Here is a 57,671-nt window from a genome sequence, read left to right on the forward strand (position 1 = left end):
AGCTGATAAATCCGGTTCATCCAACCCGAAGAAATAGAGGAATGTAGAATCCTGACGGAATCTGTAAGTATTTCCAATATAGTTAATTCCGGCTTCTGAGTTGCCAAGAAAAAGGAGTACTCCTGACTTAATTCTTGAGGCAAGTTCCCGCCTCCTTTTTGCATATACATCTTTTGAAAACATATCAATCTGTTTTTGTCGTTTCAACAAAGATACAATTTTAAAAAAAACAAGGTGGTTAAAAAACCACCTTGATTAATTTATTTTCGATAAATGAGATTACTGCTGATCAGAATCCCACCATACCGGAATAGTCCAAATATCATCAGCACTATTCCATTGAGTAAGCCCCATATTAGCACCCGGAACTTCTGCTCCTATTGCATGAAGATTTGCTGCGTTGTAGTTAAGTTCATGTGAGCATTGAATCCAACGGCGGTAGTGTTTACCGTTAGGAATTCCTTTTTGCGCAGCTGCATTAACAGCGTGATATGCAGGAATACCCCAATTGTGGAATAAGTCTTCATCAAAGTCATAACGACGCATATCATTCCAGATTTCAACTGAGTAGTGTAGAGCAATTCGTTTTTGAGTAAGAATCTTACCTAGAGTAAGATTGCCTGCAGTACCAATACCATTATTCAAGAAATAATCCATATCGGCCTGACTCATAGGAGTAAATGAAGGACAATCTGCTAGGCTTGGATCTCCTGCGATCCAAGAGTTAAGAGTCACATTCATTTGCTCCATACTTGCCTTAACACCCTCTTTGTATGCAGTGAATGCAGCAGTAGCATTACCTTGGTTGAATAATACTTCTGCTTTTATAAAGCAAGCTTCTGAGTATGTACCCAGGTATGTTGGGGAAGAAACTCTTGAGTAGAATGAGCCTGATTCCTTTGATGCATCAGTTCCGTCTCTTCTGAAAAGTAGATCTTGCTTAGCAGCGTAACCTTTAGATGTGCTTGTGGCCTCTACATAAACAGTATCACCCTTTCTAGCCGGAGAAGAAGAATCAATCCACCAATGCTTCGCTGCAGTGTAACCGGCTCTTAGCGGCCCACCATTAAGATTTGGAGAATTATTTGTGACAATATCAACTCCAAGTGAACGTCTCCACTTACCACTCCATTTAATTCCAGCAGGTGAGCTATCAGACTTTTGTGAAACAGCCCAAGGAATAATTTTATCTGCACGAGGGTCTTCAACACCACTACCTGCAAAATTGGTAAGGTTTTTATATAGCATATCTGTTACCATATAACCGGCATTCATACCACAAACAGAATATATTGGAGAGTAGTCAACAGGTTCATTCCATCCAAGAACGTCATGAGTTGTACCATTGTCATCTGTATGATAAATAATTGTATTATCGGCATTGCTTTGAGGACCTTTTGAAAGGGCATCAAGAATTGCCGCAGCGTCATATTTACCATCAAGATAGTTTCCGGCCGCTTTTTTACTTAGTTTTACCAAGTAGCGTGCCTTAAGCAAATTACCAAATTTTATCCATTTGGCAACATCCCCATTATTCCAAAAGTCACCCTCTGCCAACGTTGGAAGTTTTGAATCCTGAGTTTTAGCAAGAAGTTCAAGTCCTTCGTTTAATTCATTTAAGCAGCCCAGGTATATGGTTTTTCCATTATCATATTTAGGAGTTGCATTTTCACCCACTGCATCAGTGTAAGGCATTTCACCATAAAGGTCAGTCATTAACATAAATCCATATGCACGGATAACTTTAGCTACTCCGGCATAATGCCAGGCTCCCGCCTCCATAGCTTTGTCATACATATAGGAAATGTTACTTGCAGCACCTACAAACCACCACTGATATGGTGTGGTCACAGCTCCCACTTGAGGACTCCAGAAAGACATGCTCCAGTATGTACCTCCATTAAAGTATCTGGTCCAATCACCTGTGGACATATTTGAACGCCAAGCAGCAAACTGAGTTGCCGAGTTGGTATAAAATTCGATATGTGCCAGACGAGTTTGATATGTAGCACTTTCAGAAGAAGGATTTTCAGGATCAACATTTATATTGAGCCAGTCGCTGCAAGAGACCAGTGAAAGTGACATCAAGCTTATGACACACAAAGTCATTATTGATTTAATATATTTCATATTATTAAATTTTAATATTTAAAACTTTTTTAGAAAGTTAAATTTAAACCAAATGTCATACCTGAAGTTGCAGGTACTCCACAATAGTCAAATCCAACAGAAGATGAACCTCCGACACCTGCGCCTGATGCAGCAACCTCAGGATCTCCCTCGTAGTTTGTAAAGAGAAGAAGATTGTTTGCAGAAGCAGAAATAGAAGCACGTTTAATGAATCCTATTCTGTCAAGCCATCTCTTTGGGAAATCATACATTACAGATAGTGAACGCAGTCTAAGTAAATTAACATCAGTAATGTAGTTGGCAGTCTCTCTAGGATAATACGAAGTATAATAACTTTGAATAATATTATAGCCGCTTGTCTCTACACCATTAAAAAGGTATGTTTTATCGGTACTCCATGTGTTAGATACAGCGTTTCCGCTTGCATCAATACCGGTTACTGTAAGTTCTCTGTTACGAACATCGCCTGAGAATTTACTAACACCGCTGGCAGTCATAGCATATTTTGTTCCATTTATAACATCGCCTCCCACTCTGAATTCCCACAACATGTTGAAAGATAAATTTTTCCATGTAAGAGTATTATTTAAACCTCCGGAGAACTTCGCCTCACGATTACCTACTTCTGACAATGAAGTTGTGTAGGTAGGCATCCCGTTTGCATCAAGAATAAGTTTTCCATCCAGCTCTTTTTTAGAGTTTGCATCTTCCGGATTATATTTATATCTCTTCCACTCTGTACCTGCAATTGCCATAAAGTTACCACCGTTGAATGATGCAGCCTGTGCTCCGGCATACTGAACATCAGTAACATACATCACATCCATGCCGGCAGGAAGACCATCCAGAGTACCGCGGTTACCTGCTACATTCAATCCAATGTCCCATTTAAGGTTTTTGGTCTCAACAGGAGTACCTGATATAGTCAACTCCATACCTTTATTATAAACATTTCCTGCATTGATTGAACAGAATATATAACCGGTTGATTGAGGTCCGCGAGGAGACAAAATCTGATTATAAGAGTCATTTGTATAGTACGCATAGTCAACACGTAAACGATCTTTGAAGAGGCTTAATTCAACGCCTATTTCAGTCGATTTTGTCATTTCCGGTTTAATATAAGGGTTACCGCGAGTCCATGAGTTACCTACACCAAGTTTACCACCAAGATAAATACCTACAGGCCAAAGAGAGGTATTTGTTTCATAAGCACCTGTATCTTTACCCACCTTTGCCCATGATGCTCTGAGTTTACCAAAAGTTAGAATGCTATTCTTTGGAAGAAGCTCTGTAAACACAAACGAACCACTCACAGATGGATAGAAATATGAGCGATTTTCAACAGGAAGCGTTGATGTCCAGTCATTACGTCCTGTAACTGTCATGTAAATTATATTCTTCCAGGATGCACGGAATTCTCCGAACAAACCTACCAATCGCTTCTGAGATGCAGAACGAGCAAATTGTTTGTTCTCAGTTGAAGCATTTGCATAAGAATAGAAATCCGGAACAGAGAAGTTCCATGCCATCATAAAGTTACTGTTGGTTTGGGTATCATCTGTAGCAGCACCGAGTAGCAAATTAAGGTCAAAATCTCCGAATTTCTTATTCATATTCGAAATGAAATTGTGTGACATATATTTGAAACGCATAGTGTTGTCACTCATCATACCATTTTGCCATACTTGTTTGATAGCGCCTTTGGGTGCAATACGAGTTGAGTTGGTTTGAGTATATGAGTCAATACCCAATCTGTACTGAACGAACCACCAGTCTGCAATATCAGCCTTTACACTTAAACTGCCTGTAAAACGGTCTGTATCGTCAAACATTTTATTTCTGTTAATAATCCAATATGGATTGTCGCGCTCTTCCCATGGATCCAGCCTTTCACCGAACATCCTGTAACGAGAACCGTCTTCATTCATATAATTAGTCATATCGTCAAACGGAGACCAGTTGTAAACACCGTAAAGAGCACCTGTTCCCTGTGATCCATAAAGACCTGCAGATGTCAAGGTCCTGTCTGTATGAGCCTGAGAGTAAGCTGCATTAGCATTGAATGTGAATATACCTGCTCTCTGTTCACCATTGAAACGGAATGTGTATTTGTCATACCCAGTCTTAGGTACAAGACCTTGCTGATCATAATAAGATCCCGACAAGTAGAAGTTACTATTTTTTGTACCACCTGCTATGCTGGCACTTTGGTCATATATCAATCCTCCCTGGAAGAAGTTTCCAATATTGTCAAATGTCTGTGCATTAGATTTCTCTCCCCATGAATTGTATGAAAAATCATTAAAAACTGTTCCCAGATAATTCTTTTGATTATCATATTGATCTTGCATGTACCCTCTGGTGTACTCGTTCTGAACTTCAGGAAGGCTTTTTACCCATGAGGTGGATAATTTGGAGTTAATATTAACTTCAACTACGCCCTCTTTACCCTTCTTGGTAGTAATAATTACAACACCGTTGGCTGCACGCGAACCATAAAGAGCAGACGCTGCCGGACCTTTCAAAACTGACATATTCTCAATATCCTCAGGATTTATGTCCATGATACGATTTGAAGTAGTGGATGCCGCTTTGTAAGAACCGTCAAACGCAGAGTTACCTACCAGAGTTGAAGAGTTATCATAAATAACACCGTCTACTACGAACAAAGGTTGATTGTCTTTACCCTCAGATCCTGATGTACCACCACGAAGGATAATCTGTGCGCCGGAACCTGCTGCTCCGGAAGATTGTGTGATGTTAACACCGGCAATCTTACCTGAAAGTGAAGAAATAGGGTTAGCTGTCTTATTCTTCATCAACTCCTCAGACTTGATATCAGATACAGCATATCCAAGTGCCTTTCTCTCCTTCTTGATACCGAGAGCGGTTACCACAACATCTTCGAGAAATATTGAAGATTCGTTCATGGTAACGTTAATAACTGTGCGGTTATTTACCTGTTCTCTGATGTCCTCCATACCGATTGCAGTAAATCGAAGAACTGCATTCGCTGGAGCATTAATCGAGTAAGTGCCGTCCAGTTCAGTAGCAACTCCTGTCCTTGTTCCGTCAATTACAACAGTTACACCAATCAGGGGCTCCCCCGATTTGTCGACCACCTTACCCCGTATACTGATGTTTTGTGCAAACATGTTCCCAGACACAAGGAAAATGGCCAATAGCGACAGAATGATCACTTTCATCATTCCGGCCTTTTTTTGTGAGTAATGCATGAATTTAATTTTTAGGTTAATAATGTTAACTTAATTATAATTTTTTCTGTATAAAAACATCTAAATTATCTGTAAATAGTACATTTTATTACGATGTAAAACTATGAAATTTATTCCAATTATTGTAGCTATTACTAAAAAACTCACTATTTGGTTGCAAATATCAATCTAAGTAATGCTATATTTTATAAATTTTATGTAATAATTTGAAATTGATTAAAAATCGTAAGCTGAAAAAAAAGAGGACGGCATAAATGCCGTCCTCTATTGGAAGTTTTAATACTAAGTATTAATTTACAGTATCCCAGCCAGGATTTTGACTTAGAGTAAAACCAAGGTCTTTATACAGTTTAATTTGATCCAGCGGAACTGCATTCTGATATTGTCTCTCATAATATGAGTCGCCTGGTATCCAGTCTCTTCTCATATTATTATCATAGAGATTGTAGATAAATGCTTTGGTCTGATCTGCAGGATTCGGATAGAAGAACTTAACCGCTTTCTTAATGTTTATAACCTGAGCTGCAGTAAATTTATTGAAATCTACATAGGCTCCTTTACCAAGAGTTGTAGGGCCGTTAGTCTCCATTGTCTTAAGGTACTCATACTTCTTCCATCTTCTCAAATCATTCTTGCGGAATCCTTCAAACAGAAGTTCAACCATTCTCTCTCTGCGAATCTCCCAAAGGATTGGAGATACAGATGGATCTCTGTCAGGATCGTTGATAACAACACCATTTGCAGTAACATTTGTTCCTGAAATTACCATATTTGGTAGTCTTGGAATTTCAGGGCCGGTGTTATTCTTCTTGATTTTCCTTGCACGAAGCTTGTTGATGGAAGCATCTGCAGCTGCCTGGTCAAACTGACCTAGTTCAGCAGCAGCCTCGGCATAGTTAAGAAGAACCTCGCCGTATCTTATAATAGGAGCATCTGTAGTGTTGGTAGAACCGTTATAAAGAAGGTTTACCTGATCTGCCTCATAAGGAAGGAACTTCCATGAGAGGAAACCGGTTGTAGAGTAAGCATTGTGAACACCCTGAACTCTTATGGTATCAACGAGTGATGCCGCCATTCTTGGATCTCTGTTTGCATACTGCTGAGGATAGTAACGAAGACCATTATCAGCAGCATAGTTATATACTGGAGATTGTTTGATTGGAAGACCATCAGCAGCCAGGTAAGTCTCAACTACCTTAAGAGTTGTTCCGGTTTGACCCTCTGTGTTATTATATGACACCAATGCGTGTGAAGCCTTTGCTGTTACATATTGACGATAGAAAATCACCTCTTTGTTTGCAGAAAGATCTTCGGATGCAAATATGCCTCTGTAGTCATCAACTATTTGGTATTTTCCACCTGCCATAAGCTGCTCAGCAGCCCATTTAGCTTTCTGCAGGAGCAAAGTTGCAGTTGCATTGTCATTTTTGTGATACTTAAGGAATGTTCCAAAATACAACATATGTCTTGACATAAAGGCAAGCACTACATCTCTGTTTATTTGCTGGGCTCCGTCGTTTTGACGAACATTTGCAGCAGCAAATTCAAAGTCTTCCAGCATCTTCTTGGTTACATCTGCCAGTGGATCTCTTGGTTTGTACATCTTGTCAGTCTCACCGGGGAATATCTCAGTATCGTAGTAAGGGACATCTCCAAATGCTCTTGCAAGATCTGCATATTCTAATGCCCTGAAGAAGCGGCCGATACCTGTCCAGTGGGCCTTTGCCTCAGGAGTCAGATTGGTCATCCCTTCAATTCTGTTAATCATCACATTATGCCTTCTTACCCAGGTAAATGTCCATCCATTACCAGATGTAGCTGTGTTTTGTGTCCATATTGCAGATGAGCTGTACTCATCTCCCCAGGCACCTCCTGTAAAGAAGTTTCCCCAGGTAAATCCGCTGCCATATCCTGTGAAATATGCAGTGTAAGATCCTTGAGCATATAGCCTCAGGTTACCTTCGTTTGTCCAGAAGTTAGCCTCGTCAAAAGTATCCAGATTCTTTCTGTCGAGGTAGTTCTCGCAGCTGGAAAGGCCCAGCAGTACCGCTATCAGTATTAAATATATCTTTTTCATTGTCATAAAATATTAGAATTCAATCTGAACACCAAATGATAGAGTCCTTCTGTAAGGATAGCTTCTACCGAATGATCTGCTGTCATTTGCAGTAGTTGTTGTCCAGTCAATTTCCGGGTCAATTGGAATATCTCCCATGTTGTCAAATTCAAAGAGGTTTTCACCACTGAAATACACTCTTAGTTTTTGAATGTTTACTTTGCTAAGAAGGTTCTTAGGAAGTGTGTAACCAATGTTAAGATTCTTCATTCTTAAATATGCTGCATTAAGAAGATAACGATCATTTGCAAGATAGTTCCACTTTGCAGTTTGTGCATATTCAAGAGGTCTTGGATAGAAGGCACTGGTGTTATCCTCTGTCCAGTAATCCATAGTGTGAGCATAGTTAGCTTCAGCTCCGTAGTAACCAGGAAGAACCATGTTACCTGTGGCCCAAATCTCTCTTTTACCTACACCCTGGAAGAAGAGGTCTATATCAAATCCCTTCCAGTCTGCTCCTACTCTGAAGCCATACTGGTAGCGAGGGGTTGTGTTACCTATAACAGTTCTGTCACCTGGATCGCCAATAGTGTTAAGGCCGTATCCAATAACTCCGTCACCATTAAGGTCTTTAAACTTCACGTCGCCCGGGCTGAATTTGAATAGTCCGCTTTCGTAAATGTACTGATTTGGAATACCCTCTACAAGAGTGTTCTTAAGCTGACCATTTGGTTGCAGTGTCTGTTTGATGGCACCATTCTCCCAAACGAAGTCCTCTTTCTGATACAATCCGTCTGTTTTGTAACCCCAGATCTCACCTAGAACCTTACCTTGATAATAGGTAGAGGAGATTCCGGGATCGTTAGGAGATGAGAATTTGCTTACGATTGTCTTGTAGTCTGTAAACTGACCTGTCAAAGAGAGGTGAAGTCCGTTGTTAAATGTATGGTTATAGTTAAGAGCGATCTCAACACCATTAGTTGTAAGTTCACCAAAGTTTCTTCTTGGAGCAGATGCGCCAACTGTTGAAGGTAGTACCTCACCTGCAGATAGCATATCAAGAGTCTTTCTCTGATACCAGTCTACTGTTACTCCAAGTTTATCCTTGAACAATCTGGCGTCCATTCCAATATCCAGTGTTGTTACAGTCTCCCATGTAAGTGACGGGTCAACAAGTGCAGGAGCTGAACCGATATATGGTTTGAAGTTACCGCCAACAAGCCAGTAGTTACCAGCTGCTGAAGGGTTTGTGATGGCCATTGTTGAAATATATGAGCTAAGTGGAACATCCTGGTTACCAACCTCTCCGTAAGATGCACGAAGTTTAAGTGAGCTGACAATATGTTTCACAGGTTTCATCCAAGGCTCCTCTGTTACTCTCCAGGCTGCAGATGCAGATGGGAAGAATCCCCAGCGTTTGCCTTCACCAAATTTTGAAGATCCGTCGTAACGACCGTTAACCTCAAGAAGGTATTTATCATTATACGAGTAGTTTATCCTTGCAAACATACCTGCAACTGACCACCATGAGTGGTTAGATGAGGAGACCTGATCGCCACCTGCAAGGTTTACTTCGCCCTTCTCAAAATCGTAAACACCGTTTCTTCTTGACTGGTGCCATACATATTCTGAATCTTCAATGTTAGTTCCGGCCATAGCCTTAAGGCCATGTTTTCCGAATTTCTTGTCATATGTCATGTAGCCGTTGTAAACATTTCCAAGTCTTCTTGAAGTGTTGTACTGAGCATAGTCATAAGATGCTGTAGAATATATACCATTGAATTGGTCAAACGAGGTATTTGCAGTTCTGCTCCAGAAGTTGATACCGCTTACATAACCCCCAACAGTGTGACTTGTTGAGAAGTTTTGGTTGTAAGTATAGTCAAAGTCTGCAGTAAGTCCGTCAACTATCTTTACTGTTGCTCCCAATGTGTATCTGCTGTAGAAAGAAGACTCCTCAACAGGCCGCGCACCTTTAAGGTCGTTGACAGCATTACGGAATTCGTTTCCGTTATATGTTCCGTATGGATATACCTGATGCCATCTGTAAAGGTAGTACATTGGATCATATGTAGCACTAGCATAAAGGAATGGAGACTCTTCGTATGTTTTAGCATACATAAATCTTGATCTTACTGTAAGCCACTTGTTTACATCTGTGCTGATAAATCCGGAAATGTTTTTCCTTGTATAGAAATCATCAAAAAGTTTTAATACACCCTTTTGATTCATGTAAGCTGCAGAGATGCTGTACTGTGTCTTCTCTGAACCTCCGTTAACTGAGACATTTTGTGTCTGCTGAGGGGTCCACTGTTTGAAATAGATATCATAAATATCCCAAGGTCTGTAGAAATAGGCTCCACCGGAGGCTCTGTAATCAAAGTCTCTTCCTTCAACCATCTCTCTGCCAAGATCTTTTCCATCTCCATATGTATCAATCCACTGTTTTACTTTTGCAATAACATCAGGATTGTAGTAGTAACCAACTTGTCCGTACTCGTAAGTAGGGGTTGTCTTGAGTGAGTTCATCTGATCATAAGAGTACTGAAGGTTAAGGTCAGCTCTTGTGTGCTGAGGAACATCTGTTGGAGTTGCCCAAGAGAAGTTGTTTGAGTAGTTAACCCTTACTCTTCCGTCTTTGTTACCTTTTTTGGTGGTAATCAAAATAGCACCAAATGCAGCTCTTGCTCCGTAGATAGCAGTTGTGGAGGCATCTTTAAGTGTTGAGATACTTTCAATGTCATCCGGGTTAACATAAGATAGACTTGGAACCTCAACGTTGTCAACCATAATAAGAGGATTACCTGAACCGCCGCCTATAGTACTAACGGTTGCACGGATCTTAATTGTTGGTGAACCTCCGATAGCTCCTGAAGTGGTGGTAATCTGAAGACCAGGTGTTGAGCCCTGAAGTGCCCTACCAACGTCAGAAATAGGCCTTGACTCAAGAGTTTTTGCCACATCAACGGTGGAAACAGCACCCGAAAGATTTTCCTTCTTTTGTGTACCCCAGCCAACTACTACCAGTTCGTCCAGCAGCAGGTTGTCGTCTTCCATAGTTATGTTAATAAGGTTTCTGTTGTTTACCGGAATCTCCAGGGTCTTCATACCCAGTGAAGTAAAAACAAGCACAGATCTTGGCTGTGCATTGATTTCATAAGTTCCGTCCAAAGCTGAGGATACACCTGTGCGGGTACCCTTGATAAGGATGCCTACGCCCATTAGTGGTTCTCCTTTGGAGTCGGTAACTTTACCGGTAACCTTGATGTTCTGAGCCCACATAGAACCTGCAAAAAGCAGAAGGGCAAAAACCGACATCACTTTAATAGCGATACGATTTCCATTCTTTGAAACATGCATGAGTTTAAGAATTTTAGGTTAATAATTTTTAGTGGTTTATTTATTATGCAATTATGCAAAAGCACATTCGCAAAAGTATGAATTATTTCTTTAAAAAGTTCAGATTCCTGAATAAAAAAACGAAAAAAGCTATTATGGTTAATAAATAATTACTATATTATAGCGCGAACTTGGAAATTATAACTTAGAGCCTGCCTTACCAATAGGAGCCACTTCAACCGGCAGATAAAACATCCTTGATTTTACTTCATCAGGAAGTTGTACAAGGGCGGATAGTCTCTGAGCATCTTTCTCTGTTGTCATAATAAGTGCCTTATTATCTTTTAATGCCCATCTTTTTATCTTTCCGGCATCTCTGTTTGAAAAATTATGATGATCCCTGAATTCAAGGCTTGATGATATCTTGTAAAAACTTAACAAATGATATCTTAAATGGCGTGGATTTGCAATAGAAGTAAGTAAAAACGCAAATTTTGAATAGATATATCGTTTATCTGCCTCCTGAGGGAATACCGGAAGCGGATCTGCATATTTAAGTGTTGTAAATTGCACCTCAACTCCCGCAGGCATCTTTAGCCTCTGCTCCCAAAGAAACATATCGGCAGCATCCATCTCAGAGGGGCATTTTGTTACAACAACAGTATGGGCCCTCTTTATCTGCTCAGGGAGATCCCTGAGCCTTCCCAGGGGAAGAAGGTGGTCTCTGTCTATTGGTCTGCTTGAGTCTATCAACACAATGTTTTTAGAGGGCTTCACCCTCCTGTGCTGGAATCCGTCATCTAGTATGATAGTTGTGGGTCTTTTGTCTTCAGGTAAGGAGAGCAGCTTCTCAATACCTCGCCTTCTGTTTGTGTCAACACATACCAGCACATCCGGGAACTTTCTCTTAATCTGAAGAGGCTCGTCACCTGAATCGGCAGCAGAGTCTGCTATATTAACCTCTCTCCATCCTCTCCCCTTTCTTCCGTAGCCCCTTGAGAGAACTGCAGGCCTCTCACAACCGTGAAGTGTTTTGATAAGATACTCTACATACGGGGTCTTTCCGGTTCCTCCAACGGTAATATTCCCTACTGATATAATAGGTATGGGGTATTCACGGGATTTTATAATTGATGTATCGTAAAGGAAGTGCCTTGTTTTAAGGGCAAAATAGTATGGAAAAAGCAGAACTTTATCAATCAGAAAAGTTTTCATTTGCTGGGTATTTCTCTTTAATTTGGTCAAGAATATTCAGAAGCTCAATATGGCTATCCTCAGTAACAAGTTTCATCCTGATGGGTTTAAAATCGGGAAGAGATTTAAAATAAGCGGAGAGGTGCCTTCTCATCTCCAGCACTCCTACTCTTTCGCCTTTGACCTCCACAGATTTAAGCAAATGGCGTTTTGCGAGATCAACCTTCTCTTCAACTGTAAGAGGGGGCATATGCTCCCCTGTTTCCAAAAAATGTTTAATCTCCCGGAATATCCATGGCCTTCCGTAGGTTGCCCTCCCTATCATTACTCCATCAACTCCATACCTCTCAAAAGCCTCTTTTGCCTGAATATCGGTTGTTATGTCTCCATTCCCGATTATCGGAATCCTCATTCTGGGGTTTCTCTTTATCTCTCCTATCAGTGTCCAGTCTGCTTCTCCTTTGTAGAGCTGGGCTCTTGTCCGTCCGTGTATTGTCAGCGCCTCAATGCCTGTCTCCTGCAACTGTTCCGCAAGTTCAACAATAATTTTTGAATTTTCATCCCACCCCAGGCGGGTCTTGACAGTTACCGGCAATTTTACTGCCTCTACCACCCTGCGGGTGATATCAACCATTTTATCGGGATATCTCATCATCCCCGACCCTGCTCCTCTGTTTGCAATTTTATTAACAGGGCAGCCAAAGTTTATATCAATGAAAGAGGGTTGCGCCTCCTCGGCCATCTTTGCTGCCTCCACCATAGCCTCCGGTATATGGCCATATATTTGTATGCCGATTGGCCTTTCGTAAGGGAATGTCTTAAGTTTTTCAAGTGATTTCCGGGCATCCCTGATGAGTCCATCTGACGAGACAAACTCGGTATACATAACATCAGCACCAAATTCCTTGCATATATACCTGAAGGATGCATCTGTCACATCCTCCATTGGGGCGAGGAAGAGGGGTCTCTCTCCCAGTTCAATGTCTCCGATTTTCATAACGCAAAAATATAGGTATTTTGTCACTTTAAAAAATAGTTATAACTTTGCACCCCCCTATGTGTAGGGGAATCGCAACACAAATTAATATATTAACCTAAAAATCAACAAAGTGGACACATTGAGCTACAAGACCGTGTCGGCAAATCAGGCTACAGTTACAAAGAACTGGGTAGTCATTGATGCAACCGACCTGGTATTAGGAAGACTTGCGTCAAGGGTCGCTCTGATCCTTCGCGGCAAGCACAAAGCCAACTACACGCCACATGTGGACTGCGGAGACAATGTAATTATTGTCAATGCTACTAAAGTTCGCCTGACTGGCAAGAAGTTGACTGACAAGGTGTACGTTCGTCACACCGGGTATCCCGGCGGACAGAGATTTGCCACTCCTAAGGAGTTGCTGGATCGCAAGCCGCTGGCAGTAGTTGAGCACGCCGTGAAGGGCATGCTGCCAAAAAATCGTCTGGGAGCACAGCTGTTCCGTAATCTTTTCGTTTACGAAGGAGCGGAGCATCCTCATCAGGCACAGCAACCAAAACAAATCAATTTAAACGAAATTTAAACGAGCATGGAATTAATTAACGCCCTTGGAAGACGAAAATCAGCAGTTGCTCGCGTTTATGTGAACCCTGGAAAAGGCAATATTACAATTAACGACAGAGCTCTTGAGCAATATTTTGTTGACGAGTCTCTTCAGTACATTGTTATGCAGCCGCTTGTCCTTACAAACACTCAATCTCAGTTTGACATTAAAGTTAATCTTGATGGTGGTGGAGTTAAGGGTCAGGCAGAGGCTCTTCGCCTTGCAATAGCCCGCGCTCTATGCAAAATAGACGCTGAGGCTCATCGCTCTGTTCTAAAAGCAAATGGTTTCCTTACTCGTGACCCCAGAGAGGTTGAGAGGAAGAAACCGGGACAGCCTGGTGCACGCAGACGCTTCCAGTTCAGCAAACGATAGTATTTATTATCGGTTGAAACTGATTTTTTGCACGGAAAGGATAAAAATTCAAGGATCTTAAAATTTAAGCTACCGGAATTTGCCAATCCGCGGAAAATCCGGGAGACCTTCAAAAAGCTACTCCCGATTGAAGAAAAGAGAAAAACAAACATTTATTACAAGAAAAAATGCCAAGAACAAATTTCCAAGAACTACTTGATGCAGGTGTACACTTCGGCCACCTTAAGAGAAAATGGAATCCTAAGATGGCTCCCTATATCTTCATGGAGAAGAATGGGATACACATTATAGATCTGCACAAGACCGTTATCAAAATAGATGAGGCTGCAAGCGTAATGAAACAACTGGCTCGCGCCGGTCGTAAAATACTATTTGTGGCAACCAAAAAGCAGGCTAAAGACATTGTAGCAGAATACGCAAAAGCAGTAAATATGCCATATGTTACCGAGCGCTGGCCCGGTGGAATGCTTACCAACTTCCCGACTATCCGCAAGGCAGTCAAGAAGATGAACACAATTGACAAAATGATGACTGATGGTACCTACGAGACACTTGCAAAACGCGAGAAACTTCAGGTAACCCGTCAGAGAGCCAAACTTGAGAAGAACTTAGGTTCAATAGCAGACCTTAACAGGCTCCCTTCTGCCCTCTTTATTGTTGACATACAGAAAGAGATGAATGCCGTGAAAGAGGCAAATCGTCTGAATATTCCGGTTATCGCGATGGTTGATACATGTTGCGATCCAGGTCCGATTGATTACGTGATCCCGGCAAACGACGATGCTGCAAAATCTATCTCTCTTATTATGGAGAGACTATCACAGGCAGTAGCTGAAGGCCTTTCAGAGAGGAAGATGGAGAAGGAGAAAGAGGTACAGTCTGAATCTAAAGATGCTCCTGAGGTTAAGAGGACTCGCGCCCGCAAGAGTGCAGCTCCGGCAGCCCCTGCAGCAGAAGCTGAAGCAGCTCCGGTAGCAGAAGCTGAACCAGTAGTTAAAGCTGAACCAAAAGCAGAGGCTGAAGCTGAAAATTAGTAATAACTCCCTTATTTAATATAAAAATGGAAATCAAAGCAACAGACGTTGCCAAACTTCGCCAGATGACAGGCGCAGGAATGATGGACTGCAAGAGCGCTCTTGTAGAGGCTAACGGCGATTTTGACAAAGCAAAGGACATCATTCGTGAAAAAGGCAAACTAGTAGCAGCAAAAAGAGCAGACCGCGAAACCACTGAGGGTTCAGTAATTGCTCTTGCAAACGCAGACAGAACCAAAGCAATTCTAACCTGCCTTGGTTGTGAGACAGACTTCGTTGCAAAGAATGCTGAATTCCAGCAATTGGCAAACAAGATTGCAGATGCTGCTCTTACAGCAATGCCTGCGGATCTTGCCGGACTTATGAAAGTAACTCTGGACGGCCAAACTATTGAAGAGGCTGTAACTCAACAAACCGGAAAGAGCGGTGAAAAACACGCTATTCCTTTCTATGCAAAAATAGAGGCTTCATATATTGCAACATATATCCATACAAATGGTAAAGTTGCAACTGTAGTTGGTTTCTCTAAGAAAGTAAGTGAAACTGTAGGTGACGAAATCGCTATGCAGATTACCGCAATGAATCCTGTTTCTGTAAACAGAGATTCCTGCCCTAAAGAGGTAATTGAAAAAGAGCTTGAAATCTACAGAATCCAGATCCGTGAAGAGGGTAAACCAGAGAATATGGTTGAGCAAATTGCACAAGGCAAGCTTAACAAATTCTTTAAGGAGAGCACACTGGAAGATCAGACATTCGTTCAGGATGGTAAAATCTCCGTAGCTCAGTACCTCAAAAGCGTAGATCCTGAAGTTAAAGTAACCGGATTCTTCAGATTCTCACTTAACGACTAATACTTCTACGACTAATTAGAAAAAAGGGGTGACCAGAAATGGCCACCCTTTTTTTCTTGCACGGCCAAACATCGCCTCAGAGGAAAAGTGTCAAACCATTAATTATCTGCACATTACTGATTGTTTTAAATTTTCTTAACACATTGATTTAGTGTAGTTTGACACTTTTCCTCTGAGGCGATGTTTCTGGCTGCACCCAGCTACTCCGGATTAATCCTGCCTTTTGCAACATCTCTTACAAATGTGTAACTGACATGAAATAAACTAGCCACTTGAATGTAAGTTGCCCTAGTTTCATTACAAAATTTTTTAATCATCACAATTAATTCATTTCGTGTCAATTCATATAAGGATTTGTTGTTAAGAAGTTCTAAAAGGCTCTTTGATAAATCAGAATATTTTACTGGCATCTCCAAATCCTTTTCTTCTCTGAAATCATTTAAATCAAGCTGTGAATTAAGCAGATATTCACTGAATTCAATATAATTTGAAAAGTGGATTTTTACTATCGTATCGTCAACATAAAGTATATTTGAACTCTTAGAGTCATTATTAAAATACTGATTTGCTGACGACCATTTATAGTGAATCGGCTGACTAACCATTCCCGCTTTAACCGGATTGTTTAAGATATAACCGATACAGGTTATTATTTTTTGAATTGTACTTTTGGGTGAGCTGGAATATGGTCCATTGCACAAATTCCCCCTCTTGCTGTATTTTCTATTATACCATCTTACATAACTCATCAAGTATCTTTTCACGAAACTTGTTAGATCCTTTACATTAACCAACAGATGCCAATGATTATCCATAAGAACATATGCATAAATAACAGCACCATTGATTCTTGCACTTTCTGCAATAAGTGACAAAAACTGGATTCGGTCCTCATCATCATAAAAAATAATAACCCTTGAATTTGCTTGCTGATATATGTGGTAGATCCCCACATCTGTGATAACTCTCTTCTTTCTCATCGCCTCAATCTCCCCACCTTTTAAGTTTTCTAAAGTTACAAAAAAAAGTATCGCCTCAGAGGAAAAGTGTCAAACTAGTTTTAATCAAAGCATTATAAAAATGCCAAAGCCCACATAAGAACCTGTCCAATAAATGTTTGACACTTTTCCTCTGAGGCAATTTGTTTTTTCACTATCTTTGCACTTGAAAGAAAAATAATCTTCAGGGCAGGGTGTAATCCCCGACCGGCGGTAAAGTCCGCGAGCCTGTAAAAGGGCAGAACCGTTGCAACTACGGTACCGACAGTTAGAGTCTGGATGAAAGAAGAAATTATGAGACAGAAACAAAATACTTTTCTGGGGGCCATTGCCGGTGGCATTGTCCTCCTGCTCCTGACGGGAGCAACAACTGCAGTTGCCACAACTTACAAGACAGCTTCTGCTGAGTCTTATCTTACAACTCCTGCTTTATCACATCTTAATCAGGACACAACTCAGGACACAACTCGTTTAACCCGTTTAATGTACTTAAGTGACAGTACGCTCTCTTCAAATCTTGGGGAGGTTGTTCTTACTGCTTCATTCCTCAGCGAAAAGAGAAGCCCTCTTAGGCTGGCAACAGTTAACAGGGAGATTATTGAAAGGAGGTCCGCAGGTGTAACATATCCTGAGCTTGTAAAGGATATACCGGGGGTTTATGCCACGAGCGAATCCGGGAGTTACGGGGATGCAAGGTTAAACATTAGGGGATTCAAACAGGAAAATATCTCTGTAATGTTAAACGGGATACCTATTTCCGGTTTGGTTACAGGTAATATGTTCTGGAATAACTGGCTGGGGCTTTCAGATGCTACCCAGGCTATTCAGGTACAGAAGGGAATCGGCGGCTCAATGCTCTCTGATAACTCTGTGGGAGGAACAATAAATATTATCACAACATCGCCATCTGCAGAATCATCTGTTACAACATCTCTTTTCTATACTAGTTACGGGCAGGGGAAGAGCTCGCTTAGCTTGAATTCCGGTGCTCTAAAGGGTGGATGGAACATCTCTCTGATGGGCTCATACGCTTTTGGCAAAGGGTATGTTGAACATACCGATGTGAGCTCCTGGGCGTATATGCTTAATATCAGCAAACGGATTAACGAGAGGCACTCTCTGCTTCTCACTGCACTGGGCTCCCCTGAAAAACATGAACAGCGCTCAGCTAGGATGTCTTATGAGGAATTTGAGAAATATGGCAGCAAGTATAATAAAAACTGGGGCTACATGAGACCCGGAGAGCCATACAATCTAAGTAAAAATTTCTATCACAAACCATACATCACACTTCACCATTTTTACAGACCATCCAGGAGGGTGGAACTTGCAACATCGGCATATATATCTTCAGGAAACGGAGGAGGAAGGTGGTCCGAGTCTAAAGGGAGGAGGATTATTGACTTTATAAAAGATGGTCAGATAGACTGGAGAGGCGCAATTGCTGCAAACAGAAATCCTGACGGCTCCTCTTCAAGTATATTGTCCGATTATCTGGCCGGCCACACTCAGACCGGCATAAAGAGCAACCTTACTATTGAGGGGAAAAATGGATTTTCATATGTTGGAGGATTGCACTACCAGTTTTATTCAACCTGGGAGAAGGAGAGAATCACAGATCTGCTGGGCGGAGACTTCTGGTACGAGGATTATCAAAACAAGTCTCTTGCAGGGGTTGCAGGCAGAGATCCTGTTAAAAAAACAGGTGATATGATAAGGACTGACAACGGAAAAATCATCAGCCATATGACTGTTTATGCGATGACCACATACAGCAAAGGGGGCTGGGAGGCAAGAGCCGGGGCATCTGTTATGGGAAGCACCAACAGCCGCTGGGACAGATACAACTATATTGATGATATCCACAGTGGCACAGCTACTGCGTTAGGATACAGCGTTAAAGGCGGAGCCCTCTACAAGCTCTCAGGGAGAACTTCCATATATCTAAATGGAGCAGCATACAGCAGAGTACCATATTCAGATATTTTTTTCTCATCCGGGAACAATACAATAACTGAGAATGTAAAGAACGAGAGAAACTTTCTTGGCGAGACCGGGGTAAGATACCTCTTTGACAGAGGCTCCTTTGAGGCGACAGCTTACTCGGCTTTATGGAAAAATAAGAGCATACTCTCCGACCCTTACAAACAACAAATGGATGATCTCCCGCATAAATATGTTGTTCAGGGGCTTGATGCTCTCCATTACGGGATAGAGGCCGATATTTTATACAGACCCGCCGGATGGGCCGAGTTGAGAGGCTTTCTCTCTCTGGGAAACTGGAGATGGAAAAATGATGTGTCGGCAATAATTTATGACACATATTCGGGACTGGAGATGGGAAAAATTAATGTTTACAGCGATGGACTGGCTGTAGGCGATGCGCCCCAAACACAAGTCGGGGCATCGGCACTTATTAAACTGGGGCGAAAACTGGAGCTTATGGCAGACTGGAAATTCAACTCCAGGCTCTATGCTGATTTTGATCCGGTATCAAGAAGAGACCCTTCTGACAGAGAAAATTCTTACAGAATGCCGGACTACCATCTGTTAAACGCTACTCTTTCATGGAGGGAGAACATTGGTAAAAGCAAACTAACTCTTTATTTATCAGTTAATAACTTATTGAATACCACTTATATTGAAAGGGGGAGAGATGGCCGTGATCACTCTGCTGATACTTTCACCGGATACTGGGGTTTTGGAATAAATGGGAATCTTGGGGTGAGATTAGCTATTTTTTAGGTAATTTTGCGGAAGTAAAAATTATTCAATGAAAAAGAGCCTCGAACTTCTTGGAAGATACTTTATTCTGATGAGGAAGGTATTTACCAAACCGGACAGGAGATCAATATTTTTCAAGCAATTCTTTACTGATGTCGAGAAACTTGTAATTGACTCAATTCCCATTGTAGCAATTATCTCTTTGTTCATTGGTGCTGTTATTGTTATTCAGACTGCATCAAATATCGAGAGCCCCTTCATTCCCAAGATGTATGTGGGCTATATGGCACGGGAGAGCCTGGTGCTTGAGTTCTGCTCTACTATGATTGCTCTTATTCTTGCGGGAAAAGTAGGCTCAAACATATCGTCAGAAATTGGCAGCATGAGAATTAGCGAGCAGATTGATGCAATGGATATGATGGGTGTAAACTCGGCCAACTATCTTATTCTCCCAAAAATAGCCGCCTCAACTGTTTTTAATCCTCTGCTTATGCTCTTCAGTTTTATGCTTGGGCTGGTTGGAGGGGCTATGATAATTTTGTTTACCGGAATTGTTACTATGAGCCAATATGTTGATGGACTGCACTATGCCTTCAGATCATATTACATATTTTACAGTATGATAAAGATGTCAGTTTTCAGCTTTGTTATTACAAGCATCTCCTCATTCTACGGATACAATGCATCAGGAGGAGCTCTTGGAGTGGGAAGCTCCAGCACAAAAGCTATTGTGGTAAGCTCTGTTATGATTCTTGTGGCAAACCTGGTAATCACTCAATTAATGCTGGGATAGATGATAAAAGTAGAGAGATTAAATAAGTTTTTTGGAGAGAAACAGGTTCTGAAGGATATCTCCGTTGAGTATCAGCCGGGAAAGTGTTCACTCATCATAGGGGCAAGCGGATCCGGAAAGACAGTGTTGTTGAAATCAATAGTAGGCCTTCATAAGCCGGAGAGCGGATCTGTCTGGTATGGAGATATAAACTTCACAACTCTTGACGAGCCGGGAAAAAAGGAGATAAGAAAAGAGATAGGTATGCTTTTCCAGGGTAGCGCCCTCTTTGATTTTGCTACAGTAGAGGAGAATATTCGGTTTCCCATGGACTTTTTTACAAATTGGAGCAGCGAAGAGAAGCTTGAGAGAGTTAATTTCTGTCTTAAAAGGGTAAACCTTTTTAATGTCAACAAATTATTTCCAAATGAACTCTCCGGCGGAATGCAGAAAAGGGTTGGAATAGCAAGGGCAATTGCCCTTAACCCAAAATATCTCTTTTGCGACGAACCAAATTCAGGGCTGGATCCTCACACATCCATTCTTATTGATCAGCTTATACAGGAGATTACTCAGGAGTATAATATAACAACTATTGTAAATACTCACGATATGAACTCTGTTATGGAGATAGGAGATCAGGTCTCTTTTATCCATAAAGGAGAAAAGGTCTGGGAGGGCAGCCGAAATGATATTCTTACGGCTGACAACCCTGACCTTAATGAATTTGTATTTGCCAACAATATGGCTAAACGGATGAAAGAGCTAATGCAGAAATAGTCTGAACCACTATTTTACAGGCTTAACCGATATAATTCTTATATCATTAACCGGTTTGTCTCTTGGGCCTGTTGGTTCTGCTGCAATTTTATCTATTATCTCAATACCACTTACAGTCTCTCCAAATACTGTATACTGACCATCAAGCTGAGCACAGGTAGATGGATCTTCAACAAAATAGAACTGAGAACCGGAAGACTCTCTCTGTGGATTTACCGAATCTGCTCTTCTGGCAGCTGCAATAGCACCTTTTTTGTGTTTGAACTGAGGAAGAATTTCTGCCGGAACAGTGTATCCGGGTCCGCCTGTACCATACCTGTCTGCTGCTGTTGGGTCCTTGGTCAGGGGATCTCCGGTCTGAATCATAAATCCTTTGATTATTCTGTGGAAAAGTATTCCGTTGTAGAAACTTTCAGATGCCAGTTTAACAAAGTTATCTCTGTGCAGAGGGGTCTCTTTATAGAGTTTAATCCTTATTGTTCCTGCAGATGTCTCAATGTCAAATAGTGGCTCCTCGCCTATCTCAGCGGGATTGAATGCTAAATTTGTAGTCATAACCGTAGTATCTTCTTGTTTAATTTGTTCAGATTCCTCTGTCTGTTTTCCTCCTTTGCAGGAAGTTGCCAATAATACTGTAATAATCAGTAGATTGAAAATTATTTTTTTCATAAATTCAAGTTATAAGATTTATACAAAAATTAATACCTTTGTTTGAAGGCAAAATTACCTCAATTACCCCTATTATGCAAGTAAAAAAGATAACCGCCACGCTGCTTGCCGTGCTTATTTCCCTGACTCTGCATTCCCAAAGTGTTGGGCTGGTTCTTAGTGGTGGTGGTGCAAAGGGGCTCTCCCATATAGGCGTTATTAAGGCTCTGGAAGAGAACAATATCCCAATTGATTATGTTGCCGGCACCTCAATGGGAGCTATAGTCGCAGGTCTCTATTCTATAGGTCTGAGTCCTGATGAGATGATTACTCTGTTCAGATCTGATGAGTTTAAATCGTGGCAACAGGGGCAGTCTGAAAAGATGTATGAAACCCATATTTACAGAAGGGATGCTACTCCGGAGCTATTTGGAGCCACATTTAATTTTAGCAGAAAAGAGAAAAAGATAAACTACAACCTGCCAACCAACTTAATCTCTCCGTACCCTATGGATATCGCATTCATCCAGCTCTTTGCATCATCTTCAGCTGCTGCTGAATATGATTTTAACAAGCTAATGGTACCCTTCAGGTGTGTCTCTGCCGATATCGTAAATAAAAAACCTTATGTTCTCAGAAGGGGTGGAATTGGAGAGGCTATAAGGGCATCTATGACCTTCCCCTTTGCCTTCAAACCAATAATGATTGACTCTGTATTGATGTTTGATGGCGGTTTCTACAACAATTTCCCATGGGATGTAATGATCAGGGATTTTAATCCGGACTATATAATAGGTGCCAAATGCTCTACAAATCCCTCTGAGCCGGATACAGATGACCTGCTGGCTCAGCTGGAAAACATGATGATGGTTGAAACCAATTACAACATTCCTCCTGAAAAAGGGGTTCTTATTGATGGGGATTACACAAGCGTTGGTCTGCTGGATTTTGAGATGCTTGATGCAATGGTTCAGAAGGGTTATGATCTGGCAATGAAAAGTATGCCTGAAATTCTGCAGCGGGTAAGAGATAGAAGAAGCGCAAAAGAGCTTTCAGAAAAAAGACTTGCGTTCAGACTTAAGACTCCTCAGCTAATATTTGACAAGATAAAAATTATCCCTGATACTCTCAGAGGCGGGAAAAAGGAGTTTATAATAAACACGCTAACCAATCACAAAAAAGAGCCTGTTAGTTTTGAAATGCTCAAGAGAGGGTACAACAGGGTTGTTGCCTCCGGTTATGTTAACACCTTCTATCCAACAGCAAGGATGAACAGAGACTCTCTTTTTGATATGACTATCAGACTTAGCGAGAGGCCGCCTTTCAGAATTTCAATAGGTGGCAACATCTCCTCATCATCTCTTAATCAGGGGTATATTGGACTTGAATACAGACACTTTAGCCTCTATCCGTGGAAAGTATTCATGGATATGAATCTCGGCAAGTTTTACACCGGGGTCTCACTATCTTTAAGGCAGGACTTTTCAATCAAGCCTTTGCTCTTCTATGAAGCGAGTTTTACTGCTCACAGATTTGATTACTTCAGAGGTAGCCAGACTGAGTCTTACCTTGATAAACTACCTACCAGTATTGAGGAAAATGAGGTTTTCGGAAATATAAAAGTTGGCAGTCCCGTAGATCTGAACAGGAGTATAATTGGTAAGTTCAGTATAACAGCAGGAAGAAACTCATACTCATACTACCTGACAGATAACTTTACCTCTTATGATATTCCTGACAGAACAGGAATTACATATTTCTCACCATCCCTTATTCTGGAAAGAAATACAACAAATTACAGAATTTATCCCACTTCAGGAATTAAACAAAGATTATCACTGGGGTACGCCTATATGTCTGCAAACTATTTTGCAGGAAGCACTTCCGATGAGATAAGATCTGACATTGACATCATAAACAACAGATTAAAGCTGAATATCTATTCAGAGGTTTATCACTCAGTAAACAAGTGGCTAACTATAGGCTCTGTTGCTGAATTGACTATTTCATCAAGGGTAATGCTTGGTGACTATATTTCTACTTTGATAGTCACCCCCTCTTTCCAGCCTACGCCACACAGCAAAACTCTGCTTTTGAAAGGATACAGAGCAAACTCTTTTCTGGCAGTTGGGGTCAACCCTATTTTTCATTTATCTAATTCTGTTTTTATCAGTACTCTCTTTTCATACTTCCAGCCATATAAGTCTCTGATAAAAAACAGTAACGGAACTGCGGGGTTTAGCGGGAGTTTCCCAAGGGGGGATTTTATGAGTAATATTGCAGCTGTATGGCAGTCACCTGTGGGTCCGGTCTCTATCTCTGCCTCCTACTATCCCGGAGCAGATGTAAAGTGGTATCCACAGTTTAATATCGGGCTACTGCTTTTTAAAAACAAATCACTTAACAACTAAAATGAGAGGTTCCATATTACGCAAACTGGCTGGTGAATCGGCAATATACGGGCTTAGCACTGTGCTTGCAAGATTCATAAACTTTCTGTTTGTCCCAATTTATACCACAATGCTTTCTACAGGAAGCTATGGTATTGCAACTGAATTTCTTGCCTATATTGCCATATTGCAGGTTATACTTACACTGGGCCTTGAGACTGGCTGCTTTAACTTTGCCAGTAAGAATAGTGAGCCAAATAAAGTCTTCTCTAATGCACTTATAACCATTGGTGCACTCTCTGCTATCTTCTTTCTTGCCCTAGCTCTGTTCTCAGGCGAGATCTCAGTATGGATGGGTTATAAGGGTTACGGACAGATTATAATTTTCATAGGGAGTATTCTGGCTATTGACTCCTTTACTGCAATACTATTCGCCAGATTAAGGTTTCAGAACAAAGCATACAAATTTGCAATGTTTAAAACCATTAAAATTCTCTCCGAAACTGCATTTAACTTCATCCTCTTCTTTGGTGTTCCCGCCTTTTTTAAAACGCATCCGGATTCAATTCTTGCAGAGTTTATTTCTCTTACTCCGGATTTCACATACATTATTTTTGCAATTTTCCTGAGTGGTATTGTTTCATTGCTGATTTTCATTCCAGATATAGTGGCTCTCAGATTCTCTTTTGACAAAAGACTCTGGAGAGAGATGATGCTCTACTCCCTTCCTCTTATGATCGCAGGTCTCCCGGGGATTATTAACGATACAATTGACAGACCTCTCTTCAGATTCTTTACCCCTGAGGGGCTGGAGTGGAATTCTGAGCTTGGAATTTTTCAGGCCGGAGTTAAAATAGCTGTATTGATGTCGCTATTTATTCAGATGTTCAGGTATGCAGCAGAACCATACTTCTTTAAAAGAGCAGGAGGAGAGAAGTCAAAAGAGGAGTATGCAATGGTGATGGAGCATTTCACAGCATTTACAATGCTGGTTTTCCTGGGTCTTACACTATTTATAGATGTAATTGCGCTTATTATAGGGAAAGATTTCAGGGCAGGGATGGATATAGTCCCGGTTATGCTAATGTCTTATGTTATTCTGGGAATGAACTTTAATGTATCCATGTGGTACAAACTATCGGGAAAAACTAAATATGCAATTTATATAACAGCAGCTGCCCTTCCTGTAACCCTTGCCATTAATATGATTTTTATGCCCCTCTACTCATATCACGCAGCAGCCTGGGCTCATCTGGCAAGCTATGCAGTCATGTTTATACTAAGCGTTTTTATGGGTAGAAAACACTATCCTGTACCATATAACTGGAGACGAATTTTTCTCTTCGTCTCTGCAGGAGTCGCACTCTATCTTATCTCAATCCCCTTTGCAGAGGTCCATCCCCTGTTGAGATACTTTATCCACACCATACTGATTACTATATTCATATTAATATATTTTAAAGTTGAAAAGATAAATATATGGAGGTTAAAATTGTAAACCGCTCAAAAAACGAGCTCCCTCAGTATGCCACAATACACTCGGCAGGAATGGACCTAAGGGCAGACATCAGTGATAGCATTCCAATTCATCCTTTGCAAAGAGTTCTTGTTCCAACCGGTCTCTATATTGAGTTGCCAGAGGGGCACGAGGCTCAGATAAGGCCGAGGAGTGGTCTGGCAGCAAAGCACGGGATAGGTATTGTAAATAGTCCGGGAACAATTGATGCCGATTACAGGGGAGAGATTAAAATAATACTTGTTAATCTCTCTGATCAAGAGTTCATATTAAATCCGGGAGAGAGGATTGCTCAGATGGTTATTGCAAAATATGAGAGAGTTATCCTAAAAGAGGTAGAGGCATTGGGGGAGACAGAGCGTGGCGAAGGGGGATTTGGGTCAACAGGTAAAAAGTAGAGCAATGAATATTAAAGATTTACACTCGTTGTTTCTTGAGTCATCAGGAGTAACAACAGATACACGGGAGATTAAGAAGGGGGCTATCTTTTTCGCCCTGAAGGGGGATAACTTTGATGGTAATGATTATGCACAGAAGGCAGTTGAGCTGGGTGCATCGTGGAGTGTATGCGACCGGAGGGGAGTTGAAGGGGCCAGAATCATCTATGTTAAGGATAGTCTAAAGGCATTACAGGACCTGGCTGCATACCACAGAAGATATATTGGTGTTCCTCTTTTTGCACTTACCGGTACTAATGGTAAGACAACTACAAAAGAGCTTATCTCATCAGTCTTATCAAAGAGGTATAAGGTCCTCTCAACGGCAGGCAACCTAAATAACCACATTGGAGTTCCGTTGACCCTGCTTAAGATGGACAGAGAGACCGAGATAGCCGTTATTGAGATGGGCGCAAGCGCTCCCGGAGAGATAGAGCTTCTTTGTAAAATTGCAACCCCCGATGCCGGACTGATAACAAATGTAGGAAAGGCACACCTGCTGGGCTTTGGATCATTTGATGGTGTAAGACGCACCAAAGGAGAACTGTACGATTATTTAAAAGCATCCTCAGGGACTGCTCTTTATAATTCAGGAAATCCCATTTTGGTTGATATGATAAACGAGCGAAAAGGTTTAAAGATTATCCCATATGGAGCAGAACTGGCCGGGACGTTAATCCTTCCATCATCCCCGGAGAATCCGTTTTTGAGTATGAAAATTGAGGGGGGAAGGGTAATCAAAACAAATATGATTGGCTCATACAACTCAGATAATGTGCTTGCCGCACTGGCTGCAGGGGCTCTCTTTGAGGTTGATAAAGAGGAAGCTGTAAAAGCCATTGAAGAGTATTACCCATCAAATAACAGATCTCAGCTCACCAAAGGAGAGCGTAACACCCTGATAATAGATGCTTACAATGCTAATCCTACCAGTATGAGGGCTGCTTTAGAAAATTTCAAGGATATGGATTGTGAGAAAAAGGGGCTTGTCCTTGGGGATATGCTTGAACTGGGAGAGTTCTCAGATCAGGAGCATCAGGAAATTTTAAAACTAGCACTTGCCATTAACCCTGATATTATCTTTCTTGTGGGGACTGAGTTTGGTAAAGCTCTTTTGAAAATTGCACAGGGCAATCCATATGTTGAACTTTTTGAAAACTCTGAGGCTCTGAGAGAGCGTTTGGAAAAAAGGGAGATGACAGGAATAACTTTTCTTGTAAAAGGGTCAAGAGGAACCAGATTAGAGAGGGCCATCCCTGCTCTTCTATAACATCTTTCTACCTTTTATGTATGGTGCAATATCCCCAAACCTTGGTTTCCCGCCTCTGATAAGGAATGAGAGTACAATAAGACCTCTCATTACTCCTGAAAGTTTGATTACCGATGAGGATTTGCTCCTTTCCAGCCTATGTCTGTTTTGCCTGAACTCTTTGTGAGCCTGGACAACTGCATTATAAAAGCCCTTTTTACCCTGTATGAGAAATATTACAGCTGAGAGTCCATCAAAAATCATCCTGACAACAATAACAGGAAGTAATTTATGCTTGGGGAGATTCTTGTACAGCATATAAAGATTGTTCCTGTAATTTAACATCAGCTTTCTGGGGGAGTTGTTTGGAAGTGTACCCCCTCCAACATGGTAAACTACTGATGATGGGAATACCCAGATTTCAAAACCTGCCAACTGAGCTCTCCAGCAGAGGTCAATCTCCTCCATATGTGCGAAAAAGTTTTCATCAAGGCCGCCTAAATCTTTGTAGAGAGAAGACTTGATCATCATTGCGGCCCCGCTTGCCCAGAAAATTGTTGAGTCACGGTTGTACTGAGCTCTGTCCTTTTCAATATAAGATAGTATCCTCCCCCTGCAAAAAGGATATCCCAGCGAATCTATGAAACCACCAGATGCTCCGGCATACTCAAAAGCATCTTTTTCAAACGCAGACAATATCTTAGGCATTGCGACACCAGCTCCCGGATGGTTGGAAAACCCCTCATGCATTCTTTCAAGCCACCCCGGTGTCACCTCAACATCTGAGTTCAGCAGCACAAAAAAGTCTGCCTGAATTTGTGCAAGAGCTTTATTATACCCTCCGGTAAAACCATAATTTTTTTCAAATCTTATTACTCTTACCGAAGAGTAGTGAAGAGAGATCCATTCAACAGATCCGTCTGTTGAACCGTTATCTGCAACTACTACAAAACTTGAAGGAGATGTTGAATATTTAACAACTCCCGGAAGAAAACGCTCAAGATAGTGCTTTCCGTTCCAGTTAAGGATTACTATGGCTGTTAATGGCAATTTGGCTGATTTTGATGATATGCTGTACAAAAATAGGATTAAAAGCGATATCTCAAACCAATTTCCAGTTTGAACTGAAGAGGTTGCACTGTTCTTATGCTTTTAGGCTGATAATTATAGAAGTAATATGTAAGCATTGGGTCTGCATATAGTCCAATATTCTTACCCAGCAAATACTCAGCTCCAACAGCAACTCCGGCTGACCACTGATAACCTCTTACAGAGTTTGTCTCCACATATGCCAGAGGCCCGTTTACCTTAATTCTCTCTGATAACCCCTTCTCTAGAGTGACTCCGCCTCCCCCGTAGATAGAGAAATTCTTTGATGTTATTATTTTTGAATAGAGATAAAGTGGTATTCCAATGTAGTGCAGAGACTCCTCTTTTTTAAGAGCCTCATTGAATGTCCTCTCCTCAGTTATTGAATATAGCATGGTATAGTTAATTCCTGTAACTGCAAAAAGAGATTTAGTAAGAGGAAGAGAAACCTGAAGCCCTATTGATACCGGCGGAAGATATCTTGTATCGTAAAGCGTCTCCAGGTCATTTCTCTCTCTGGCAAGAGAGGATGAGAGTTCGTTGAAGGTTATATAATCAAAGGTCTGGAGCGCCCTCTCTGTACTTCCGGAAGCAGGCGAGACTGTTGTTGAGAAAGCAATGGTTGGCTTCCCAATGTTAAATCTTCTCTTTTTGACAACTACCTCTTCATCGGATGGCCAAAGCTGAACAGATGGCTCCTTTTTAGTATTCTGAGGTTGTTGTGAGGGCTTATTCTCCTCCGGCAGACTCTGAGGCTCTTGCTCCTCTGCGGGGATTTCAATCTTATCGCTATTATTAGCCGGAGTCTCTGCTCTTCTGTTCTTGGGACTAGCAGTTGTTACCACTTTATCAGCAGCGATTGCGGCAGGAGGCTCTTTCTCGCTTTGAGATTCAGATTCCTGAATAATTATATCAGCCTTCAGCGGAGGATCAAGCGATCTCCAGATTGAATCCTTTCCAATAATTAAAAACAGGGCAACTGCTGCGGCCAGCGCTGCAACAGCTCTGGTTGTTCTGAAAAAAACGACCCTTCTTCTTGCGGAAGATAGTTCGTTTTGAATAGAATCCCAAGACGAAGGGTCAGGAATCTCTTCGTAACTCTCCATCTTATCCTTTATTCGTCTATAAAAATCACTCTCCTTCATTCTGTCTCTTTATCCTTTCCTGAAGCCAAACCCTCGCTCTGCTTAGCTGTGAGCGGGAACTGCCTTCACTTATGTTTAACTCTTTAGCAATCTCCTGGTGGTTATAGCCTTCAATTGCATACATATTGAACACAATTCTGAATCCATCCGGCATTGACGCTATCAACTCCATAAGCTCTTTTGAACTCATTGTCTCCACTGCACCGGGAAAATCGCTTATTTCACCTATGGCATTATCAATCTCCTCTGTGTTTCTAAGTATATCTACTTTTCTCAGAGACATAAGTGCCGTATTCACGAAAATCCTTCTTATCCAACCCTCGAAAGAGCCGGTTCCGCTGTAGCTGTCAATTTTGTTAAAGAGCGTAATGAATCCATCGTGCAGAATATCCTTAGCCCTCTCTCTGTCTCCTGCATAACGCGAGGCGAGGGTGAGCATTCTTGGAGCATATATCTCGTAGAGTTTCCGCTGAGCAGTTGGTTCCCGCTTTATGCAGCCCTCTATCAACTCCTGCTGTGTGGAATATTCTCTTCTTTGGATTCCCATTTCTGTTATTAATAGATGCAAATTAACCATCTTTTGTTGCATTGGCAATGATAATTGGACATTGGATTGATATTTGTAAAGGGATAATTTGATTATTTTTGTAAATCACACTATCACAAATGAGAAGCACCTTGAAAAACAATGCATTAAAACACACATTAACAATACTGTTGATGGCCGTTGCGATTTTTTCGCACAACTCCCTTGATGCAAAAAAAGATAACAGAGAGAGAGATTTTTTATTTATGGAGGGGTTAAGAATGGTTAATCTGGGACAACTCTCAGGGGCAGAAAAGATCTTTACCGAACTTACCTCAAAATTTCCTCAGATGGATGCTGCATATTATAATCTTGCAAATATTCATCTCAAAAAAGGGGATCTTTCAAAGGCTCTAAAATTTACCGAGAAGGCTGTTGCTGCTGATAGTTCTAACTACTGGTACTCTATTCAGCTTGCAAGACTATACTCTGCAATGGGAGATCTCGCAAAATCCACAGAGGTGTATGAATCTGTTAAAAGGAGAAATCCGGCCGGAACAAGTCTCTATATTGAGCTTATAGACATATATGTCAGAGGCAGGGAGTATGACAAAGCACTTCTTACACTGGAGGATATTGAGAAAAGAGGTGGAGTAAACGAAGCTACTGCCCTTACCAGATATAATATAATGGTTAACCAGGGGAAAATGGAATCGGCAATCCAAATGATTGAGGAGGTAGAGAAGAGCTCCCCCTCACCCAGAATATCTTCACTATTGGGAGATTACTACGCCTCTGTGAAGAAGGATACCCTGGCCATGCAATACTACTCGGCAGCTCTTGCTCTTGAACCCGGTTATATTCCGGCAATATTCGGTCTGGCAGAGAGCTACAGGATAAGAGGACAATACGATCTTTACTTCCAGCATATGTTCCCGTTTATGGCAAATTCTGATGTTAATCCGGGAATGAAGGTTGAATATATGAAAGAGATCCTTGCAAATCAGAAATTTGTACAGACTTTTTATCCACAGATTGACACCTTAATGCAAAATTTATATACTGCACATCCTGAAGATAGCCTGGTTGCTTACAATCATGCTGTTTTTCTGGTACAGTCAGCCAGGCCTGAGAAAGGCCTTGATATTCTTAAAGACAACATTAAACGGTATCCGGAAGAGAGAAACCCTCTTCATCAATACCTCTCTCTGCTCTATTATCTTGAAAAATGGGATGAGCTTATAAGTATGAGTGATTCTGCTCTTCTCTCCCATCCGGCAGATATTGAATTTATGCAGCTCAAAGGTATTGGAGAGCTTCAGATGAACAAGACAAGCGATGCCATTGAAACATTTCTCAAAATACTTCCTTTAGCAAAGGGAGATAGCGCATCTACAGTTAGGATTCTCTCAATCCTGGGAGATACTTATTATATGGCCGGAAATAAAAAGGAGTCATACAAATACTACAAAAAGACAATCCGCCTGGAGCCAAATCATGCTCCTGCACTTAATAATTATGCATATTACCTGAGTGAGGAGAATAAACAGCTAAAGAGAGCTCTGGAAATGAGTAAAAGGACAGTTGAGCTGGAGCCGGAGAATTCGACCTACCTGGATACATATGCCTGGATCCTTCATAAACTGGGAAGAAACAGCGAAGCTAAGACCATCCTTAAACAAGCCATGGTATACGGAGGAAACGAAAATGCAGATATACTTGATCACTACGCCGAGGTCCTCTTTGCTCTCGGAGAAAAAGATCTTGCTTATATATACTGGGGGCAGGCCCATAAACTCGATCCATCGCTCGATATTGCAGCAAAAGTTGAGAAAATTAAATCCGGTAAAAGATGAGACCTCTCTTTAAAGTAGTTTTTATGGTTGTTCTAATATCTTTTTCTGTTATTGCGACAGGCCAGAGCATTGAGGAGCAGGAGCTTAAAAAGAGGCAAATTGAAGAGGAGATTGCTTTTCTTGACAGTCAGTTATCTACCACAAAGAAAAAGCAGGCTGATAATACCAAAGAGCTTAATTTCATCCGAAGAAAAATTTCAAACAGGAAGAGACTTCTTAGTCAGATTGAGAATGAGATCCTGACAATCAATAAAGAGATGACGCAAAGTGAGGGGGAGATCAACAGATTGAACAGAGATCTTGCGCAGCTTAAAAAGGAGTACTCAAAGCTTATCTATGAGGCCTACAAACACAGAGATCAGGCATCATGGATGATGTATGTGCTTGCAAGCAATACTATTGATCAGGGCTATAAAAGATGGGTGTTTTTTAAGGATTTTAATAATTCAATGCAGGAGAGAGCTTCCAGAATCAAGGCTACATCTGAAGAGATAAGCAACAAGGTAGATGCTTTGGAAAAAATGAAGGAGAAGTCAATAAAAAGTCAGGAGCAGAGAAGCAGTGAATATAAAAAGCTTCAGACTGATGAAAAGGGGGCCCGTCAGACAATATCACAACTCTCAAGACAGGAGAAGCAATTCAGGGCTCAGCTTGATTCAAAAAGGAGAGAGGTAGAGCGGCTTAACCGTGAAATAGAGAGGATTCTTGCCGAGGCAATGAAGGCAAAGGAAAGTCCTGATTTTAAGGAGAGTGTTGCAGAGAGGAAGCTATCTGATAATTTTGAACTCAACAAAGGGAAACTACCCTGGCCGGTTAAGAGAGGTGCTGTTGTAGAGGAGTTTGGTCAACACAACCACCCGGTTTTTAAAAATGTTAAACTCCCCTTCAACAACGGAGTAAACATTGCAACCGACAAAGGGGCTGAGGTGTTTTGTGTTTTTGATGGTGTGGTAAAACAGGTCCTGGTTATGCCCGGATATAACCAGTGTGTACTTGTTCAGCATGGTAGTTTTTACACTTTCTACTGTAAACTTGATAAGGTTACAGTTAAGGCCGGCGAGAAGCTTAAAACGGGACAAGCAATGGGAGCCCTTGCTGCTTCAGATGAGAATGGATCAGTAATTCATTTTCAGCTTTGGCACGGCACAAACAAACAGAATCCGGAGCTTTGGATCAGTAAATAAAACTGCTCCCGCCAATAAACTCTCTCATTACAGATGTAGGCGGAATATTGGTCATCTCTGATGGCTGAAGCTCTACAATATATGAGAGAAACTTAAGTAATCTCATGCTCTCTGTTGAGGCAGGTGAATTAGCCGGAATTCTTCTCAGCAATGGTTCTGCAAAATATTTTAAAAGAGGTAATTCATAAATAAGCGCAGAGTTAAACATTATATCTGCGTTCTCCTGGAATGGAAATATATTGCTTATTTCACCTCTTCTTACACTTGGCCATCTGAGTATAGTAGCTTCAGGACTTGCTCCTCTGTACTGACTGTCTCTTACCATTCTTCTAATAAGACGGCTGTCAGATGTAGATATATTGTTATTCTCGTCTAATGAAAGAGAGGTCAGGGCGCTGGCATAAATTTTATATACTCTGTCTGCAGGAATATGATTTGTAAGGGCAGGATTAAGTCCGTGAATTCCCTCCATTATCAGAATATCCTTCTCTCCCAGGGTTAGTTTATCTCCGGGAAAAACTCTTTTGCCCTGAGCAAAATCAAATTTTGGAAGTTCAATGGTCTTGCCCTCAAAAAGTTCGTTGAGTTGCTGATTAAGAAACTCTGTATCCATTGCTCCCAGAGATTCAAAATCAAAATTGCCATCTTTATCCCTTGGTGTTCTCTCTCTGTCTACAAAGTAGTTATCCATCTCAATTACTACAGGATTTAACCCGAGCACCTTCGCCTGCAGAGCAACTCTTTTTGAAGTGGTGGTTTTTCCGCTGCTTGAGGGTCCGGCAATAAGCACCAGCTTAACCTTATCCCTCCTCTTATATATTTCATCAGCTATAGCAGCATATTTTCTCTCGTGAAGACCCTCTGAAATCTGAATCAGCTCCCTTGCCTTTCCCATTTTTATCGCACTGTTGAGGGCGCCAACTCCGCTTACACCTAAAATACTGCACCAGTTTGAGTACTCTTTAAAAACATCAAAAAGTTTATACTGGTAAGGAGTTTTGACTATTTTATCAGGATTTGACGGGTTTGGAGTTCTAATGAGGAAACCTCTGCTGAAGAAGTCCAGATCCCAGGCCTGGATTACTCCGGTGGATGGGACAAGTGGTCCGTAATAATGATCAGGATATCCGTCAAGGAAATATACAGTAGTGAAGAATTTGCCCCTCAGCTCGTGAAGCAGAGCCTTCTCCGGACGCCTGTTCTGCCTGAACATCTTTATTGCCTCTTCTGTCTTAATCTTGTGTCTGGTAAATGGCAAATCAGCATTAATTATCTGTTGAACTCTGTATTTAAGAGCTTTAACCTCCTCATCACTTAGTGGTATCTCTTTAGGAGTACCATCTTCATCTCTCTGCAAATCTCTTATCTCTGCATACATCCCGTTTTGCAGGTTATAATCAATAACAAGTGAGTATTGTGGGTAGAGATCTGCAACAGCCTTTTGAACAATAAAATTAAGGGAGCGACTGTAGGTTCTCTGCCCATCTGTGTGTGAGTAATCAATAAACCTTATATTGTTCTCAACATATATCTGGAAACTTAGCTCTTTAAGCTGATTATCAACAATAGCAGCCAGAACAGGTTGATCAGGTATATATCCTGTTCTCTCCAGCAATTCGCTAAGAGTGGTTCCCGGTTCACAATCAATTATTGAATTAATATTCTCGCAATAAACTTTAATGTTTGCCATTTCGTTATTTTTTTGACCTAAAGATATCGGCCTGTTACTGATTCTTCAATTTTCTTAATCTCCTCAGGAGTTCCTTGTGCAACTATTCTGCCGCCTCCCGAGCCACCCTCGGGCCCCATATCAAATATATAATCAACTGACCGGAGCACATCCAGGTTATGTTCAATAATAATTACTGTATTCCCCTTATCAGTAAGTCTCTGGAGAACTCCAAGCAGGACCCTTATATCCTCAAAATGTAAGCCGGTTGTAGGCTCATCCAGAATATAAAGGGTATTTCCTGTATCCTTTTTTGCAAGTTCTGCAGCTAGCTTAACTCTCTGGCTCTCCCCTCCAGACAGGGTTGTTGCAGATTGACCCAGGGTAACATAGCCAAGACCCACCTCATCCAAAGCTCTAAGTTTTTGCACTATAGATGGAATATTTTCAAAGAACTCCACAGCCTGACTTATAGTCATATCAAGGATATCACTTATTGATTTCCCCTTGTATTTTACGGCAAGTGTGTCCTGAGTGTACCTTTTGCCATTACAGCTTTTGCAATGAACATAGACTGCGGGCAGAAAATTCATCTCTATTGTCTGGAGACCGGCACCCTTACAATCCTCACATCTTCCACCTTTAACATTAAATGAGAATCTGCCCGGCTTAAAGCCTCTGATTTTAGCATCAGGAGTTTCAGTGAGCAACTTCCTGATGTCGGAAAAGAGATTGGTATAGGTAGCAGGATTACTCCTTGGAGATCTCCCAATGGGAGCCTGATCTATCTCAACAATCTTGTCTATATTGTTAATTCCCTCTACCGAATCATATGGCAGTGGTGTGTATAAAGAGTGGAAATAGTGGTTGCTTATTACAGGCATTAGTGTCTCATTTATCAATGAAGATTTCCCGCTGCCGCTGACACCACTTACCCCAATAAAGCATCCCAGTGGAATTTTTATATCTACATTTTTAAGGTTGTTTCCCCTTGCTCCCCTGATCTCCAGGAAAAGGCCATTACCCTCTCTCCTGCTCCTTGGAACAGGGATAGTTCTGATCTTTTTCAGATATTCAATACTTAAACTATTTGTTGCAATAGCATCACTGACATCCATTTTTGTTATCTCATCCGGCGTTCCTGAAAAGAGCAGACGACCACCCTTATCTCCGGCACCGGGCCCCAGATCAATAAGCCAGTCTGAACTATTCATCATCTCCTCATCGTGCTCAACGACAATTATGGAGTTCCCCTCATCCCTGAGTCTTCTCAGTGAATTTATCAGCTTAATATTATCTCTCTGATGAAGCCCTATACTTGGTTCATCCAGTATATAGAGAACATTTACAAGTTTAGAGCCTATCTGTGTGGCCAGTCTGATTCGCTGACTCTCCCCTCCGCTAAGGCTTCTGGTAGATCTTGAGAGCGAAAGGTAACTGAGACCTACGTCCAGAAGGAATTGAGTGCGCTCCCTGAGTTCCTTAAGAATGTCCCTTGCAATAGCTTTTTGTCTGGCCGATAGTCTCTCCTCTATGGTGCACAGCCAGTTGTGAAGTTGCTGAAGATCCATCTCCGAGACTTCACTGATATTTAGTCCGTCAATTTTAAAGTGCAGTGACTCCTCTTTAAGCCTTGTGCCATTGCAGAGCGGGCATAGAATCTCCTCTGTAAAGCGCTCTTTTTTCACAATAAGCTCTTCACTATCCCGCTCCTCCTTTTCAATCATTGAGATTATCCCCGGAAAACTCATCATCTGAGAAAGCGCAGGTGTTGATCCTACACGGAATAATTCATCTGAGCCATATATAATTATGTTCAGAGCATCCTCCTGTATATCCTTAACAGGTTCGTGAAGAGAAAATCCATACTTCTTTGAAACAGCCTCAATCTGGGCAAAAACCATATTGTTCTTAAAAGAGCCAATGGGCGTTATGGCTCCCGCTGCTATTGACCTGGAATCATCGGGAATAATCTTTGATATATCCGCTTTGGAAATCATTCCCAACCCCTTGCAATGCGGACAGGCCCCCTGAGGTGAGTTGAATGAGAATGTGTGCGGAGCCGGCTCCGGATATGAGATTCCACTCTCAGGGCACATCAGGTGTTTACTTAAATGCCTTACAGCTCCGCTTTCAGTATCCAGAACTGAGAGAGCTCCCTTGCCGTGATGAAGGGCAGAAATCACAGATTCTCTGACTCTCTTTTCTGATCCGGGAGCGGGAATAATCTTATCAACTACCAGCTCTATGTAATGAGCCTTATACCTGTCAAGAGGCTGCAATGTAACAAGCTCTTTTATCTCTCCGTCCACCCTCATCTGCACAAAACCTCTCTTTATGTAGAGGTCAAAAAGTTCCCTGTAGTGACCCTTCCTCCCCTTAACCAGAGGTGACAATAAAATTGCCTTTTTCCCGGAATAGTCCCCCATTATCAGGTTAACAATCTGCTCATCTGTGTACCTTATCATCTCAAGTCCGGTTGCAGGAGAGTAGGCATTTGAGGCTCTTGCGTATAAAAGCCTTAAAAAATCATATATCTCAGTAATTGTTCCGACTGTAGATCTGGGATTTCTCCCGGTAGTCTTCTGCTCTATGGCAATGATTGGGCTGAGGCCATCAATTGAATCTACATCCGGCCTCTCCAGAGATCCAATAAATTGTCTGGCGTATGCCGACAGAGTCTCCATATACCGTCTCTGCCCCTCGGCATAAATTGTATCAAAAGCAAGAGAAGATTTTCCACTGCCACTAAGACCTGTTATTACAACAAGCTTGTGTCTGGGAATTGTAACATCTACACCTCTCAGATTGTGAACCCTTGCTCCTCTTACCTCAATATCGCTCATTTTAAGGATGTGATTACTGCTCACGGTAACCCTCTGCAGGGACCTTGACTACATAGGTTCTGCCTGGTTTGTTTTCTAACTTGTTTGCTCGGATCCACTGGTTGTACATCTTGAGCAATTTAAAATTTGTATTGTGCTTTGATGCAAAATCACTCCAGTTATCAACTCTGCCTTTTACTGTTATTTCACTATATTCAAGTGGTTTAAAAAGGTCATCCTTACCAATGTAAAAACCAAAAGCTCGTGGATCTTCCAGTAAAATTTTGAACGCAAGTGCTCTGTATACATATCTTCCTGTCTCCTCAGGAAACTGAGTGTCATAATAGTTGTTCTGGGACTGGATTTTCATCCTGTATCTCACATTACTCATTCCAATGTTAAAAGAGGCGGCAGCCATTGTCCAGGAACCAAATTCGGCAAAAGCCTTTTTAAAATAGGCCGCAGCGGCCCTGGTAGATTTCTCAATATTATACCTCTCGTCCACCTCGGCATCAACAATAAGTCCGTACTCCTTTGCTGTCCCTGCAAGAAATTGCCAATATCCCCCTGCGTTGGCAGGTGAAACAACCGGCTGGAGGCCGCTCTCTGCAATGCACAGATAGTAGAAATCCTCGTGAAGACCCTCCTCTTTAAGAATCTTTACTATTTCATCCCTGTATCTGTTGTTCAACTGGATAATATAAGTAATACTTGCGTGCCAGTAAGAGATTACCATCAACTCTCTCTGTAATGACTCTTTAACATCAAAGTAGTTAAGAGGTACATCCTCCCCTGCAAAAGATAGTTTTTTGGGAATTGCAGGTATCTTAACAACCTGCTCAACCTGAAGAGCATCTCCATCCGCGGCCGTTGCAGAACTATTACCTGCGCCGGTGCAAAAAGCCAGTAAAGGAATGAGTAGTGTTAATTTTAATCTCATAATAAATTCTTTAATTCTATTCATATCTAAGAAACGGATTGCTTGCAATCTCCTCACTTATAGTAGTAGCAGGACCATGTCCGGGATAGACTTTATAATCACCTCCTAAGGTGATTACCTTATTCAGAAGGCTATCCATAAGCTGCTCATAATCACCCCCGGGCAGATCTGTTCTGCCAATACTGCCAGCAAAAAGAGAGTCTCCTGTTATCACAAATTTGTCATCATCAGATACCAGACAAATACCACCCTGGGAGTGGCCGGGAGTGTGAATTACTCTGATTTTACTGCTTCCAAATTCTATTTGATCACCATCTTTTAAATCGATGGTATTTACAGGGGGCTGTTCAATTTTATAACCGAACATCTCTGTGTACTGTTTAGCCCTTTCTATGTGATGTTTGTCATCAATATGAATATATGCAGGCACTCCCCATTTAGAGACGACAAAGGCATTACCCATTATATGGTCAAAATGGCCGTGGGTATTGACAAGCTTTACAGGATGAAGATTATTTTGCTCAATAAATTTCACAAGTCTCTCTTGCTCATTTTCTGTATAGCAACCCGGATCTACTATTACACACTCTCCTGATTCATCCCATAGCAGATAGCTACACTCTCTCAGGTCATTAAAGTAAAAAGATTTAATCTGTATCATAATTTTCAGTTTTATACTATTGCTCGGTACCCTCCAACATAGGAACAAATTTAAACTCACCATGTTCACTTAAAGAGTACTCTGTTTCACTCTTTCTCTCAATTACACTCATCACCTGGGTCCCATTCCCAACAGGTATAACCATTTTACCCCCAATTTCAAGTTGCTCCAGCAGAGTTTTGGGAATTTCAGGGGCTCCGCAAGTAACAAGTATTCCCTTAAATGGTGCAAATTTGGGTAATCCTGCAAATCCATCTCCAAAAAAAAGGTTTGGAGTGTGATAATCAAGTCTTATAAGATTTTTTTGAGCAAGCTGATAGAGTGACCTCTGCCTCTCAATACTAAAGACTCTGTATCCCAACTCAGAGAGCACGGCTGTCTGATATGCGCACCCTGTTCCTATCTCCAGAACCTTGTCCCATTTTGAGAGTTGAAGAAGCTCTGTCTGCATGGCAACAGTGAATGGCTGCGAAATTGTCTGACCGGCTCCAATAGGGAGCGGCTTATCCTGATATGCCAGATTATCAAGCCCGTATTCAAGGAACATATGTCTTGGCACGCGTCCCATTGCTTCCAAAATCTCCCTTCTGAACTGATACTTTGAGGAAAGATGTTCTATCAGTTGCTTCCTCCTGCCTCTATGTTGTAATGTGTCTAACATTCCACAAAATTACTAAAATCTTTTCTTAATTTTGCAGAAGCATTCAGTACCAACCTACACTTAAAGAGAGCATCATGCACATAGCTATAGCAGGAAACATCGGAAGCGGAAAAACAACTTTAACCAGACTACTATCAAAGCATTACGGGTGGGAACCAAAATATGAAGAGGTTGATAACAACCCCTATCTTTCTGATTTCTATCACGATATGCAAAGGTGGTCATTCAATTTGCAAATCTATTTTCTGAAGGAGAGATTTAAGGGTTTGGTTGAGATTGAGAGGAGTGGTATTAATGTAGTTCAGGACAGAACAATTTACGAAGATGCACGCATATTTGCTCCTAATCTTCACGCTATGGGACTTATGTCAAGCAGAGATTTTGAAAATTACAACTCGCTCTTTGATTTGATGCTCTCTCTTGTAAAGCCACCTGAATTACTTATCTATCTAAGATCTTCTATCCCTAATCTTGTTTCTCAGATTCACAAAAGAGGAAGGGATTATGAGAGCGGAATCAGAATTGATTACCTCTCCGGACTAAACGAAAGGTATGAAAAATGGATCTCTGAATACAAAGACGGAAAAATTCTGATCATTGATGTTGATGAGAATAAATTTGAAGATAAGCTTGAAGATTTGAGTAATGTAATCGATAAGATTGACGCAAGACTCAACGGACTCTTCTAAATCTGCTTTTACTGAAGCAAGCCGGTATGCTCCCTGATCTGCTGTTTTGCATGTTTCCAGCGTGGAATATCAATCTTTGGCCCAATTACCTCTACAACTTTTGCCGCAACAATAGAGCCAACATCTCCACACTCTTTTAAGGAGAGTCCGTGTGAATGGGCAAACAAAAAACCTGCCGCATAGATATCTCCAGCTCCTGTTGCATCTATTGTATCTGCCGGCCAAGCCTCAATATAGTGATAATCATCTCCGCTTTTAACCATTGAGCCATCTTTGCCTATCTTAACAATTGCAATTTTACAAATTTTTGCAATTTCATCAAGAGCCTCCCTTGGGGGCTTTTTAGCAAATACCTCTGCCTCTGTCTCATTTGCAAAAACAATATCTACATAGTGTTCAATAATGTCGTGAAGAAATGCATCATTGCTCTCTACTACATTGTAGCTTGCCATATCCAGTGATATTATCATACCCTCCTCCTTTGCAAGTTCAACGGCTCTTCTCACAAGCTCTTGATTCTGCACAAGATACCCTTCAATATGAAAATAATCATACCCTTTAAACATTTCAGCGGTGAGGTCCTCCGGAACAAGCTCAATGGCAGCGCCAAGATATACGGCAAAAGTCCTCTCAGCATTAGGAGCAGTAATAAAAACCATTGCACGCCCGGAGGCTGCCTTTCCCTTAAGCAGAGTAGAGCTGATACCGTTCCTTGCCTGATCTGACTTAAACAATGATCCCAGTTCGTCTGCTCCTACCTTTCCAATAAACGAAGATGGCATTCCAAGAACAGCAGTACCTGCAATAGTATTAGCTGAAGAGCCTCCGGCTACCAGCTGAACCCCCATTGTTCTTAGTCTTTGCCAGATTTTATCACCTGTTTCACGATCTACATGTTGCATACTGCCCTTTGGCAGATGGTAGTGATCAAGTAAAGAGTCATCCTCCAATACAGCAAGGATGTCAGTTAGAGCATTGCCTATTCCTAATATTGATTTCATCCCCGCAAAGTTCATATTTTTTTGTAGGTTTGCAAAAAATAATACTTAATGACCTTATCTGACTCCCGACCAGATTATTCAGGGAAAATTTTTTCCGTTTTAAAGTATGTCATACTTCTTTTTTTGGCTGGAACCCTGCTGTGGTTTTCATTCCGGGAGGTTGAGTGGAGTTCCTTTGCAGAGGGGTTCAGATCTGCAGACTTCAGGTGGATTGGTCTCTCAATGGTAATTAGCGTTCTGGCTTTTTTGATAAGGGCTCTCAGATGGAGATTGATTATGCTCCCACTTGGTAACAGAGTAACCCGAATGGACTCCTGGCATGGGATTAATGTAGGTTACATAACAAATTTTGCACTCCCAAGAGCAGGCGAACTGGCGAGATGCGGAGTGATTACAAGAAGAACAGGAGTGCCATTTGAAACTGTTGCCGGAACAGTTGTACTAGAGAGAAGCATTGATATGCTCTCCCTTATTTTAGTATCAGCAGGAGTCATGATTTTCTTCTGGGATAGTTTTGGTGGTTTCATTGACAAACAGATTATCTCATCACTTGAGGATAAATTTTCCTCTGAATTATTATTGATTGGGTTGGTTTTTCTTTTAGCAGTTGTCCTGTTTTTGTATATAGTCTGGAGATACAGAAAGAGTCATCCGGTATTTGCAAAAATTATAAGCATAGTTAAGGGGATTCTTCAGGGTCTCTCCTCCGGTTTTAAAATGAAGCAGAAGTGGTCTTTTATAGTTTATACCATTATGCTGTGGGTATGCTATTGGTTAATGAGTTACACAACAATACTATCATTCTCAGGCAGCGGAATGGAGCTGGGTCCTAAAGATGCTCTTTTTTTGATGATGGTTGGCAGTTTTGGATGGGTTATTCCCGTTCAGGGAGGAATAGGGGCATATCACTTGATAATATCACTCGCACTATATACAGTATATGGGATTTCTCAAACTACAGGAGTAATATTCGCAACAATATCACACGGCTCCCAGGCCATAACGATGCTACTTTTTGGCGCAATTTCACTCCTTTCTATAACAATAAGAAAATGAAAAATCACCTTCTCTACCTACTCTTTATAATTACTTTCTTTTCCAAATCAGAGCAAGTTTACAGCACCCCACAGGATCAAGAGAGAGCAGGCACAGGAATAAACCTTGTAATTGCTTCATATAATCCTGATACAAAAAGGATGAGCGATTTTGTAAATGCATTCCAGAACACTCTTCTTGCAAAGAATCCATCAAATAAGGTTATGCTGCAGGATATGGGATTTAAGAATTTTCAGACAGAGTCTCATTTATGGTGTGATCAGCTTAAAGAGGTCCTCTCCGGATATGAAAAGGGAGATTTAAGATCAGTGGTTTTTTTGGGACAGGAGGCCTGGGCTTCATATCTAACCCTGTCAATCAAAGACTCCCAATTTGCAGCACTTATGAAGGATATTCCCACTTTTGCTGCATTCGCCAGCCTTAACGGGATTGAAATTCCAAAAGACTCTGTTACTACATACTGGGACCCTGTTTCAATTTCTGTAACGGACCAAAAAGAGTATATAGGCTACTCCGGTGGTTATCTTAATGTATACGATTTCAGCAAAAACATAGGGTTGATAAAGACCTTCTTTCCTAATGTCAGTACCATTGCCCTCCTTACTGACAATACATATGGAGGGGCATCCATTAAATCACTTGTAAAAACTGAATCCAGACTATATCCGGAAATTGATTTTCACTATCTGGACGGGAGGTTATTTACTGAAGAGGAGGTGACTCGTCAAATTGATGCACTACCTGAAAACAGCGTTATACTGCTTGGCACATGGAGAGTTAACAAAAAGGGGCAATATTTTCTTGGAAATTCACTTCAGAATATCATTAGCGGAAGAGTTGAGCTACCAGTCTTTTCTCTGACAGGGCTGGGTTTAGGCAGCCTTGCACTTGGTGGATACATACCTGAGTATAATACAGATCCAAAAGAGATTGCAAGACAAATTGATCAGTTCTATATTGGCAATAAAGATGAGATCAGGTTTATTCATAATGAGAGCACTTACAGCTTTGATCAGAGAAAACTTACCCAGATGGGGGTACAGAATTATCAGCTCCCGGCAAACAGCGTAATAACAGACAGCGAAGATCCTCAGTTAAAACAGTACAAACAATTCTTATATCTTGCAGTAATTGCAGTAATTATTTTAATTTCACTTGTAATATTTCTGGCAATCATTTATACAAAAAACAGAAATCTAAGGAGAACTTTAGAGAAAAACGAGAAGGAGATTCTTGAAGCTAAAGAGAGAGCAGAAGAGGGCGATAAATTAAAATCTGCATTCCTCGCAAATATGAGTCACGAGATCAGAACTCCGCTAAATGCGATTGTAGGCTTCTCTCAACTTATGAGCGAGGAGAGTTGTGCAAAAGAGGACAGGATAAGTTACAGCAGCGTTATTGCTCAAAATTCAGAGATGCTTCTCACCCTGATTTCAGACATCCTTGACATCTCCAAGATGGATACCGGCAAATTTGAACTGGATATAAGAGAAGTGAATCTTAAAGAACTCTGCAACAGGATATTTCAGACAACCACACACCTTAAGAGAGAGGGTGTTGAGTATATCTGCAAACCTCATCAGGGAGAGGTTATACTAAAAACAGATCTTCACAGGATATCACAGGTACTTATAAACCTTATTACAAACTCAAACAAGTTCACCGAGAAGGGCTCAATTACTTTAGGATACGAACTCAGGCCTGAGAAGGGAGATGTTCTCTTTACTGTCACAGATACCGGGAGAGGTATTCCTGCGGAAAAACACTCCAGACTATTTGCAAGGTTTGAAAAGCTTGATGAATATACACAGGGAGCCGGACTTGGCCTTGCCATATCTAAGCAGATTGTAACCAGATTAGGCGGGAAAATATGGATAGATCCTGACTATACCAACGGTGCCAGATTTTGTTTCACCCATCCTCTTTAAAAATAAATCAAAATGAAAAGATTCCTGATAGTAATCATAACCATTTTATTATTTTCCGAACTCTCCGCTCAGGAGAAAAAAAACCTGGAATTTTCTGCAGAAGTTGGTTTAATTAAAGGAGTAGGTGCACAAAGGCACGATGTTGCACTTGCAGCTCTTAACCTTGATTTCAGACTATCTAACCTATCCCTGGTGGGAATTGGAGCAGGGGCCGGAGTAACGGATGGCACATTTGATAAAATAATATTCCCCCTCTATTTGAGGATGAAACTCTATTTTCTTGAATCTAAAGTATCTCCCTTTTTCCTGATGAACATAGGATACACATTTAGTTCTGAACACAAACCCGGGGATGGATTTGGAGTTATGTTTGCACCCTATATAGGTGCTGATTTCAGTTACTTTAAAAGAAGTGCTCTTTATGCAATGATAGGCACTAACAATCAGAGCCATGTGGTTTTTAACGAATTAAACATTAGCTCAAGATATATTAATAAGTTCCTCTGGGGGCCTGAAATCCGCATCGGCTATAGGTTCTGATTTGGTAAAACCATTTATTTTTCATATATTGCTTCATAACATCATTAAACTTGAGCATATTTATGAAAAAGTACATCTTCTTTACTTGTGATGGATCTACTATGGATCCTGACGGAAATGACACTGAAAATTGCCAGATACTTGGTTGGGCAGAGGGGAGTGATGAGCAGGAGGCCTTCCTCAATTTCAAAAATGAATATAAATTTGTAAATAGTTACGAAAAAGTTCAGTGTCAGGAATTGGCAAGTGAAAAAATATACAGACTGATCTGATAATACATGGAAAATTTTCTAGTTGATTTCTTTTGGGGTAACAATAGTGTTGCCTCCCTGGCTTCTTTATGGATAGTAGTGATGCTCTCAGTTGCTGCTCTTTGCTTTGTAGTCTCTGAATTATCTCAAAATTACAGCCAGGTAGACAAATTATGGAGTTTAATGCCCCCAATCTACGGGATAATTACTCTTGCATTTTTCCCGGATTCCGGAAGAGTCCTTATTATGACAATTCTTGCAATAGCCTGGGGAGCCAGGTTAACCTGGAACTTTGCCAGAAAGGGAGGCTACAGCATTATCCCATGGCAGGGAGACGAAGACTACAGATGGGGAGTGCTGAGAGAAAAACCGCTACTAAAAGGGAGAGTAAGATTCAGCCTTTTTAATCTTCTATTTATATCCTTTTACCAGCAGCTCCTGATAATGCTATTCTCAACTCCGTTGCTTGTCGCTGCGTCATATCCGGACAAACCTCTTGGCTGGATTGATATATTGGCTGCCCTTCTGGTTATTGGATTCCTCACACTGGAGACTATCGCAGACAACCAGCTGTTCAATTTCCAAAAACAGAAAAAAGGCATCGCAGAAAAAGATGGTAAATTTGAAAAATCTCACAAATCGGGATTTATGCAAGATGGCCTTTTTTCAATTTCAAGGCACCCTAACTGGCTGGGAGAACAATCTGTATGGGTTTGTTTTTATATGTTTAGCATTTCGGCATCCGGTTTAATAATTAACTGGAGCATAGTAGGTGCTATTCTTCTTGTCCTGCTTTTCCAGGGGAGCGCATGGATTACTGAAGGTATAAGTAAGGGGAAATATCCAGATTACCATAATTACATAAAATCAGTACCAAAATTCCTCCCAAGGCTCTTTAGAATGTAGATGACAAAGGTTGCTTACAGAGTTATTATTCTTACTTTTTCCCTGCTGCTCCTTACACTTCCACAGGTTAGGGGTGAGCTTCGCAAGGGGGAGAGTGTACAGCCACATACAGACACTATCTTTGAGCTCTCCATTTTTGTCATACCCTCACACAGACCCCTGGACTGGACATCTCCATCTTCAATTCTGCGATCTACAGTAAATAGTTTTATGGAGGCCTCCTTTAGCAGAAAACTATATTCGATAGGCCATCTGTTCATAGAACTCAACAATCCGGAGGGGATCCCATTAATCAGAACATCTATTGCAAGCAAAGAGCCATCTGAACAGAGGGCTATGGTTCTTAAGGAGAAAATCGGTCTTGCTATGCTGGGGGCTCCTGTTAAGGGCAGGATGGAGAGCATGGAGGAGCTGGAGACAAAAATTAACCGATTCGCAAAAAAAAAGAAAATCTCTTTTATCTCATATAAAATTTTACCTGCTGCTGCAGAGAGAGTTATTAATTTTGTTAAAGCTTTCACATCAAGAGATTCAGCTGGTTTTAGCCAGTCCGACAGATACGGCGGGGCATTCTGGCCAAGATTCAAAGGAGAGGGGGCAGGATGCAGTGCCTTTGGAATGGCAGCATTGGAATTAACCGGTGCCAGGATAGATTACCCTGACTGGTATGTTAAGGTACAGGTTCCATATGATCTCGTGGGAGGCAAATATAATAATGGCAATAAAATCAGGCCAAGAGATATACTACAAAGAAAATACTGGTATAAGGGATCAGGCATTGAAAACGAGGACTATTATACACATTTCATATACGACCCCAGTTATATATACAACTGGATCTTGAATCAGCTTTCAGCAGACCATTTGCCGGAAGGATTTACCAAAAGCACAAAAACCTCCAAAAATGGCAGGGTGATTGAAGGGTTATCCTTTGACGCTACCAACATTAAAACTCCCTCCGAACCCATTTTTAAAGAGAGAGCCTACCCCTCCATCTTTGCACACTAAAATCCGGGCTTTATGAAAATAATATCTCTGAGAAGTACATGGGTGCTTTTGTCAGTCATTTGTTTTATAAGTGTTTCAGGAACAAGTATTAATAAAGTTCAGGATACATTAAAAGCAAATGAACTTATACTCTACACTGTTCCATCTTATATTCCGCTTGACTGGAGCTCCCCCTCCTCTTTGATGGAGACCTCAATAGATAGTTTTATATACTCCCGATTCTCAAAAAAATCGTATTCAATAGGGCATATGATTATTGTTCTTAACTCCCCTCTGGCAGACTCATCAGTTAAAATGGCTATGAGGTCAACATCAAACCGGGAAAAAATTAATCTGTTTATTAAAGATGGTGTTGGGATGGGTATCCTGGGTGCTCCTATGCAGGGAAGACTTGAAACCTCAGGGGAGATAGATGAATTCCTTTTATTGTATCAACAGAGAGAGAGCAGAAAGATCTCATTTTTGAGATATGTACTAAACGAAAAATCAACCTCACGAGTCATTGAGTTTTTAAATTTATATTCAGGAAAATCCAAAGAGGAGTACCAACCATACAAACTCTACGGAGGAGTCTTCTGGCCCCGGTATGAAAACGAGGGAGCAGGCTGCTCAGCCTTTGCCATAGCCACTCTTGAGGTAGCAGGAATCTCTGTTGATAATCCGGAGTGGTATATTTCAGTAAACATCCCGGGGGATATTGTAGGGGGTCCTTTTAACAACGGAAGAAGGGTAAAAGGCGTTGATATTGAATATGCTAAAGAGTGGCATAACGGTGATGGTATTCCTGAGAAAGATTTCTTTCCTTACAAAGTTTACGACCCCTCAAAAATCTACAATTGGATAAATACAATTTTCTCTAAAGGATCAGAAAAATACAAACCATATTCTATTGGAAGGATAAAAGGTTTGACATGTGATGCAAGGGAGATAATTCCGGATATGAATGAGCCGATCATTTTAAAAAGGGAGCAACCATCTTGTTTTGTGACTGTTTTAAAGGAGAGAGTCAAATAGTTGCATATTTACAATTTTATAGTACCTTTGCGCCCCTAATGACATTCGATAATCTTGAAATTATAGAGCCTCTATTGAGAGCTCTTAATCATGAGGGGTATTCTACCCCCACACCCATTCAGCAACAGGCTATTCCGGTAATTCTAAATAACCACGATGTACTAGGTTGCGCACAGACAGGCACCGGCAAGACGGCTGCATTCTCCATTCCTATTCTTCAGAATATTTACAAGGCTACAACAAAAGGCCAGAGAAGAGAGGTAAAAGCTCTTGTATTAACTCCAACCAGGGAACTCGCTGTTCAAATTGACGAAAGTTTTGCAGCATACGGAAGATACACAGATTTAAGACATACAGTAATATACGGAGGGGTTGGTCAAAGAACCCAGACAGATGCTCTCAGAAGAGGAGTAGATATTCTTGTTGCAACTCCGGGAAGGCTTCTGGATCTTATGAATCAGGGATATGTTGACCTTCGCAGGGTTGAGTTTTTTGTACTTGACGAGGCTGACAGAATGCTGGATATGGGATTCATTCACGATATCAGAAAGATTGTATCCAAAATTCCTCAAAAAAGGCAGACTCTCCTCTTTTCAGCAACTATGCCTGATGAAATTGCTCATCTGGCAGAGAGTATTCTCAGAGATCCGGTAAGAATTGAAGTTACACCTGCTGCATCCACAGTAGATACAATTGAACAATATCTCTATTACGCAGACAGAGAACATAAAATGCCTCTCCTGGTTGATCTTCTTAAGGATCAGAGTAAAGAGTCAGTGCTTATTTTCTCCAGAACTAAACACGGAGCAGACAAAATTGCCAAAAACCTTTTAAGAGAAGGTATCAGAAGCGACGCAATTCACGGCAATAAATCTCAAACTGCCAGACAAATTGCCCTAAAAAAATTCAAAGCAAAAAAAATCAGGGTACTTATTGCAACAGACATAGCATCCCGTGGAATTGATATTGATAATCTATCCCATGTAATTAACTATGACCTTCCCGAGGATCCGGAGAGTTATGTTCACAGAATTGGAAGAACAGGCCGTGCAGGCATGACCGGAATTGCACTCTCATTTTGTGATACAAAAGAGAGGACTCTTCTTAAAAGCATTCAGAAGCTGATTGGTAAAAAACTTAATATTCTGGAGCACGAACTAGCAATTTCTGAGGCTGTTCAAAAACCTGAACGCAGGAGCAGAAGAAGATAAACCCTATATTTGCAAATAAAATCTGCAAAATATGGCAAAGTACGGATGGTTCATCTGGGTATCATTAATTGCTGCAATAGCATCATTTCTGGCAATACCAGTTACAAGAGATCTTTTTGAGACAGCAACTGCTGCTCACCCTTACATAATGGGTTTTGTAAAATTTGCAATCCTCTCTATGATGGGTGAGTTTCTTGCCGTAAGGTTGGTTAAAGGAGAGTGGCAAGCTGTAAGAGGTATGTTTGCAAAAATGGTTGTCTGGGGTATCCTGGGGATGATGATAGTAGCGATGTTTGCTCTCTTCACCGCAGGTGTAACCGGGGCCACAGAGAGAGGTTTACTTTGGACCGGTGGCTCAAAACTTCTTTTCGCACTATATGTGTCATTCATAATGAACTATACATTTGGGGCAGTATTTATGGCCTCACACAGAATTACAGATTACATTATTGAAAACAGAGGCTCCGTTACTAATGCCGTTTCAAATATTGACTGGATCGGGTTTATAAAATTCGTAGTGGGCAAGACAATCCCATTATTCTGGGTGCCTGCCCACACGATTACATTTCTCCTTCCGGACCAGTACCGGGTGCTGTTTGCAGCCTCTCTCTCTATTGTCCTGGGTCTTATTTTGTCTTACGCGAAGCTCCGTAAATAGAGGCTTCGTCTACCAGATGTCTGAAGATTCCGATAAAAGAGTCATATCCGTTGGATGTAAACACCTCCGGGTGGAACTGAACTCCATAAACCTTAGAGCTTCCAATCTTCTCCATAGCCTCAATTACTCCATCCTTTGAAAGGGCCGTCACCTTAAATCCCGGCGCCACATCCTTTACAGCCTGATGGTGGAATGTATTAACAGCAATACTGTCAACTCCAATCTGTCTGTGCAGCAAAGAGCCCTTCTCAATCATTATTGAGTGGGTTCCGTACCATCCCGGAGTGCTCTGTCTGTGTTTTACGGAGTATCCCTTTAACTGTGATGGCAGATCCTGGTATAGTGTACCCCCAAAAGCGACATTGAGCAGCTGATGCCCTCTGCAAATTCCCAGCAGAGGCAATCCCTTTTCAACAGCAAGTCTTATCAGGGCAATATCAAAATCATCTCTCTTTGGAGCTATTTCACCCATAGCCGAGATGGGCTCTTCGCCAAACCATTTAAGAGGATCTATATCCTCTCCTCCTGTCATAATCACTGCATCCACCCTCTCCAGCATAGAGGATAGAAGCTCAATGTCTGATGTAAGAGGGAGCACGACTGGAACACCTCCGGCTCTTATAACAGAGTTAACATAGGTAATTGGAACCTGTGTTGATGTACCCTCTCCCCAGGTTGAGGAGATGCCAATAACCGGTTTTTTTGCATCCTGAGCTGAGAGGCTCAGGGAGAGAAGAGCAAATAAAACAATAGCGAATAATTTTTTCATTATAGTATCAGTTTAATATTTAAGGCATATGTACAGGCCCGTCAAAGCCGACAGGTATTCCCAGGAGAAGCCATATTGTAATCATCACCGCCCACACTATCAGGAAGATTACTGTATACGGAATCATTAAAGAGATAATTGTTCCTATTCCATTCTTCTCATCATATTTCTGTGCGTAGGTTACAATTAAAGCAAAATAGCTCATCATTGGTGTTATAACATTTGTAACAGAATCTCCTATTCTGAAGGCAGCCTGGGTTAGTCCGGGGTGGTAACCCAGAAGCATAAACATAGGGATAAATACCGGCGCCATAATAGCCCACTTTGCTGATGCACTTCCCATAAACATATTAAGGAATGCTGCCAGAATTACAAAGGCAATAATTAGCGGAATCCCTGTAAATCCAATATTTTTCAAGAATTCTGCTCCATCAATAGCTACAACAAGTCCCAGATTTGAGTAGTTAAACCAGTAGATAAACTGGGCAGCAAAAAATACAAGGACAATGTATCCCCCAAGCCCCTTCATAGAGTGGGTCATGTGTTTGATAACATCCTTATCACTCTTTATTGTACCCACTATTATTCCGTAAATCATCCCCGGCACAAAGAACAGAAGCAGAAGACCCACAACAATTCCTGAGAAAAATGGTGAACGCAGGATCCCTCCTGTTTCAGGATCCCTCAGCAGCCCATTTTCCGGAATTATAGTCCAGGCCATTGCAGCCATAAAAATTAGTGTACCCCATCCGGCCCATTTAAGCCCCTTCTTCTCTTTTGATGTTATCTGCTCTATCTCCAAAGGCTTTTCAGTGCCATGATATGTCCCCAGCCTTGGTTCTACAATCTTTTCGGTAATCCAGGTTCCCACGAATACAACCATTATTGCACTGGCTACCATAAAGAAATAGTTTACCATTGGATTAATATTCATCTCCGGATCAATAATGTTTGCTGCAGAGGTTGAGAGTCCTGCCAGGATAGGGTCTACTGACCCAATCAGGAAGTTGGAGCCGAACCCTGCGCTTACACCCGCAAAGGCAGCGGCAAAACCTGCCATAGGATGCCTCCCTAGTGCATGGAATATCATTGCACCTAATGGGATAAGAATGACATATCCCACCTCTGATGCAAGGTGAGAGAAGATCCCTGCTACAATTATTGATGCAGTAATAAGTTTTTTTGGGGCTCCTAAAACAAGCTGTCTTACCAGTACGGTAAAGAGGCCGGAACCCTCAGCAACCCCAATACCAATCATAATTACAAGCACAAGGCCAAGGGGTGGAAATTCCACAAAATTGTGCTCAACATTTGTGTAGATCCATCTGATTCCATCTGCATCCAAAAGGTTTCTAACCTTAATAATCTCGCCTGTTGCAGGATGAAGTGCCTGCAATCCGGCAGCAGAGGCCCACCAGGAGAGTAGTGCAACCAGGGCTGCCATCATAAAAAAGAGAGTGGCGGGGTGTGGCAATCTGTTTCCCACCACTTCAATAGTATCCAGTACTCTTGCAAAACGGCTCTTTTTAGTCATTTTGTAGTTGTGTTGTTAGTTTATAATTTATTTTTAGTTCTGAATTTTTAACCAAGGTCCAAAGTTCTCGTCTCCTCCAAAATCAATATCCAAAGATGGCCTGTCACCAAAAATGAATTTAACCCTGAAACCGTGTCCATCACTACGGAAAGTAAACTCATTCCCATCTCTGTGAACAAGTTTATTCCTCCAGCCTTTAGGGCCTACGGTGATATAAGCCTCTCCTTCCTCTATATCAACTATAGCTCTTCCAAAAAGTTCACCCTTATCATACACTCCGGCAATCTGATCCAGTGATGGTGCGGCCCTCTTTTCAGAGGGTGTATCCCTCTTCATTGCCTTTTCTCTGCTCTCCTTAGAGCTCTTTATCCACTCAGCCAGATAATCAGCACTATAATCCCTCAGAACCTCCTCTCCCCTGTACATATCAATAAGCCTCCTCATCAGAGAGTATCTGAGATTTGCAGGAGCATCCGAATTTACCAGAAAAACCATTCCCAGATTCATCTCAGGCACAAAAGCAACGAGAGTTGTAAATCCCCATGTGGTTCCTGTATGAAACCACAGTCTGTATTTACTGTTTTGTTCAACAAACCAGCAATGAGCATAAAGCGTTGTTCTGGCAGAATCCTGGGACGTAATGGTCTGTCCCCTGTGAAGATAGTCCATTCCCCTCTTTGTTATAATCTCCTTTCCGCCGGCCTTGCCCTTATCCAGATGGAAACGGACATATTTAAGCATATCCGGCACAGTTGAATTTACCGAACCTGCAGGGCCGACTACAGTAAGCCAGTGCAGAGCCTGCTCCTCACCCAGCAGAGGGGAGTGGTAGATAGAATCTCTCCAGCCGTAGTCGTTGGGTACTGCCGCGTAGGGCGATGCTGCAAAGGGCTCTCCGTTTGCTGATGTATTGTACATCCCAAGAGGGTCAAGTATCACATCTTTTAAGTTATCCTCCCAGCTCTTTCCTGAAAGTTTCTCAATTATTTTCTGAGCTATAATAAAAGTTATATTATTATACTCGTATGATCCCCTAAAACTGTATCCCGGTTTTAGAAGATGCATCATTTTGTATACATCATCCCTTGAGTAGCCTAGATTTGGAATATAAGTTCCCTGCTGACCCTTAATCCCCATCCTGTGGGTCATAATATCTTTTACCTGGAGATTCTCCTCAATCCAGTTATCGTATAAATCCAGGTCCGGAAGTATCCTCTTTACTGTATCATCCCATTTAACCTTACCCTCATCAACCAGCCTGGCCATTAGTGTGGCTGTAAAAGATTTTGAAACAGATCCAATCTGAAAAAGTGTTGTTTCATTTACAGGAGTTCCATCGGGTCTGGCCTCTCCAAATCCCTCAAGGAAGACAACCTCTCCATCTTTAATTACTCCGGCAGCTATTCCGGGAATTTTCCACTCATTTTTAACCTTGAGGATATAATCTCTGTAGTTGTTAAAATCTACTGTGCCTTTGTTCTGAGCATAAACAGCTGCAGAACATAATGATGCAAGTATCAGCAGGGCTGATGCTAAGGTGTGGGTTAGTTTCATTGTAAAAGTCATTTCAGACAAAGATAATTATATTTGTAAAGTAATAAATGATATAAGAATGGCTAAGGTGAAAAAGGCGTGGTTCTGTACTTCGTGCGGGAACGAGAGTGCTAAATGGATGGGAAAGTGCCCTGCCTGCGGTGAGTGGAATACAATGCAGGAGGAGATTGTTTCAAAAGAGGGGAGCTCAGCTGTGCCTTTTGGCAGAGGAGGATCAAGAGACAACGGACACGCTCCTCGTCCTGAGCCCCTCTCTGCTGTCTCTTCATCTGAAGAGCAGAGGGTTTTGCTTGGTATTTCTGAGATGGACAGAATTCTTGGAGGTGGTCTTGTAAAGGGCTCTATGGTATTGATTGGTGGAGAGCCCGGAATAGGAAAATCTACCCTTTCTCTTCAGATTCCTCTTCACTGCCCTCAGATCAAGACTCTTTATGTATCGGGAGAGGAGAGCACCAGACAAATTAAACTCAGAGCACAAAGACTTGGAGGAGATGATTCAAACACACTGATACTTAGCGAGACTCTTATAGAGAATATTCTTATCCAGGCAAAAGAGCAGACTCCCTCATTAATGGTCATAGACTCTATCCAGACCATGTACTCAGAGGCGCTTGAAAGCTCCCCCGGAACTGTTTCTCAGGTGAGAGAGTGTGCAGCAATGCTTTTAAGATTTGCAAAAGAGACAGGAACACCTGTGCTGATAATCGGTCATATAACTAAAGACGGGAGTATAGCCGGGCCCAAAGTTCTTGAGCACATTGTAGATGTTGTACTTCAGTTTGAAGGAGATACAAGACACTCTTACAGAATACTCAGAAGTATAAAAAACCGGTTTGGTTCCACTGCTGAACTGGCAATTTTTGAGATGGTGGCAACAGGGCTCAGAGAGGTCTCTAATCCATCTGAAATGCTGATTCCCATGCACGGAGAGGATCTATCCGGTATAGCCGTTGCAGCTATGCTTGACGGCACCAGACCCTTCCTTATTGAAACTCAGGCCCTGGTGAGTACTGCCGCATATGGCACACCACAAAGATCTGCAACCGGTTTTGACTCCAGGAGAACAAATATGCTCCTTGCCGTACTGGAGAAGAGAGCCGGTTTTAAACTTGCAGCTAAGGATGTTTTTCTTAATATGGCAGGAGGGCTGAGGGTAACAGATCCAGCTTGCGATCTTGCTGTTGTTTGCGCAATCCTCTCATCAAATTTTGATTACGCCATACCGTCAGGATATTGTTTTGCAGCCGAGGTTGGACTCAGCGGAGAGATAAGACCGGTAAGTCAGGTTGACAGGCGGATAGCAGAGGCCGAGAAGCTCGGCTTTAAAAAAATATTTGTCTCCGCATTCAGCAAACACCCTAAGGATAATAAGCAAAGAATTAAGATTGTTGAAATTAAAGATATACCTGAACTTGTAAGGGAGCTCTTTAAAGGGTAGCATCCTACATAAAAAAGAGAGAAACTCCCACAACACTCAGTACTGCACCCAAAGTCTCTACCCAGGTCACCTTTTTCTTGTAAATCAGCACATAAGGGAGCAGGATTATTATTGGGGTTGTGGCCATAATTGTTGAGGCTACAGCTGTGTTGGCATTCTGAACAGCCAGCAGGGAGAGGGAGACCCCGATAAAAGGGCCAAAAATTGAACCCATAAATGTAGCTCCCATAGCCTTTTTATCCCTCACACCCTCTTTAAGAAATTTCATTCTGCCCGTCAGAACAATAATCAGGGCAAAGCCGATTGCACCACTTATAATCCTCATATGCGTAGCTGCAAAGGGAATGTATGAGGCCACCTCTGTACCCTCTGCCGATAGCGCGTAATGGTTCATACCAACTTTGCTCAATACAATCCCGAATCCCTGACCCAGTGCAGCTCCAATCCCAAGAAGGACTCCCTTCATAGGGAGATGCAACTCTACATCAGGAAGGATTTTTTTGACAAAACTACGCTTCTCTTTTTCACAACTTGTTACTACAGCCATATGGCTTGTTCCGGCAATTGCAGTAGCTTCGCCATTTTTGGGAGCACTCCTTTTTAATATTGATATTCCGATACCAAACATTGTTACAGCCATTCCCAGAAATCCCATAGGAGAGAGCTTTTCTCCCAGTAATATCCAACCGAAAAGAGCAGCAAAAGGTGGGGCAAGAGTCATAAGAAGCTGAGAGAATCTTGCTGTAATAATTGTATATGAATAAAAGAGACAGAGGTCTCCAAAAACAAAACCCACCAGTCCGGAGAGAGACATCCACAGCCAGGTCTTTCCATCTGCCTCAGCAGGGAGAAATGATCCTGTTGTAAAAAATAACATTATCCCCAGCAGGAAAAATGCAAACAGAAGCCTGAGCAGATTAACTGACAGAGATCCAATTCTTTTTCCGGCAAATTCAAAAAAGAGAGCGGTAAATGTCCATGAGACAGCTACCGCTATTGATATAATTTCCCCAAAGTATTGCATAAATTAATTTTTGAGGTCCAAATGTAAGAATATGTTCAGAATTCCGGTAAAAAATCCTCATATGCAGCCAAATCAAGAAGGCCGTGTCCTGAGAGATTAAAAAGGATAACTTCACTCTTGCCGGATTCTCTGGCCTTCAAAGCCTCTCTTACAACTGCTGCAATGGCATGAGTGCTCTCAGGTGCCGGAATAATCCCCTCACTTCTGGCAAACATCAAACCGGATTTAAATGCCTCTGACTGCTCTATTGCAACACTATCAAGCAACCCATCAAGTTTAAGCCTGCTCACTATTCTGCCACCTCCGTGGTACCTGAGCCCTGCAGCGTGAATCTGTTCAGGAGAGAATTCGTGACCAAGAGTGAACATTGGTATCAGCGGAGTCATCCCCGCACTATCTCCAAAATCATATTCAAATTTTCCGGTTGTAAGTTTTGGACAGGCAGAGGGTTCAGCAGCAATGGCCTTTACTCCGTTACGGATAAATGGAAATGCTATTCCTGCAAAATTTGAGCCCCCTCCAAAACAGGCAATAACCTTATCAGGACGCTCTCCTGCCATCTCCATCTGCTTCTCGGCCTCTAAGCCTATTATTGACTGGTGAAGAAGAACATGATCAAGAACACTCCCCAGCGAATATCTTGTATCCGGATTTGTAACAGCCATCTCAACCGCTTCAGAGATTGCAATTCCCAGACTGCCTCTCTCATTTGGAGATGATGATAGAAGTTTACGCCCGTACATTGTCAAATTTGATGGAGATGGGTGAACAGATGCACCAAACGAGTTCATAAATATCTTTCTGTATGGCTTTGCGTCATAGCTCTGCCTTACCATAAAAACATCCAGCTCCATACCAAAGTGCTTACAGGCAATACTCATAGCACTACCCCACTGTCCTGCTCCTGTCTCTGTAGTTATTCTTTTAATCCCCTGAATTTTGTTGTAATAGGCTTGAGCTATAGCTGTGTTAAATTTATGAGATCCCACAGGACTTACGCTCTCATTTTTAAAGAATATTTTTGCAGGTGTGTCAAGTACCTTCTCCAGTTCATAAGCCCTTACAAGAGGTGTGGGTCTGTACATTTTATACATATCCCTTACCTCATCCGGAATCTCAATCCACCTTTCGTTTGAGAACTCCTGTTTTACAAGTTCTTTAGCAAATAGTGGCTCCATCTCCTCCGGCTTAAGAGGATTTCTGGTTGCCGGATTTAACA

47 protein-coding genes and 1 riboswitch (2 of these 48 cut by a window edge) are annotated in these 57,671 nt (G+C 41.5%); of the genes, 24 read left to right on the forward strand and 23 right to left on the reverse strand.

The genetic code is table 11. From position 1 onward, the window contains the following. From U5907_05735 to dusB, 7 genes are all read right to left on the reverse strand, one after another. On the reverse strand, window positions 1-183 hold the 5' portion of the coding sequence (locus tag U5907_05735; protein WRQ32083.1) for an aminopeptidase P family protein. Its footprint begins 1,209 nt before the window's first position; the window shows 183 of its 1,392 coding nt (coding positions 1-183); its start codon is at window positions 181-183; its stop codon lies beyond the left edge, outside the window. 96 nt (window positions 184-279) lie between these two features. Beyond that, window positions 280-2,130 (reverse strand): SusD/RagB family nutrient-binding outer membrane lipoprotein, encoded by a 1,851-nt coding sequence (locus U5907_05740; GenBank protein WRQ32084.1) that lies wholly within the window; start codon window positions 2,128-2,130, stop codon window positions 280-282. 29 nt (window positions 2,131-2,159) lie between these two features. Next, window positions 2,160-5,342 carry a SusC/RagA family TonB-linked outer membrane protein gene (locus U5907_05745; GenBank protein ID WRQ32085.1) on the reverse strand — a complete coding sequence of 1,061 codons (3,183 nt, stop codon included), beginning with the start codon at window positions 5,340-5,342 and terminating at the stop codon, window positions 2,160-2,162. A gap of 316 nt (window positions 5,343-5,658) precedes the next feature. After that, window positions 5,659-7,446: a RagB/SusD family nutrient uptake outer membrane protein gene (locus U5907_05750; protein WRQ32086.1), complete on the reverse strand. Its 1,788-nt coding sequence runs from the start codon at window positions 7,444-7,446 to the stop codon at window positions 5,659-5,661. A gap of 12 nt (window positions 7,447-7,458) precedes the next feature. Further along, the gene (locus U5907_05755) at window positions 7,459-10,785 is read right to left on the reverse strand and encodes a TonB-dependent receptor (protein WRQ32087.1); all 3,327 of its coding nucleotides are present in this window, start codon (window positions 10,783-10,785) and stop codon (window positions 7,459-7,461) included. A gap of 177 nt (window positions 10,786-10,962) precedes the next feature. Continuing rightward, entirely contained in the window at window positions 10,963-11,979 is a 1,017-nt protein-coding gene (gene lpxK / locus U5907_05760; GenBank protein WRQ32088.1) for a tetraacyldisaccharide 4'-kinase, read from the reverse strand. Then, complete coding sequence (gene dusB, locus U5907_05765) at window positions 11,960-12,955, reverse strand: tRNA dihydrouridine synthase DusB (GenBank protein WRQ32089.1); 996 nt, start codon at window positions 12,953-12,955, stop codon at window positions 11,960-11,962. The genes lpxK and dusB overlap by 20 nt, the downstream gene beginning before the upstream one ends. Window positions 12,956-13,067: 112 nt before the next feature. Here dusB and rplM point away from each other — a divergent pair, with 112 nt between their 5' ends. The 4 genes from rplM to tsf all read left to right on the forward strand — a co-directional run bounded on the left by rplM (window position 13,068) and on the right by tsf (window position 15,801). Continuing rightward, the gene (rplM, locus tag U5907_05770; protein WRQ32090.1) at window positions 13,068-13,520 is read left to right on the forward strand and encodes a 50S ribosomal protein L13; all 453 of its coding nucleotides are present in this window, start codon (window positions 13,068-13,070) and stop codon (window positions 13,518-13,520) included. A gap of 6 nt (window positions 13,521-13,526) precedes the next feature. Continuing rightward, window positions 13,527-13,916, forward strand: coding sequence for a 30S ribosomal protein S9 (gene rpsI, locus U5907_05775; GenBank protein WRQ32091.1), 390 nt, complete (start codon window positions 13,527-13,529; stop codon window positions 13,914-13,916). Window positions 13,917-14,083: 167 nt separating this feature from the next. Continuing rightward, window positions 14,084-14,950 (forward strand): 30S ribosomal protein S2, encoded by an 867-nt coding sequence (gene rpsB, locus U5907_05780; GenBank protein WRQ32092.1) that lies wholly within the window; start codon window positions 14,084-14,086, stop codon window positions 14,948-14,950. 26 nt (window positions 14,951-14,976) lie between these two features. Then, window positions 14,977-15,801: a translation elongation factor Ts gene (gene tsf / locus U5907_05785; protein ID WRQ32093.1), complete on the forward strand. Its 825-nt coding sequence runs from the start codon at window positions 14,977-14,979 to the stop codon at window positions 15,799-15,801. A 200-nt stretch (window positions 15,802-16,001) separates the two neighbouring features. Here tsf and U5907_05790 read toward each other — a convergent pair whose 3' ends face one another. Beyond that, window positions 16,002-16,781, reverse strand: a complete 780-nt coding sequence (locus U5907_05790) for a transposase (protein ID WRQ32094.1) — start codon at window positions 16,779-16,781, stop codon at window positions 16,002-16,004. 194 nt (window positions 16,782-16,975) lie between these two features. Continuing rightward, window positions 16,976-17,094, forward strand: a riboswitch (FMN riboswitch). On the opposite strand from U5907_05790, the gene U5907_05795 reads away from it, so the two are divergent. From U5907_05795 to U5907_05805, 3 genes are all read left to right on the forward strand, one after another. Beyond that, complete coding sequence (locus U5907_05795; protein WRQ32095.1) at window positions 17,094-19,544, forward strand: TonB-dependent receptor plug domain-containing protein; 2,451 nt, start codon at window positions 17,094-17,096, stop codon at window positions 19,542-19,544. It overlaps the preceding riboswitch by 1 nt. 28 nt (window positions 19,545-19,572) lie before the next feature. Continuing rightward, a complete protein-coding gene (locus tag U5907_05800; protein WRQ32096.1) occupies window positions 19,573-20,316 on the forward strand; it encodes an ABC transporter permease in 744 nt (247 codons plus the stop codon). After that, on the forward strand, window positions 20,317-21,075 hold the full coding sequence (locus U5907_05805; GenBank protein ID WRQ32097.1) for an ATP-binding cassette domain-containing protein: 759 nt from the start codon (window positions 20,317-20,319) through the stop codon (window positions 21,073-21,075). 9 nt (window positions 21,076-21,084) lie between these two features. Here the strand turns inward: U5907_05805 and U5907_05810 are convergent, their stop codons facing one another. After that, on the reverse strand, window positions 21,085-21,744 hold the full coding sequence (locus U5907_05810; protein WRQ32098.1) for a peptidylprolyl isomerase: 660 nt from the start codon (window positions 21,742-21,744) through the stop codon (window positions 21,085-21,087). A gap of 74 nt (window positions 21,745-21,818) precedes the next feature. On the opposite strand from U5907_05810, the gene U5907_05815 reads away from it, so the two are divergent. The 4 genes from U5907_05815 to murF are packed head-to-tail and all read left to right on the forward strand — an operon-like array spanning window position 21,819 to window position 27,336. Continuing rightward, a complete protein-coding gene (locus U5907_05815; protein ID WRQ32099.1) occupies window positions 21,819-24,134 on the forward strand; it encodes a patatin-like phospholipase family protein in 2,316 nt (771 codons plus the stop codon). A gap of 1 nt (window position 24,135) precedes the next feature. Then, window positions 24,136-25,611, forward strand: a complete 1,476-nt coding sequence (locus tag U5907_05820) for an oligosaccharide flippase family protein (protein ID WRQ32100.1) — start codon at window positions 24,136-24,138, stop codon at window positions 25,609-25,611. After that, window positions 25,593-26,027 carry a dUTP diphosphatase gene (dut, locus tag U5907_05825; protein ID WRQ32101.1) on the forward strand — a complete coding sequence of 145 codons (435 nt, stop codon included), beginning with the start codon at window positions 25,593-25,595 and terminating at the stop codon, window positions 26,025-26,027. The genes U5907_05820 and dut overlap by 19 nt, the downstream gene beginning before the upstream one ends. Window positions 26,028-26,031: 4 nt before the next feature. Further along, window positions 26,032-27,336 (forward strand): UDP-N-acetylmuramoyl-tripeptide--D-alanyl-D-alanine ligase, encoded by a 1,305-nt coding sequence (murF, locus tag U5907_05830; protein WRQ32102.1) that lies wholly within the window; start codon window positions 26,032-26,034, stop codon window positions 27,334-27,336. Here murF and U5907_05835 read toward each other — a convergent pair. From U5907_05835 to U5907_05845, 3 genes are read right to left on the reverse strand one after another with little or no spacing between them, the layout of a single operon-like run. After that, window positions 27,331-28,365: a glycosyltransferase family 2 protein gene (locus U5907_05835; protein WRQ32103.1), complete on the reverse strand. Its 1,035-nt coding sequence runs from the start codon at window positions 28,363-28,365 to the stop codon at window positions 27,331-27,333. The genes murF and U5907_05835 overlap by 6 nt on opposite strands. 38 nt (window positions 28,366-28,403) lie before the next feature. Then, entirely contained in the window at window positions 28,404-29,549 is a 1,146-nt protein-coding gene (locus U5907_05840) for an outer membrane beta-barrel protein (GenBank protein ID WRQ32104.1), read from the reverse strand. Next, a complete protein-coding gene (locus U5907_05845) occupies window positions 29,536-30,096 on the reverse strand; it encodes a sigma-70 family RNA polymerase sigma factor (protein ID WRQ32105.1) in 561 nt (186 codons plus the stop codon). The genes U5907_05840 and U5907_05845 overlap by 14 nt, the downstream gene beginning before the upstream one ends. A gap of 119 nt (window positions 30,097-30,215) precedes the next feature. On the opposite strand from U5907_05845, the gene U5907_05850 reads away from it, so the two are divergent. Both U5907_05850 and U5907_05855 read left to right on the forward strand, forming a co-directional pair. Beyond that, complete coding sequence (locus U5907_05850; GenBank protein ID WRQ32106.1) at window positions 30,216-31,931, forward strand: tetratricopeptide repeat protein; 1,716 nt, start codon at window positions 30,216-30,218, stop codon at window positions 31,929-31,931. Next, complete coding sequence (locus U5907_05855) at window positions 31,928-33,115, forward strand: peptidoglycan DD-metalloendopeptidase family protein (GenBank protein ID WRQ32107.1); 1,188 nt, start codon at window positions 31,928-31,930, stop codon at window positions 33,113-33,115. The genes U5907_05850 and U5907_05855 overlap by 4 nt, the downstream gene beginning before the upstream one ends. Here the strand turns inward: U5907_05855 and U5907_05860 are convergent. Genes U5907_05860 through U5907_05880 form a run of 5 tightly spaced genes read right to left on the reverse strand, consistent with a single transcriptional unit; the run spans window position 33,105 to window position 39,871 of the window. Then, window positions 33,105-34,805 carry a nucleoside kinase gene (locus U5907_05860; GenBank protein WRQ32108.1) on the reverse strand — a complete coding sequence of 567 codons (1,701 nt, stop codon included), beginning with the start codon at window positions 34,803-34,805 and terminating at the stop codon, window positions 33,105-33,107. The genes U5907_05855 and U5907_05860 overlap by 11 nt on opposite strands. A gap of 17 nt (window positions 34,806-34,822) precedes the next feature. After that, window positions 34,823-37,630: an excinuclease ABC subunit UvrA gene (gene uvrA, locus U5907_05865; GenBank protein ID WRQ32109.1), complete on the reverse strand. Its 2,808-nt coding sequence runs from the start codon at window positions 37,628-37,630 to the stop codon at window positions 34,823-34,825. A 13-nt stretch (window positions 37,631-37,643) separates the two neighbouring features. Beyond that, entirely contained in the window at window positions 37,644-38,549 is a 906-nt protein-coding gene (locus U5907_05870; GenBank protein ID WRQ32110.1) for a lytic transglycosylase domain-containing protein, read from the reverse strand. 16 nt (window positions 38,550-38,565) lie between these two features. Continuing rightward, complete coding sequence (locus tag U5907_05875) at window positions 38,566-39,210, reverse strand: MBL fold metallo-hydrolase (GenBank protein ID WRQ32111.1); 645 nt, start codon at window positions 39,208-39,210, stop codon at window positions 38,566-38,568. A 16-nt stretch (window positions 39,211-39,226) separates the two neighbouring features. Then, the gene (locus tag U5907_05880) at window positions 39,227-39,871 is read right to left on the reverse strand and encodes a protein-L-isoaspartate(D-aspartate) O-methyltransferase (protein ID WRQ32112.1); all 645 of its coding nucleotides are present in this window, start codon (window positions 39,869-39,871) and stop codon (window positions 39,227-39,229) included. Between the two features lie 74 nt (window positions 39,872-39,945). Here U5907_05880 and U5907_05885 point away from each other — a divergent pair, with 74 nt between their 5' ends. Beyond that, window positions 39,946-40,560 carry a deoxynucleoside kinase gene (locus U5907_05885; GenBank protein WRQ32113.1) on the forward strand — a complete coding sequence of 205 codons (615 nt, stop codon included), beginning with the start codon at window positions 39,946-39,948 and terminating at the stop codon, window positions 40,558-40,560. 8 nt (window positions 40,561-40,568) lie between these two features. Here U5907_05885 and U5907_05890 read toward each other — a convergent pair whose 3' ends face one another. Continuing rightward, window positions 40,569-41,561 carry an adenosine kinase gene (locus tag U5907_05890; GenBank protein ID WRQ32114.1) on the reverse strand — a complete coding sequence of 331 codons (993 nt, stop codon included), beginning with the start codon at window positions 41,559-41,561 and terminating at the stop codon, window positions 40,569-40,571. A gap of 48 nt (window positions 41,562-41,609) precedes the next feature. Here U5907_05890 and U5907_05895 point away from each other — a divergent pair, with 48 nt between their 5' ends. From U5907_05895 to U5907_05935, 9 genes are all read left to right on the forward strand, one after another. After that, entirely contained in the window at window positions 41,610-42,617 is a 1,008-nt protein-coding gene (locus tag U5907_05895; GenBank protein WRQ32115.1) for a lysylphosphatidylglycerol synthase transmembrane domain-containing protein, read from the forward strand. After that, window positions 42,614-44,545, forward strand: a complete 1,932-nt coding sequence (locus tag U5907_05900; GenBank protein ID WRQ32116.1) for a HAMP domain-containing sensor histidine kinase — start codon at window positions 42,614-42,616, stop codon at window positions 44,543-44,545. The genes U5907_05895 and U5907_05900 overlap by 4 nt, the downstream gene beginning before the upstream one ends. A gap of 12 nt (window positions 44,546-44,557) precedes the next feature. Then, window positions 44,558-45,085, forward strand: coding sequence for a hypothetical protein (locus U5907_05905; protein WRQ32117.1), 528 nt, complete (start codon window positions 44,558-44,560; stop codon window positions 45,083-45,085). 62 nt (window positions 45,086-45,147) lie between these two features. Continuing rightward, a complete protein-coding gene (locus tag U5907_05910; protein ID WRQ32118.1) occupies window positions 45,148-45,357 on the forward strand; it encodes a hypothetical protein in 210 nt (69 codons plus the stop codon). Window positions 45,358-45,363: 6 nt separating this feature from the next. Next, on the forward strand, window positions 45,364-46,242 hold the full coding sequence (locus U5907_05915) for a DUF1295 domain-containing protein (GenBank protein ID WRQ32119.1): 879 nt from the start codon (window positions 45,364-45,366) through the stop codon (window positions 46,240-46,242). Beyond that, the gene (locus U5907_05920) at window positions 46,243-47,250 is read left to right on the forward strand and encodes a hypothetical protein (protein ID WRQ32120.1); all 1,008 of its coding nucleotides are present in this window, start codon (window positions 46,243-46,245) and stop codon (window positions 47,248-47,250) included. It begins immediately after the preceding gene. A 12-nt stretch (window positions 47,251-47,262) separates the two neighbouring features. After that, window positions 47,263-48,264 carry a hypothetical protein gene (locus U5907_05925; GenBank protein WRQ32121.1) on the forward strand — a complete coding sequence of 334 codons (1,002 nt, stop codon included), beginning with the start codon at window positions 47,263-47,265 and terminating at the stop codon, window positions 48,262-48,264. Between the two features lie 38 nt (window positions 48,265-48,302). Further along, window positions 48,303-49,475, forward strand: a complete 1,173-nt coding sequence (locus tag U5907_05930; protein ID WRQ32122.1) for a DEAD/DEAH box helicase — start codon at window positions 48,303-48,305, stop codon at window positions 49,473-49,475. A gap of 31 nt (window positions 49,476-49,506) precedes the next feature. Then, entirely contained in the window at window positions 49,507-50,133 is a 627-nt protein-coding gene (locus U5907_05935; GenBank protein ID WRQ32123.1) for a hypothetical protein, read from the forward strand. On the opposite strand, the gene U5907_05940 is transcribed toward U5907_05935, so the two are convergent. Genes U5907_05940 through U5907_05950 form a run of 3 tightly spaced genes read right to left on the reverse strand, consistent with a single transcriptional unit; the run spans window position 50,102 to window position 53,990 of the window. After that, the gene (locus U5907_05940) at window positions 50,102-50,902 is read right to left on the reverse strand and encodes a gamma-glutamyl-gamma-aminobutyrate hydrolase family protein (GenBank protein ID WRQ32124.1); all 801 of its coding nucleotides are present in this window, start codon (window positions 50,900-50,902) and stop codon (window positions 50,102-50,104) included. The two genes, U5907_05935 and U5907_05940, sit on opposite strands and share 32 nt — an antisense overlap. Window positions 50,903-50,921: 19 nt before the next feature. Beyond that, entirely contained in the window at window positions 50,922-52,436 is a 1,515-nt protein-coding gene (locus tag U5907_05945; protein WRQ32125.1) for an AbgT family transporter, read from the reverse strand. Window positions 52,437-52,469: 33 nt separating this feature from the next. Beyond that, window positions 52,470-53,990 (reverse strand): serine hydrolase domain-containing protein, encoded by a 1,521-nt coding sequence (locus U5907_05950; GenBank protein ID WRQ32126.1) that lies wholly within the window; start codon window positions 53,988-53,990, stop codon window positions 52,470-52,472. 58 nt (window positions 53,991-54,048) lie between these two features. Between U5907_05950 and radA the strand changes: the two genes are divergently transcribed. Continuing rightward, window positions 54,049-55,428 carry a DNA repair protein RadA gene (radA, locus tag U5907_05955; protein WRQ32127.1) on the forward strand — a complete coding sequence of 460 codons (1,380 nt, stop codon included), beginning with the start codon at window positions 54,049-54,051 and terminating at the stop codon, window positions 55,426-55,428. A 4-nt stretch (window positions 55,429-55,432) separates the two neighbouring features. On the opposite strand, the gene U5907_05960 is transcribed toward radA, so the two are convergent. Continuing rightward, window positions 55,433-56,452 carry a DMT family transporter gene (locus tag U5907_05960; protein WRQ32128.1) on the reverse strand — a complete coding sequence of 340 codons (1,020 nt, stop codon included), beginning with the start codon at window positions 56,450-56,452 and terminating at the stop codon, window positions 55,433-55,435. A 35-nt stretch (window positions 56,453-56,487) separates the two neighbouring features. Further along, window positions 56,488-57,671: the 3' portion of a TrpB-like pyridoxal phosphate-dependent enzyme gene (locus tag U5907_05965; protein WRQ32129.1), read on the reverse strand. 94 nt of this gene lie beyond the right edge of the window; only the last 1,184 of its 1,278 coding nucleotides appear in the window; its start codon lies beyond the right edge, outside the window; it ends in the stop codon at window positions 56,488-56,490.

Source organism: Bacteroidales bacterium MB20-C3-3 (genome assembly GCA_035609245.1).
Classification (GTDB): Bacteria; Bacteroidota; Bacteroidia; order Bacteroidales; family UBA932; genus Bact-08.

Bases quoted from the DNA above. Each gene is read 5' to 3' on its own strand.
- U5907_05740 (WRQ32084.1), bottom strand. From the start codon at position 2,130: ATGAAATATATTAAATCAATAATGACTTTGTGTGTCATAAGCTTGATG.
- U5907_05745 (WRQ32085.1), bottom strand. From the start codon at position 5,342: ATGATGAAAGTGATCATTCTGTCGCTATTGGCCATTTTCCTTGTGTCT.
- U5907_05750 (WRQ32086.1), bottom strand. From the start codon at position 7,446: ATGAAAAAGATATATTTAATACTGATAGCGGTACTGCTGGGCCTTTCC.
- U5907_05755 (WRQ32087.1), bottom strand. From the start codon at position 10,785: ATGCATGTTTCAAAGAATGGAAATCGTATCGCTATTAAAGTGATGTCG.
- lpxK (WRQ32088.1), bottom strand. From the start codon at position 11,979: ATGAAAACTTTTCTGATTGATAAAGTTCTGCTTTTTCCATACTATTTT.
- dusB (WRQ32089.1), bottom strand. From the start codon at position 12,955: ATGAAAATCGGAGACATTGAACTGGGAGAGAGACCCCTCTTCCTCGCC.
- rpsI (WRQ32091.1), top strand. From the start codon at position 13,527: ATGGAATTAATTAACGCCCTTGGAAGACGAAAATCAGCAGTTGCTCGC.
- rpsB (WRQ32092.1), top strand. From the start codon at position 14,084: ATGCCAAGAACAAATTTCCAAGAACTACTTGATGCAGGTGTACACTTC.
- tsf (WRQ32093.1), top strand. From the start codon at position 14,977: ATGGAAATCAAAGCAACAGACGTTGCCAAACTTCGCCAGATGACAGGC.
- U5907_05790 (WRQ32094.1), bottom strand. From the start codon at position 16,781: ATGAGAAAGAAGAGAGTTATCACAGATGTGGGGATCTACCACATATAT.
- U5907_05795 (WRQ32095.1), top strand. From the start codon at position 17,094: ATGAGACAGAAACAAAATACTTTTCTGGGGGCCATTGCCGGTGGCATT.
- U5907_05800 (WRQ32096.1), top strand. From the start codon at position 19,573: ATGAAAAAGAGCCTCGAACTTCTTGGAAGATACTTTATTCTGATGAGG.
- U5907_05805 (WRQ32097.1), top strand. From the start codon at position 20,317: ATGATAAAAGTAGAGAGATTAAATAAGTTTTTTGGAGAGAAACAGGTT.
- U5907_05810 (WRQ32098.1), bottom strand. From the start codon at position 21,744: ATGAAAAAAATAATTTTCAATCTACTGATTATTACAGTATTATTGGCA.
- U5907_05815 (WRQ32099.1), top strand. From the start codon at position 21,819: ATGCAAGTAAAAAAGATAACCGCCACGCTGCTTGCCGTGCTTATTTCC.
- U5907_05820 (WRQ32100.1), top strand. From the start codon at position 24,136: ATGAGAGGTTCCATATTACGCAAACTGGCTGGTGAATCGGCAATATAC.
- dut (WRQ32101.1), top strand. From the start codon at position 25,593: ATGGAGGTTAAAATTGTAAACCGCTCAAAAAACGAGCTCCCTCAGTAT.
- murF (WRQ32102.1), top strand. From the start codon at position 26,032: ATGAATATTAAAGATTTACACTCGTTGTTTCTTGAGTCATCAGGAGTA.
- U5907_05840 (WRQ32104.1), bottom strand. From the start codon at position 29,549: ATGAAGGAGAGTGATTTTTATAGACGAATAAAGGATAAGATGGAGAGT.
- U5907_05845 (WRQ32105.1), bottom strand. From the start codon at position 30,096: ATGGGAATCCAAAGAAGAGAATATTCCACACAGCAGGAGTTGATAGAG.
- U5907_05850 (WRQ32106.1), top strand. From the start codon at position 30,216: ATGAGAAGCACCTTGAAAAACAATGCATTAAAACACACATTAACAATA.
- U5907_05855 (WRQ32107.1), top strand. From the start codon at position 31,928: ATGAGACCTCTCTTTAAAGTAGTTTTTATGGTTGTTCTAATATCTTTT.
- U5907_05860 (WRQ32108.1), bottom strand. From the start codon at position 34,805: ATGGCAAACATTAAAGTTTATTGCGAGAATATTAATTCAATAATTGAT.
- uvrA (WRQ32109.1), bottom strand. From the start codon at position 37,630: ATGAGCGATATTGAGGTAAGAGGAGCAAGGGTTCACAATCTGAGAGGT.
- U5907_05870 (WRQ32110.1), bottom strand. From the start codon at position 38,549: ATGAGATTAAAATTAACACTACTCATTCCTTTACTGGCTTTTTGCACC.
- U5907_05875 (WRQ32111.1), bottom strand. From the start codon at position 39,210: ATGATACAGATTAAATCTTTTTACTTTAATGACCTGAGAGAGTGTAGC.
- U5907_05880 (WRQ32112.1), bottom strand. From the start codon at position 39,871: ATGTTAGACACATTACAACATAGAGGCAGGAGGAAGCAACTGATAGAA.
- U5907_05885 (WRQ32113.1), top strand. From the start codon at position 39,946: ATGCACATAGCTATAGCAGGAAACATCGGAAGCGGAAAAACAACTTTA.
- U5907_05890 (WRQ32114.1), bottom strand. From the start codon at position 41,561: ATGAAATCAATATTAGGAATAGGCAATGCTCTAACTGACATCCTTGCT.
- U5907_05895 (WRQ32115.1), top strand. From the start codon at position 41,610: ATGACCTTATCTGACTCCCGACCAGATTATTCAGGGAAAATTTTTTCC.
- U5907_05900 (WRQ32116.1), top strand. From the start codon at position 42,614: ATGAAAAATCACCTTCTCTACCTACTCTTTATAATTACTTTCTTTTCC.
- U5907_05905 (WRQ32117.1), top strand. From the start codon at position 44,558: ATGAAAAGATTCCTGATAGTAATCATAACCATTTTATTATTTTCCGAA.
- U5907_05910 (WRQ32118.1), top strand. From the start codon at position 45,148: ATGAAAAAGTACATCTTCTTTACTTGTGATGGATCTACTATGGATCCT.
- U5907_05915 (WRQ32119.1), top strand. From the start codon at position 45,364: ATGGAAAATTTTCTAGTTGATTTCTTTTGGGGTAACAATAGTGTTGCC.
- U5907_05920 (WRQ32120.1), top strand. From the start codon at position 46,243: ATGACAAAGGTTGCTTACAGAGTTATTATTCTTACTTTTTCCCTGCTG.
- U5907_05925 (WRQ32121.1), top strand. From the start codon at position 47,263: ATGAAAATAATATCTCTGAGAAGTACATGGGTGCTTTTGTCAGTCATT.
- U5907_05930 (WRQ32122.1), top strand. From the start codon at position 48,303: ATGACATTCGATAATCTTGAAATTATAGAGCCTCTATTGAGAGCTCTT.
- U5907_05935 (WRQ32123.1), top strand. From the start codon at position 49,507: ATGGCAAAGTACGGATGGTTCATCTGGGTATCATTAATTGCTGCAATA.
- U5907_05940 (WRQ32124.1), bottom strand. From the start codon at position 50,902: ATGAAAAAATTATTCGCTATTGTTTTATTTGCTCTTCTCTCCCTGAGC.
- U5907_05945 (WRQ32125.1), bottom strand. From the start codon at position 52,436: ATGACTAAAAAGAGCCGTTTTGCAAGAGTACTGGATACTATTGAAGTG.
- U5907_05950 (WRQ32126.1), bottom strand. From the start codon at position 53,990: ATGAAACTAACCCACACCTTAGCATCAGCCCTGCTGATACTTGCATCA.
- radA (WRQ32127.1), top strand. From the start codon at position 54,049: ATGGCTAAGGTGAAAAAGGCGTGGTTCTGTACTTCGTGCGGGAACGAG.
- U5907_05960 (WRQ32128.1), bottom strand. From the start codon at position 56,452: ATGCAATACTTTGGGGAAATTATATCAATAGCGGTAGCTGTCTCATGG.